The sequence below is a fragment of the Streptomyces sp. HUAS MS02 genome (genome assembly GCF_055702265.1).
The window spans coordinates 170,179-227,507 of sequence record NZ_CM146747.1; the positions used below are offsets into that span (position 1 = coordinate 170,179).

The window sequence follows — 57,329 nt, forward strand, 5'->3', positions numbered from 1 at the left end:
CTCGACATGAGTACGACAGGCCACCGCCGGGCTCGGCGGTGGCCTGTGCGGTGGTCCGGGGATCCCGGTCGCTAGAAGTTGCCGCGCTTCTCCTGCTCACGCTCGATCGCCTCGAACAGGGCCTGGAAGTTGCCCTTGCCGAAGCCCAGCGAGCCGTGGCGCTCGATGAACTCGAAGAACACGGTGGGCCGGTCGCCGATCGGCTTGGTGAAGATCTGCAGCAGGTAGCCGTCCTCGTCGCGGTCGACGAGGATGCCGCGCGAGGCGAGCTCCTCGATGGGCACGCGGACCTTGCCGATCCGGGCGCGCAGTTCCGGGTCGGTGTAGTAGCTCTCCGGCGTGGCGAGGAACTCGATGCCCTTGGCCCGCAGCACGTCGACGGTCCTGAGGATGTCGTTGGTGGCGAGGGCGAGGTGCTGGGCGCCCGGGCCCCGGTAGAAGTCGAGGTACTCGTCGATCTGCGAGCGCTTCTTCGCGATCGCCGGCTCGTTGAGCGGGAACTTCACCCGGTGGTTGCCGCTGGCGACGACCTTGCTCATCAGTGCCGAGTACTCGGTGGCGATGTCGTCGCCGATGAACTCGGCCATGTTGGTGAAGCCCATGACGCGGTTGTAGAAGTCGACCCACTCGTCCATGTGTCCGAGTTCGACGTTGCCCACGACGTGGTCGAGGGCCTGGAAGATGCGCTTGGGCTCGTTGTCGGGCTTCACGTAGCCCGAGGTCCGGGCCACGTATCCGGGCAGATACGGGCCGCTGTAGCGGGAGCGGTCCACCAGGGTGTGGCGGGTCTCGCCGTACGTGGCGATGGCCGCCGTACGGACGGTGCCGTGCTCGTCGGTGCTGTCGCGCGGCTCCTCCAGCACGGTCGCGCCCTGCGCGCGGGCGTGCTCGACGCACTGGTCGACGTCGGGCACTTCGAGGGCGATGTCGATCACGCCGTCACCGTGGCGGCGGTGGTGGTCCAGCAGTGGGCTGTCCGGGTCGACACCGCCCTTGAGCACGAACCGGATCGCTCCGGAGCGGAGCACGAACGCGTGGTGGTCGCGGTTGCCGGTCTCCGGGCCGGAGTAGGCGACCAGCTCCATCCCGAAGACCGTCTGGAAGTACGACGCCGCCTGCGTGGCGTTGCCCACCGCCCAGACCACCGCGTCCCACCCGGTCACCGGGAAGGGATCGCCCTGGGCGTCGTACTCCACGAGCCCGACCAGCTGCTTGAGCTGCTGGAGGTCGAGCTCCGCCAACCGCTCCTGGCTCGTGAGGGTCTGTTCGATGCTCATGCGTCATCCCTTTCGGTGTGCCTGCTTCCGGCGCGTGGCGGTAGAACACACCCAGCCCTCGGGCCTGCACAAGAGTCACCTTCCGGGCTGCTCAAGCTGCTCAGTTTGCCTCCCTCCTCCGGGCTTCATCTATACAATCTGCCCAGCCGGGAGAGGGTGCGGGATCAGGCGTTGCCGAGCGACGCCAGCCGGTCGGCCGCCTCCTTCACCCGTGCGGCGACCGGTTCGATGTCGAACGTGTGCATGGCCACCACCCCGACCGAGGCGCCCGCCGCACCCGCGACCTCGAAGCCCGCCGCGATCCCGGTGGCACCCTGCTGAAGCTGCCCCGAGGTGACGCTGTAGCCCTGTTCCCGAGCCAGCGCGACCTCGTCGGCCTCGCCCGGCACAGGCGGCTGGAGCGCGAGGATGGCGACACCGTTCGCCCCCCTGTCCAGCGGATGGCGCACGCCGATGCGGTAGCCCACCTGGACGGGACCGTGCTGGACGGTCGGCTGCGCACCCGCGACCGGAACGCATTCCCGCGCGCCGTGCGCCACCGTCAGGAAGGCGGAGGTCCCGGTGGCGTCGGCGAGTTCCTGCAGCACCGGCTGGGCCGCCAGGACCAGTTGATGCTGGAACCGTCCCGCCAGCGTCGCGGCACCGGCGCCGAGCCGCACCCGCTTGCCCTGCCGGGAGACCAGGCCGTGCTCCTCCAGCGTTCGCACGATCCGGTACGCGATGGCCCGGTCGATCTCCAGCCGCGCCGCCAGGTCCGCCACGGTCAGCCCCTCGGACGTCAGGGAGACCAGCTCCAGAGCCCGAAGCCCACGGTCCAGACCTTGCAGGGTGGCCATCAACACCTCCGAGAAAACCGACAGCGCTTCTTCGGGCGCCACGTTAGGGCACGTCAGACGGGCGAGTGGTGCCCAGGATCCCGAGCGGCACCTTGACTGGGCCGTCGCCCCAGACCTAACGTCAAGTCGTCGCTTCCAACGCACAAAAATGTGCGCTGAGCGCGCAAGGGAGAGAGACGTGCCGTACTACCACCGGGCGGGCGCGGTTCCGCCGAAGCGTCACACCCAGCACCGGGACCCGGACGGGAACCTCTACTACGAGGAGCTGATGGGCGAGGAGGGGTTCTCCTCGGACTCCTCGCTGCTCTACCACCGGCACATCCCCTCGGCGGTGCGGGCGTTCCGGGTGTGGGACCTCGGCGACCAGTCCCTGACCCCCAACCACCCCCTGGTGCCCCGTCATCTCTCCACACACAAGCTGTTCACCGACGGCGGGCCCGGCGTCGACGCGGTGACCGGCCGCAGACTGCTGCTGGGCAACGAGGACGTGCGGCTGGCGTACGTCGTGGCCGACACCATCAGCCCGTACTACCGCAACGCGATCGGCGACGAGTGCCTCTACGTCGAGGACGGGCGCGCACGCGTGGAGACGGTCTTCGGTGACCTGGAGGTCGGCGACGGGGACTATGTGATCGTCCCGCGGGCGACGACGTACCGGATCGTCCCGGACGGCGACGGGGCCGTACGGATCTACGCGATCGAGGCCAACTCCCATCTGGGGCCGGCCCGGCGCTATCTGTCCAAGCACGGTCAGCTCCTGGAACACGCGCCCTACTGCGAGCGCGACTTCCGCCTCCCGGACGGCCCGAAGTCCGTCGAGGGCGAGAACGTCGAGGTGTACATCAAGCACCGGGGGCCGGGCGGCGTCGTGGGGACCGTGCACACGCTGCCGAACCACCCTTTCGACGTCGTCGGCTGGGACGGCTGTCTCTACCCGTACGTGTTCAACATCCGTGACTTCGAGCCCCTCACCGGACGGGTTCACCAACCGCCGCCGGCCCACCAGGTCTTCGAGGGCCACAACTTCGTGATCTGCAACTTCGTACCGCGCAAGGTGGACTACCACCCGCTGTCCGTCCCGGTGCCGTACTACCACTCCAACGTCGACTCCGACGAGGTGATGTTCTACTGCGGCGGGGACTACGAGGCCCGCAAGGGCTCCGGGATCGGACAGGGCTCGATCTCCCTGCATCCGGGCGGCCACCCCCACGGTCCCCAGCCGGGCGCGACGGAGCGGTCGATCGGGGCGGAGTTCTTCGACGAACTCGCGGTCATGGTCGACACCTTCCGTCCCCTCCAGCTCGGTGAGGCCGCCCGCGCAACCGACGACGGGAGCTACGTCTACTCCTGGGAGCAGAACCGATGAGCGCCTCGCCGACACCGGGGATCCCCCCGGTGCTCGCCGGTCTGTTCGACGACGCGGCGGTCTTCCCACCCGGCAGCCTGCCCGTCGAGGAGGCCGTCCCGGCCCACGTGGCGCACACCCGGGGCGCCCACGCGGGACTGGTCGGGGCGTTCGTGCTGGCCGCCAAGGACATCGACCGGCTCGCCGAGCCGACCAGGGGCCTCGCCGCGGGGTCGTTCGACCTCTCGGTGACCGTGCCCCTGCCGGGTGTCCGCGAGGCGCTCGCCGCCGCGCACCGGATCCCGGCCGTGCGGCTGGTCGGGCTGGAGGTCGCCGTCCCGGACGGAGTCGCCGCCGACAGGGTCGTTCCCGCCCTGGCCGAGGCGATCGACGACGACACCACGCTCACCGTCTATGTCGAGGTGCCGCGCGACGCCCGGCGCGAGGCACTGCTCGCCGCCCTCGCCGGCACGCCCTACCTGGCCAAGTTCCGGACCGGAGGCGTACGCGCCGACCTCTACCCCGACGAGCGTGAACTCGCGGCGGCCGTCCTGGCCGCGGTGCGGGCCGGGGTGGCGTTCAAGGCGACCGCGGGGCTGCACCACGCACTGCGCAACACCGACCCCGAGACCGGATTCGAGCAGCACGGGTTCCTCAACCTGCTCCTGGCCACCGACGCCGCTCTGCGCGGCGCCGAGGAGGCGACGCTGGTCGAGCTGCTGTCCGACCGCGACGGCGACCGGGTCGCCGAACGGGTACGCGCCCTGTCGCCCCGGGTCCGTGATCTGTTCCGCTCGTTCGGCACCTGCTCCGTCGCCGAACCCGCCACCGAGGCAGCCGGGTTGGGACTGCTGCCCGCCACGACCGTCGCCGACCTGACCGAGGTGTCCCCATGACCGGCACGACCCTGCCGACCGTCCCGGCCGACTCGCTGTTCGGCCTGACCAACCTGCCGTACGGCGTCTACTCGGTGCCCGGCCGGGCACCGCGCGTCGCGACCCGCTACGGCGACCACGTCATCGATCTGGCCGTGCTGCTCGACGACGACGTCTTCGCCCGGCCGAGCCTCAACGCCTTCATGGCGCAGGGCCACGACCGCTGGGTCGAGGTCCGGGCCGGGATCGCCGAGCGGCTCAGTGGCGCCATCCCCGAGGAAGCGGTCCACGACCTGGGCGCGGTCACCCTGCACCTGCCGTTCGAGGTCGCCGACTACGTCGACTTCTACGCCTCCGAGCACCACGCCGCGAATCTGGGCCGGCTCTTCCGGCCCGACAACCCGGACCCGTTGCTGCCGAACTGGAAGCACCTGCCTGTCGGTTATCACGGCCGGGCGGCGTCGGTCGTGGTCTCGGGCACCGACATCGTCCGTCCCTCCGGGCAGCGCAAGGGCCCCCAGGACCCGGCGCCGGTCTTCGGGCCCTCGACGCGGCTCGACATCGAGGCCGAGCTCGGCTTCGTCGTCGGCACCGGCAGCGCCATGGGCGATTCCATCGCCGCCGAGGACGCGGAGCGGCACATCTTCGGGGTGGTGCTCTTCAACGACTGGTCCGCGCGCGACATCCAGGCCTGGGAGTACGTCCCGCTCGGCCCCAACCTGGGCAAGTCGTTCGCCTCGACGATCTCGCCCTGGGTGGTGCCGCTGCTCGCCCTGGACGCCGCCCGGGTCCCGGTCCCGCCGCAGGAGCCTGCCGTACTGCCGTATCTGCGGATGGCCCGGCCGTGGGGCCTGGACGTCGACCTGACGGTCGCCTGGAACGGTCAGGTGGTCTCCCGGCCGCCGTACTCCGCGATGTACTGGTCGCCCGCCCAGATGCTGGCGCACCAGACCGTCAACGGCGCTCCCTCGCGCACCGGTGACCTGTTCGCGTCCGGCACCGTCTCGGGCCCGGAGAAGGAGCAGCGGGGTGCCTTCATCGAACTGACCTGGGGCGGCAAGGAGCCCGTCACGGTCAACGGCCGGCCGCGCACGTTCCTGGAGGACGGCGACGAGGTCGTCCTCGCCGCCACGGCCCCGGGCGCCGACGGAACCCGGATCGGCTTCGGCGAGGCCCGCGGCCGGATCACCGGCGGCAAGCGACGGGAGGCGTGACGAGCAGGACGGTTGCCCCGGCCGCGGAGGCGGTCGCCGAGCCGGTCGCCGACATACTGCGGGCAGTTCGCCGGCCGTCGGCGGGTTCGGACTCTCCGGAACACGGGACCGGCTGGACCCGGCCGGAGATGGCGGCGCGCGCCGCAGGCGAGTGGGGTGCGTTGTCGAGCCGCGGGTCCGGTGGGGGCTGGTCGCGCAGTTCCCCGCGCCCCTGAAAAAGCGGGGCTGCGCCCCTGCTTTCTCGGCCCGAAGAGCAGGGGCGCAGCCCCTGCTCTTCGGGGGCGCGGGGAACTGCGCGAGAAGCCCCACCGGACCCGTACCCGACAACGCACCCCACTCGCGTGCGGCGCGAAATCCGGTCGAGAGTCGGCTCGGATCCCGGCACGACCGCCTCGCGAGCGTGCGCGGAAAGGGGGAATTCCTCGCACGCTTGTCAGGCGAGTGCGCCCTGCGTGTTTCGTGGCGGTGCCGTCTGCGGTGCGCGACCATACGGACGCCGACATCACATTCCTCGGCATGGCGCGCGGAAACACCGAGACAGAAAGAAGGACGACGTGTCCGGCAGCGAAAGCGAAAACCCGGCAATCGCCTCCCCCACCCCCACGCCGACTCGGCCCAGGACGAACCGGGACTGGTGGCCGAATCAGCTGGACCTCCAAGTCCTCCACCAGCACTCGCCCCGCTCGAATCCCCTGGGCGAAGAATTCGACTACGCGGCCGAGTTCGCGGCGCTCGACGTCGACGCGCTGAAGCGGGACGTCTTCGACGTGATGACGGCCTCGCAGGACTGGTGGCCCGCCGACTACGGCCACTACGGGCCGCTCTTCATCCGGATGAGCTGGCACGCGGCGGGCACGTACCGGATCGCCGACGGCCGGGGCGGCGGCGGCAGCGGTGCCCAGCGCTTCGCTCCCCTCAACAGCTGGCCGGACAACGCGAGTCTGGACAAGGCGCGCCGACTGCTGTGGCCGGTGAAGCAGAAGTACGCACAGAAAATCTCCTGGGCGGACCTTCTGGTTTTCGCGGGTAACTGTGCCATGGAATCGATGGGATTCAAGACGTTCGGATTCGGATTCGGGCGAGAGGACATCTGGGAACCCGAGGAGATTTTCTGGGGGCCCGAGGACATCTGGCTCGGGGACGAGCGTTACAGCGGCGACCGGGAACTCGCCGCTCCCTTCGGCGCCGTGCAGATGGGCTTGATCTACGTCAATCCCGAGGGTCCGAACGGCAATCCGGATCCGCTGGCCGCCGCCCGGGACATTCGCGAGACGTTCGCGCGCATGGCGATGAACGACGAGGAGACGGTCGCGCTCATCGTCGGCGGCCACACGTTCGGCAAGTGTCATGGCGCGGTCGATCCCGAGCACATCGGCCCCGAACCCGAGGCGGCACCCATCGAGCAACAGGGTCTCGGCTGGCGCAACCGGTACGGCAGCGGCAAGGGCGCCGACGCGCTCACCAGTGGACTCGAAGGCGCCTGGACCTCCGCGCCGACCCGGTGGGACAACGGGTACCTGGACAACCTGTTCGGCTACGAATGGGAGCTGACGACGAGCCCGGCCGGCGCCAAGCAGTGGACGCCCACGGATCCCGCGGCCCGGGGCACGGTTCCCGACGCCCATGATCCGTCGAGGAGTCACGCCCCCATGATGCTGACGACGGACCTCGCGCTGCGTCTGGATCCGGTCTACGGCCCGATCGCGAAGAGCTTCCACGAGAACCCGGACAGGCTCGCCGACGCCTTCGCCAGGGCGTGGTACAAGCTGCTGCACCGTGACATGGGACCCGTCACGCGCTACCTCGGCCCGTGGGTCCCCGAAGCGCAGCTGTGGCAGGACCCCGTCCCCGAGGTCGACCACGGACTCGTCGCGGACGCGGACATCGCCGCTCTGAAGAGCACGATCCTCGCCTCGGGCCTGTCCCTCTCCCAGCTCGTCACCACCGCCTGGGCGTCCGCGGCGAGCTTCCGCGGCACCGACAAGCGGGGCGGGGCCAACGGGGCGCGGATCCGGCTCGCGCCGCAACGGGACTGGGAGGTCAACCGACTGCCCGAGGTGACCGAGACGTTGCGGCGGCTGGAGGGGATCCGGGAGGACTTCGCCGGCTCACGGTCCGACGGCACCAGGATCTCGCTCGCGGACCTGATCGTCCTCGGCGGCTGCGCGGCCGTCGAGCAGGCCGCGAGGAACGCCGGTCACGACATCACGGTCCCGTTCGCACCGGGGCGTACGGACGCCTCGCAGGAACAGACCGACGTGGAGTCGTTCGCCGTGCTCGAACCCCGGGCCGACGGGTTCCGCAACTACCTCCGGGCGGGAGAGAAGCTGTCGCCGGAGACCCTGCTGCTGGACCGCGCCAACCTGCTCACGCTGACGGCTCCCGAGATGACGGTGCTCGTCGGCGGCATGCGGATGCTGAACACCGGCTTCGGGGGCTCCCGGCACGGTGCCTTCACGGACCGGCCGGAGGCACTGACCAACGACTTCTTCGTCAACCTGCTGGACATGGGCACGGAGTGGAAGGCGTCGACCTCGGACGAGAACGTGTTCGAGGGCCGGGACAGCGCCACGGGCGAACTCAAGTGGACCGCCACCGCGGTCGACCTGGTCTTCGGCTCGCACTCCCAGCTCCGAGCCGTCTCGGAGGTCTACGCGGCGCGGGACGCGGGGCAGAAGTTCGTGCGTGACTTCGTGGCCGCGTGGGACAAGGTGATGAACCTCGACCGGTTCGACCTGGTCTGAACGGTGGTGGGCACGTGCGCCGCGTCCACGGCACGCGTGCCCACCGGGAAGCACAGGCACGCCTCGACCGGAGCCGTCGTCAGTTCTCCTGGAGCAGTCACTTCTCCTGGAGCACGGAGAGGACGTTCCCGGCCGGGTCGGTGAACCAGGCGATCGCCGCGGGGCCGCCGTCGCCGGTCCGGACGATGCCCTTGTCGTCGTGGTCGAACTCGGGATAGCGCTCGAACGTCACGCCGCGCCGCCCCAGTTCGTCGACGGCGGCCTCGATGTCGTCCACGGGGAAGTTGAGCAGCGTGAACGTCGCGGGGGTGTGCGTCTCCTTCGGGTAGACGAAGACCCGCGCGCCGCTGCCGAGTGTGAGGGTCAGCATCCGCATGTCCCCCTGCCCGGACTCCTCCACCCGCAGCCCGAGGGTCTCGCCGTAGAACCGGCGGGCCTCGCCGAGGTCGTCCACCGCGAAGCCACTGAACGCCTGTGTCTGTCCGAACATGCCGTCTGTCTCCTTCACGCGTGAGTCGTCCCGAGACCGTCAGGGCACACCACGCGCGCCACGGCCGACGGCACGCCACGCGGTCGACGTCCGGATGGTCGCCTGCCTTCACCCGCACGAAGCGGCGGCCGACCGCACAAGGCCACAGCCTCCGCTTACGCAACACGAGTGAATCAGCCGACTTCACCGCTCGGTGCCGGAGTGCGTTCCGTACGGTCTGTGTCGGGATCCGGCGGCCTTGGGGAGGGTGGATGACGCTGTCCCTCGGACCGGCCGTCGGCTGCTTGGTGCTGACGCTCTCTCTCCTGCTCCGCGCCGGGGGCACACGGGGACGGGTGCGTACCCGGCTGCTCCTGGTGGCGGGTTCCGCCACCGCCGGCGCCGTCTACCGGGCCTCCCTCGTCGCGCTGTCGACCGACCCGCGGCCGGCACCGGGCGCGGCGGGGTGGGTCGGTCTGGCGGTGGTCGCCGGGGTGACGGTCACGGTGGGGTTGGGGCTGGCCGGTCTGGTGGTCGCGGCCGATGCCGGTACGGGGTGGCGGGCGTGGCTGCGGCGCCTGCTCGACGGGGCCGTCATGGCCGGGGCCGTCTTCATGGCGGGATGGGTGCTCCTGGGCAGGGCCGGTGACGGCTGGCGGCCGGAGACGGGGATGCTCGGCGTCCTGTGGACCTCGGAAGTGGTGTTCTTCGGTTTTCTGCTCGCTCTGCGACGCCTCGTACGGGGCGACCAGCAGGCCACCTTGTGGACGGCGATCGTCGGGGTGTTCCTCATGCTGGTCGGCGACACCCTGCGCCTGTCGCGGGTGGGCGCGGCGGGCCCCGAGGCGATGTCCTCGCACGTGGCCGACGTCTGCGGCACCGCGGGACTGCTGATCGTCGCCGTCAGCCCCTGGGTGCCCGGCGGGGCCAGTGTCCTGGGCGCCGGTCGGCCGATGCTCCGATCGGGGATGGAGGGAGCCGCGGCGTTCATCCCCCTGATCGTCTGCACGGTCTCGGCGCTGGGTTACGCGCTGGCGCCGACGGCCGTCGACCCCGTGCCGCTGTGGGTCGGCGGAATGGCGCTGCTCGGCCTCTGGGCCCGCCAGGTCTGCCTGCCGAGCAAGTCGACGGGCAGGGACGACTGAGCGGTGCGGTGGGGACCCGTGTCCCGGACGACGTACCGGCCGGGACACGTCTCGCACGGCGTGGGTTCAGCGGGACGTGCCGGCCATCTCCGGGACCGGCGCGTCGAGGGCGTCGAGGCCGCGCAGGATGTCCTCCACCCGCTGCTTGGCGTCCCCGAAGAGCATCTGTGTGTTCTCGCGGAAGAACAGCGGGTTCTGCACGCCCGCGTAGCCGACCGCCATGGACCGCTTGAAGACCACCACTTGGGCCGCCTCCCACACGTGCAGCACGGGCATGCCGGCGATGGGGCTGGCCGGGTTGTCGATGGCGGCCGGGTTGACGGTGTCGTTGGCGCCGATGACGAGGACGACCGAGGTGGCGGGGAAGTCGTCGTTGATCTCGTCCATCTCGAGGACGATGTCGTAGGGGACGTTGGCCTCGGCGAGCAGCACGTTCATGTGTCCGGGCAGCCGTCCGGCGACGGGGTGGATGCCGAAGCGCACCTCCACGCCCCGCTCGCGCAGTTTGCGCGCCAGCTCGGCCACCGGGTACTGGGCCTGTGCGACCGCCATGCCGTAGCCGGGCGCGATGATCACCGAGGAGGCGTCGCGCAGCAGCTGTGCGGTCTCCTCGGCGTCGATCTCCCGGTGCTCGCCCTGCTCGCCCTCGTCGTCCGCCGCCGGGGTGCCGAAGCCGCCCGCGATCACCGAGATGAAGGAGCGGTTCATCGCCTTGCACATGATGTACGAGAGGTAGGCGCCGGAGGAGCCGACGAGTGCGCCGGTGACGATGAGCAGGTTGTTGGCGAGGAGGAAGCCGGAGGCCGCCGCGGCCCAGCCGGAGTAACTGTTGAGCATGGAGACGACCACCGGCATGTCACCGCCGCCGATGGAGGCGACCAGATGCGCGCCGAGGGCGAGCGCGATCACGGTGACGGCGATGAGCAGGCCGATGTTCGGGCGGGCCACGAAGGCGACGGTGAGCACGACGAAGGCGACGAGGGCGCTGACGTTGAGAAGGTGCTTGCCGGGAAGGGTGAGGGGGCGGGAGTCGATGCGCGCCGAGAGCTTCAGGTACGCGACGACGGAGCCGGTGAAGGTGACGGCGCCGATGAACACGCCGATGAACACCTCGGCGTGGTGGATGCCGAGCAGCGAACCGGTGAGTTGGGCGTCGACGCCGAGGTAGCCGTTCCAGCCGACGAACGCGGCGGCGAGACCGACGAGGCTGTGCATGATGGCGATCAGTTCGGGCATGCCGGTCATCTCGACGACCCGGGCGCGCCACAGGCCGATGCCGGCGCCGAGGGCCGTGGCGACGGCGATCAGCACGAGTCCGGTGACCGTGATGCTGCGGGAGGCGAGCCCGACGGTGGCTGCCAGGGCGATGACCATGCCCGCGATGCCCCAGACGACTCCCGAGCGGGACGTCCGGTGCTGGGAGAGCCCCGCGAGGCTGAGGATGAACAGCAGCGCGGCGACGACGTAGGCGGCCTCTGCGGCCGTGACGGTGGTCATCCCTGATCAGCCCTTCGAGAACATGCCGAGCATGCGGCGGGTGACGGCGAATCCGCCGAAGATGTTGATGCTCGCCAGCAGGATCGCGGCGAACGACAGCACGGTGACGGCGGTGTTCCCCTGCCCGATCTGCAGCAGCGCGCCGACCACGACGATCCCGGAGATGGCGTTGGTGACCGACATCAGCGGGGTGTGCAGCGCGTGGTGCACCTGGCCGATGACGTAGAAGCCGATGACGATGGCCAGCACGAACACCGTGAAGTGGCCGATGAGTTCGCTCGGCGAGAAGGCGGTCACCAGGAACAGGGCGAGTGCTCCGGCGCCGACGAGGGCGTAGGCGGAGCGGGCCGGGCGTGCGGGCTTCGCCGCCGCTCCGGTGGGGGACGGCGTCGCGGGTTCCGGGGCCGCGTCGGGGGCCGGCGCGGCGGACACCCGCACCGGGGGCGGGGGCCAGGTCTTCTCGCCGTCGCGGACCACGGTCATGGAGCGCTGCACGACGTCGTCGAGGTCGAGGACGAGCCGGCCGTCCTTGCCGGGGGTGAGCAGCTTCATCAGGTTGACGAGGTTGGTGCCGTAAAGCTGTGAGGCCTGGGCGGGGAGCCTGCCGGGCAGGTCGGTGTAGCCGATGATCGTGACGTCGTTGTCGGTGACGACGGCCTTGCCGGCGACCGTGCCCTCGACGTTGCCGCCCTGTGCGGCGGCCATGTCGACGATGACGCTGCCGGGCTTCATGCGCGCGACGTCGGCGGCGGTGATGAGCCTCGGTGCCGGACGGCCGGGGATGAGCGCGGTGGTGATGATGATGTCGACGTCGGCCGCCTGCTCGGCGTACAGCCGCTCGGCGAGCCGGTTGTAGTCCTCCGAGGTCGCCTTGGCGTAGCCGTCGGTGCTGACGTCCTGCGCGGCGGCGACGGTGAGGAACTCGCCGCCCAGGGAGCGGACCTGCTCGGCGACCTCGGGCCGGGGGTCGGTGGCGCGGACGACGGCGCCGAGGCTGCGGGCCGCGCCGATCGCCGCGAGTCCGGCGACCCCGGCACCGGCCACCAGGACCTTCGCGGGTGGCACCTTGCCGGCGGCGGTCACCTGACCGGTGAAGAAGCGACCGAAGGCGTGCGCGGCCTCGACGACGGCCCGGTATCCGGCGATGTTCGCCATCGAGCTGAGGACGTCCAGTGACTGGGCCCGGGAGATGCGGGGCACGGCGTCCATCGCGAGGACGGTGACAGGTCGCCGGGCCAGTTCGTCGACCAGGTCCGGGTTGTGTGCCGGGCCGATGAGCGCGATCAGCGTCGCCCCGTCGCGCAGTCGGCCGATCTCCTCGGTGGAGGGGCCGTTGACCTTGAGCACGATCTCCGCCGCCCACGGGTCACCGAGCCGGGCGCCGGCCTCCTCGTAGGCCGCGTCGGAGAAGCGGGACGACTCACCCGCCCCCGGCTCGACCACCACGTCGTACCCGAGCGCGACGAGTCTGCCCACGGTGACCGGCGTGGCCGCCACCCTGGTCTCCCCCGCGGTGGACTCGGCCGGGACGCCGATGCTCTGGGGTTCGGGTTCCGCTCGGACCATCCTCTGTCTCTCTTCCCTGCGATGGCTGTTCCCTGGTTGACCCACTTGTTGACCCATGCCCCATGAGTACGAGGTGGATACGGGGGCGGTGCACCCAATCGCCGGTCGAGTGGCCGAGGTTGCCGCCGGTCGGGCCACGCCGTCGGCTCACCTGTCCCAGATCTTGCGGTAGGCCTGGCGGTAGCCCTCGGAGTCCCAGGACAGGGCGCCGCCGCTGTTGTCCGCGGTGGTGATGTGGACGGGGGCGACATAGCCGCTGGCCGGCTCGCCGGCGAAGGCGCGGTTGAACTCGTCGACGATCTGCCAGCCCTGTTCGGACAGGGGTTCGGGGACAGTGGCGGCCTGGTACCGCTTGCCGTTGATCCGCTCGAAGGCCGACGGGTCACCGTCACCGGCACCGATGTTGAACGGGGTGCCGTCCCCCTTGTGACCGGCGGCGCGCAGCGCGGGTGCCGCGTGGTCGAAGTAGAGGTCGTTGATGGCGGCGGAGTAGGTCCATCTGTCTCCGAAGCGGGATTGCAGGGAGGCGACCTTGTCGACGGTGCGGGTGTTGGCCTCCGGGATGGGGATCTTTTCGAGGCTCAGCAGCTCCACGTCGGAGCAGGCGGCGAGTCTCTTCCTGATCAGATCGGACTTTCGCTTCGCGAACGGTATGGACGCGTCGGTGAACAGCACCACGCCGGCGTGGCCTTCCGAGCGGGCGATGATCCAGTCGGCGCTGATCTCCGCGACCTCCTCGACCTTGGTGGTGACGTTGGTGAAGAGCTCCGGGTCCGTGCTGGGGCCGGGGGCCGGCGTGGCGTGCCAGCCGATGAGCGGGATGCCCGCCGCGCCCGCCCGTTCCGCCTGATCGGCCGCCGCGGCGGGGTCGAACCCTCCGATGACGATGCCGGAGGGCCTGAGAGCGAGCGCCTCGGCGAAGGCGCTCTTGATCCCGGCGGGTGTGCCCTGGCCGTCGAAGGTGCGGACGTCCCAGCCGATGACCTCGGCCGCTTCCTGGACGCCCTTGGCGACGCCGGAGACACCGGGGTTGGTCATGGTCTGGGCGACATAGGCGATGGTCTTGCCGGGGACGGCGTCGGGTCCTCTGGTGGGGCCACCCCAGGGGGCGTTGATGTCCTCGGCGGCTTTGACGGCCTGTTGTGCCTCGGCGAGGACGGCCGGGCAACCCGGCTCCCGCGCACCGACGGTGGACGCCTCGGTGGTCGAGCCGCTGGTACAGCCGGCGGCGGCCACGACCAGAAACGTCACGGCTGCCGCGGTCGCTTTGCGGGTGGGAAGCACAGGGTCTCCTCAACTGGACATGAGGGCAAGGGTGGCGTGGGGGGGGGAGAACGATCCGGCAGACGGCCGGCGCGGTGGGAATGTAGCAGGCTTCCTCACCAGGCCCTCCGCGACGGCGATACCGCTCAGTAGGCACGAGCGAACAATTCGTAATCAATTCTTGATTACACACAGGCTCACGACGATCACACAGGCGATAGTCTCCGACCGTCCCGATCCGGACACATGACGTGATCCCGTCGTTCATGCCACCTGCCCGATCGCGCGAGCCCGGCGACACCGTGCGAGCGTCGGGCTCCCGCCCGGTGTCGCCGGTCCTCCGGCAGCACACCGCGGACGTCACCCACCCGAACACCGAAGGAGGCCAGCGTGCCCGCGAACGCAGTGGAGCCGCCGCCCGGACGCCGGGACCCGACTCCTCCGTTGCGCAGGAAGGCGGGAGCGTTTCTCGTCCGGTGGCCGTTTCGGCGGAAACTCAACGTCCTCGTCGTCGCGCCCATCGCCGTGGTCGGCGCGCTGCTCGCCGTCGGCGTCGCCGACCAGGTGGAGCAGGCCCGTGACGCCGACCGGGTCGCCGAACTCGTCCGCGACAGCGAGCAGGTCGCCACGCTGATCAACGACGTACAGGCCGAACACCGGCTGGCACTGCTGCTGTCCGTGCAGTACGAGGCGACCGGCCCCGGGGCCGCCCGGCCGTCCACCACCGCCTACCGCGAGGCGCAGCAGGCCACGGACGCCCAAGTCGCCTCCGTACGGACCGCGTTCGGGTCGAGCCTGCCGGACGAGGAGAAGCAGGCCCTCGAATACATCACCGGTCTGGACGTCCTGCGCGAGAAGCTCGGCCGGGACTACGTGCCCGCGGCCAACATCGACCCCGCCTACGCGGCAGCCGTCGGCTACCTGATCGACGGCATCGGACTCGACCGCTTCTCCACGACCTCGACGTCCCCGGTCACCAATCTGCTGGACGCGATCCTGCGCGCCGACGCCGCCCACGCGGCGTTCGAGAGCGCCGTGTTCTCCGCCCAGACACCCGACGCGAACGCCCTCACCGAGTACACCCGCGCGGCCGGTGCCCACGAGCTGTACACCCACCAGGCGGACCGTTTCAGCCGGATCGCCGCGCCGTCGCAGGTCCTGAGCATGGCCGGCATCGAACGCAGCGCCGAACAGAACGACATCACCTCCCAGTTCGCGGAACTCCAGATCGAACCGAGCGCCCTGCAGACACAGACCACGCGGGAACTGCGCGAGAAGATCACCACCGGCGAACGGCAGGCCGAGACCCGCCTCGGCATCACCCGGACCCTGATCGAGCAGACCGCCGCACGGGCCGACTCCGCCGCCGCGAGCGCCCGCTACAGGGCGTGGCTCATGCTCGGTGCGGCACTGCTCGGCTTCGCCGCGTGGCTGGCGTTCTGCGTCCTGGTACGGCGTTCGGTCATCCGTCCCCTCACCGCCCTGACCGGGGCGGCCCAGGAGGTGGTGGAGGCAGCCGACGAGGAACTCGCCCGGGTCGCGGACGATGAACTGGCCGAGAGCACCCCGTTCAGCCCTCGGGCGATACAGGTCCCGGTGCGCGACGAGATAGGCCAGCTGGCGGAGGCGTTCAACCAGGTGCAGGTCACCGCCGCCGCGCTGCTGGAGCGGCAGGTGCTCAGCCGCCGCAACATCGCCGAGATGTTCGGCAACGTCGGGCGCAGGGTCAGCAATCTGACCACACGTCAACTGCTGCTGATCGATGCCGTCGAACGCGAGGAGACCGACCCCGACCTCCTCGACCGGCTCTACCGCATCGACCACATCGCCGTACGCCTCCAGCGCAACGCCGACAGCCTGATGCTGCTCGCCGGGATCCGGGAGGCGGACGTCGAGGCCCGGCCGACCACCCTGGCCGACGCCATACGCTCCGGCCTCGGCCGCATCGAGGGGTACCGGCGGGTGTCCCTGCGCTCGGAGACGGACGTCACCGTGGGGCCCGACATCATCGCCGACCTGACGCTGTTGCTCGCCGAACTGATGGAGAACGCGGTCTCCTTCTCCCCGTCCGACACCCCCGTCGAGGTGGTGGTCCGACCCGGCACCGACGTCACCCAGGACGGCGGGGCGCTGATCGAGGTCATCGACCACGGCCTCGGGATGAGCGCGGAACGCCTCGCCGAGGAGAACGCCCGCCTCGTCCGCCGTGAACGCCTCGATCTGGTTCCGACCAAGGTGCTCGGTCTCTTCGTGGTGGGCAGCCTCGCCCGCCGCCTGGGGCTCCGGGTGACCCTGGGCCGGACTCCGGGCGGCGGTGTCACGAGCACGGTCTGGATACCGCCCACCGTCCTGCTGGCGATGAGCCCACTGGACGTCGCACCGGCTCCCGCCGGCACGGCGGAGGCCATGGCGACGTCCACGGCGACGTCCAGGGCGGCGGCCGAACCCCGGACCGAGCGCAAAGCGGTCGCGGCCGTACCCGCCGCCAGCACCGCTCCCGAACGGCGCCCGATCGTCAGGTCCTCGCAGGGTGACCTGCCCCGACGCATTCCTGCCCGCTCACCCACGGGAGCGGCCGACACCTCCGGCGACGCTCACCCGGCCGCGACAACCCGCCCGCTGCGGCGCCGTGTTCGCGGTGCGACCCTCGCCGCGGCCACCCTCCCCACCGAGCGGAGCAGTGCGGCGGCCCGCAGGCCCGCCGACGCCGACGCCGTCCGCGCCGAGCTGGACGAGTTCGAGGACGCCGTACGCCGAGCCGAGCAGGACAGCGCCGCATCCCCGCACACACCCGGCACCACCGCGACACCGGAAAACACAGAAGGCCAGAAGGAGACGGGCAGTGACCACGTCGACAGATGACAGCACCTCAGAACCGCCGAAGGCCACGGACCTGCGCACCGCGGCGGCCGACTTCACCTGGCTGCTCGACCGCTTCGCCACGGAGACCGCCGGCGTGGTCGATGCCATCGCCGTGTCCTCCGACGGGCTGCTGATCGCTGTCTCCGAACTGCGCGACAGGGACGACTCCGAACGGCTCGCCGCGATCGTGTCCGGCATCACCAGCCTGGCCGCGGGAGTCTCCGGCAACTACGCGCTGGGCGGCCTCAACAAGGTCATCATCGACCTGGAAGGCGGCCACGTCCTCGTCTCCGCCATCGGCAACGGCGCCGTGCTCGGCGTCGTCGCCTCCAAGGAGGCGAAACTCGGCAACATCGCCTACGAGATGACCCTCTTCGCCAACCGCGCCGGTGCCGCGCTCACCCCCCAACTGGTGATGGAGCTGAAGAACAACGTCGGCTCCGCGGCAGCCGGCTGAAACGCTCCGCGAGCAGGAGGTCGCCATGGCCGTCGGTGGGCAAGAACCACACGACACAGGTGGGCGGGAACCACACGGGACAGCGGAGGACACGCGAAGCGGCCCGCCGGAACGCGTCGACGGGCGGGACCCCGTCGACGGACCGGAACCGGTCGACGGGCCGGAACCGGTCGGCCGCGCCCCCGCGGTCCGACCGTTCCTGCTGACCGCAGGCCGGGTCTCGGGAGCGGACACAGCGGCACCCCTCCCGATCGAGACCCAGATCGTGTCGACGTCCGCCGGACTCTCCGTGCTCGGCGCGCTCGCCTTCGAACGCCACGACATCGTCGCCGCGTGCCGACGGCCGCAGTCGGTCGCGGAACTGGCCGCCCGCCTGCGACTGCACCTCAACGTGGTCCGGGTGCTCGCCGAGGATCTCTGCGCCGCGGGCCACCTGGCGGTCCACGTGCCGCACGCCAGGATCGCCCAGGACATCTCCGTACTGCGAAGGGTCATCAATGGTCTCCGTGCCGTTCCCGACTCACGGGGCACACTCCGTGACAGCGGCTGAACAGCCGCAGCAGCCGCCGCCGCTGCCGGTCAAGCTGGTCATCGCCGGCGGCTTCGGGGTCGGCAAGACCACCACCGTGGGGTCGATCTCCGAGATACGGCCCCTCACCACGGAGGCCGCCATCACCGAGGTCGCCGCAGGGGTCGACGACCTCACCCACACGCCCGACAAGACGACCACCACCGTCGCCATGGACTTCGGCTGCATCACCATCGACCCGACCCTGAAGCTGTACCTGTTCGGCACACCGGGCCAGGACCGCTTCGGCTTCATGTGGGACGACATCGTCGAGGGCGCTCTCGGCGCCCTGGTCATCGTCGACACCCGCCGCCTCGACGACTGCTATGCCGCCGTCGACTACTTCGAGCACAGGGGCATCCCCTTCGCCGTCGCCGTCAACGCCTTCGACGGCGAGATCGAGCACGGCCTGGACGACGTGAGATGGGCCCTGGACATCGCCGAACACGTCCCCCTGACAGTCTTCGACGCGCGCAGGACCGGCTCCGTCCGAGACGCCCTCCTCGTCGTACTCGACGTCGCCCTCTCCCGCGCCGAAGCAGCCGCGGCGAGGTGACGGTTCGCCCCACGAGGAACCGGCTCCGCGCTCGGAAGACCCGAGATCTCGGAGTCGACGAACTCGCCGCCACCCAGGCTGCTCGCGGCCGGCGCGTTCGGTCCGGGCCGAGCCACCGCGTCTGGACCGGGTGCCGCGCGTACGCCTGCGCGCGCAGGCTCGCGAGACGGGTGCCGAGCCGCGGCGCCCCCTCGGGGACCGCGGCCCGTACCGCGTCGAGGAGGTCGGCGCGGTGCGCGACGTGAGCGGTGGGGCGGCACCACCGCGTGGGTCTGGGCGTGCGGCAGTCGCCTTCGCCGAGCAGTGGTGGAACCACCGCCGACGCTGAGCAGCCGGTCCGCTCGTGGAGGGCGGTCGCGGCGCGAGCCCGTTCGGCCACGTCGACGGCGACGGTGCATCGCCCGGCCCGCGCCGATCGGCACGGCGGTCGCGACTTTAGCAATTGCCAAATTTAGCAATTGATTAGATGCTGTGCCTGCCGACCGTGTCCGCAGAAGAGATGAGGGCCTGCAGTGTCCGTTCCGCTGTACCAGAGGGCCGGGGGCGGCACGTCGTGACGTCGCTCGGCCGGGTCGTGGCCCGAGGTGCCGCACTGTTGCCCCGCCGTGGGGATCTGGCGGAGATACGCCGGAATCCGCGAAGGGATCTGCTGGCCGGACTCACCGTGGCGGTCGTGGCGCTGCCGCTCGCGCTCGGATTCGGCGTCTCCTCCGGGCTCGGTGCCGAGGCGGGGCTGGCGACCGCGGTGGTGGCGGGGGCGCTCGCCGCGATCTTCGGCGGTTCGAATCTGCAGGTGTCCGGGCCGACCGGCGCGATGACCGTGGTGCTGGTGCCGATCGTCGCGGAGCACGGGCCCTCCGGGGTGCTCACGGTCGGTCTGATGGCGGGCGTGCTGCTCGTCGGCCTCGCGCTGCTCAGGACCGGCAAGTACATGCAGTACGTACCGGCGCCCGTGGTGGAGGGCTTCACTCTCGGCATCGCCGCCGTGATCGGACTGCAACAGGTCCCCGGTGCGCTCGGGGTGCCCAAGCCCGAGGGCGACCGCGTCCTGCTGGTGACCTGGCACGCTCTGGAGGAGTTCGCCAGGAACCCGAACTGGACCGCCGTCGCGTTCGCCCTGTCGGTCGCCGCCCTCGTGCTGGTCGGCGCACGCCTACGGCCCACCGTCCCTTTCCCCATCCTCGCGGTGATCGCGGCCACCGTCGTCGCACAGGCGGCCGGTCTGGACTCGGCGAAGCCGATCGGCGATCTACCGGCCGGGCTGCCCGCCCCCTCGCTGGCCTTCCTCGACCTGGGCTCGCTGACCTCGCTGCTCGCCCCGGCGGTGGCGGTGGCGGCGCTGGCGGCCCTGGAGTCCCTGTTGTCGGCGTCGGTCGCCGACGGCATGACGGTGGGCCAGAAGCACGATCCGGACCGCGAACTGTTCGGCCAGGGCGTGGCGAACATCGCCGCCCCCCTCTTCGGGGGTGTGCCCGCGACCGGCGCGATCGCGAGGACCGCGGTCAACGTACGGACCGGTGCGAGTTCCCGGCTCGCCTCCCTGGTCCACGCCGCCGTCCTGGCCGCCATCGTCTTCGCGGCCGCGCCTCTGGTCTCGAAGATCCCGCTCGCCGCCCTCGCCGGCGTGCTGCTGGCCACCGCGGTCCGCATGGTCGAGGTCGGCTCGCTGCGGGCGATGGCCAGGGCCACCCGCTCCGACGCCCTGATCCTCGTCCTGACCGCCGTCGCGACCCTCGCACTGGACCTCGTCCAGGCCGTCATCATCGGCCTGCTCGTCGCGGGCGCACTCGCCCTGCGTGCGGTGGCACGCCAGGCTCGCCTGGACCAGGTCCCGCTCGACCGCGGAGACCACAGCGCCCAGGAGCACGCCCTGCTGGCCGAGCACATCGTGGCCTACCGCATCGACGGGCCCCTGTTCTTCGCGGCAGCGCACCGCTTCCTCCTCGAACTGGCCGAGGTGGCCGACGTGCGCGTGGTCATCCTGCGCATGTCCCGTGTGACGACCGTCGACGCCACCGGCGCCCTCGTCCTCAAGGACGTGGTGGAAAAGCTCAACCGCCGGGGCATCGTGGTCATGGCCTCCGGGATCCGTCCCGGTCAGCGGCAGGTCCTGGACTCCGTCGGCGCGTTGGAACTGCTGTGCCGACAGGGCGGCGAGTACGTCACCACCCCCGAGGCGATCCAGGGCGCCCGAGCCCACCTGGAGTGCGCGGGTGTGCTGCCGCCGCGTGGTGCCCGGGAGGCCGCGGACGTGCTGCTGCCTGGTGCCCGGGGCGCCCGGCACGTCACCGAGGAGACAGGGGAAACCGTCGTATGAGCACTCCCCCCGCGGCTCTGCGCATGGTCGAGGTGTCCGGCGCCGAGGCCCTGTGGCTGCTCGAGGGCAGTTCGCTGGGGCGCCTGGTGTACCCGCACCGGGACCGGCTCGTCGTCCGGCCCGCGCGGCACACCTGGGAGCACGGTCGGCTGGTCGTGCGCACACCCGCGCCCGCCGCCGAGGTCACGGCGACCTACCACGTGGACGAGATCCGTGCCGTCGGAGGCACCGGCTGGCTCGTCACCGTCGCCGGACCGATCGAGGTGGTTTCCGACCCCGACGAGGCCGCTCATCATCGGCGCACGCTCTCCGGCTGGGCCCACGGCCCGCACGACACCCTGTTGCGCCTGGTCCCCAAGACCGTGACCGGCTTCCGCCTGATTCGCGCGGAGGCGTGATGAGTCCCCGGCCCGGCCTGCCGTCCCACCGGAGTGCGGTGACGCCACCGGCGTCGCGGGTCAGCCACGACATCCGGCACGCCGCGCCGTGTCCAGGACGATGACGTTCGCGTGGTCCACCACGGTCGAGCAAGAGCTCGGCGTCGCGTCCGCCGGACCACACCCGCGCGGGCCGGCGATGCGATCGCCGGCGGTTCCCTTCTGCCGCGCGATTCGGTGTCGGCGTCCCCACAGGCGAGGATGGACCACATGTGTGTGACAAGTGGGCGGAAGTACTGCGCCACGGGGCGGCCGACACGGTCGTACCGAGCCACCGGGGAGGGGACTTCACCGTGACGACCCCGCTCTACCAACTGAAGGCCGAGTTCTTCAAGACCCTCGGTCACCCCGCGCGCATCCGGGTACTGGAGCTGCTGAGCGACCGCGAGCACGCGGTGGCGGAGATGCTTCCGGAGGTGGGAATCGAGCCGGCGCACCTGTCGCAGCAACTCGCCGTGCTGCGTCGAGCGAACCTGGTGGTGACACGCAAGGAGGGCTCGACCGTGTACTACTCGCTGACCAGCCCACACATCGCCGAACTGCTTCGGGTCGCCCGCACGATCCTGTCCGGCGTGCTGGCCGGCCAGGCCGAGCTCCTCGCCGACCTGCGGGCCGCCTCGCCTCACACGCAGGCACCGTCCTGAGGGCGTCGGCCCACCCCGCGAGCGCCCCCGAGACAAGGCCCCGGGCGGGTCGCCGACGGGGCGGTCTTCACCCATGCTGGAAGAGAGTCACACAACTGTCGGAAGTCGCGTCCGCCGAGGTGGGCCGTAGCCCTCGGCGCCGTCCCCGAGTCGGGTACGGCCGGGCCGCACCACATCGAATGCCAGGGCCGGCAGCCGTCCGACGGGCGGCGTCGGCGTGTGCGAGAAGCAGGGAGGACGCCATGAAGGTCGGAGTGTTGACCGGCGGCGGCGACTGTCCCGGACTCAACGCCGTGATCCGCAGCGTCGTACGCAAAGGTGTTCAGGAGTACTCCTTCGACTTCGTCGGCCTGCGGGACGGCTGGCGCGGCGCCCTCCAGGGCGACGTCGTACCGCTGGAGGTCTCCGACGTACGGGGGATCCTCCCGCGCGGGGGCACCATCCTGGGTTCGTCGCGCACCAACCCGTTCAAGCACGAGGACGGGCCCCGGCGCATTCAGGAGACCCTCGCGAAGCACGGGATAGACGCGCTCGTCGTCATCGGTGGCGAGGACACCCTCGGCGCGGCCACGGAGCTGAGCCGTCATGGCGTCGACCTCGTCGGTGTGCCGAAGACCATCGACAACGACGTGTCCGGCACCGACTACACCTTCGGGTTCGACACGGCGGTCGGCATCGCGACGGAGGCCATCGACCGTCTGCACACCACCGCCGAATCGCACATGCGCACGCTTGTGGTGGAGGTGATGGGGAGGCACTCCGGCTGGATCGCCCTGCACGCCGGCGTGGCGGGCGGCGCCAACGCCATCCTCGTCCCGGAGCGGCCGTTCGACATCGACCAGGTGTGCGAGTGGGTGAAGAACCGCTTCAAGATCAACTACGCGCCGATCGTCGTCGCCGCCGAAGGAGCCATGCCCAAGGAAGGACAGATGGTCCTCAAGGACCGCTCGCTGGACGAGTACGGCCATGTACGGCTGTCCGGCATCGGCGAGTGGCTCGCCCAGGAGATCGAGGCACGCACGGCGACCGAGGCGCGTACCACCGTCCTCGGCCACATCCAGCGGGGAGGCACCCCGAGCGCCTTCGACCGCTGGCTCGCCACGCGTTTCGGGCTGCACGCGGTCGACGCGGTCAAGGACGGCGACTTCGGCACGATGACGGCCCTGCGCGGCACCGAGATCGTGCGTGTCCCCCTCGACGACACCAGGAAGGGGACGAAGCTGGTCGATCCGTCGTTGTACGAGGAGTTCGGGGTGTTCTTCGGGTGATCGGGCGCCCCGCCGACGGCAGGTGATCCACCGCCGCCCGCGCCCGATCCGCTCCGCCGTCACCCCTCGTGCGGTACGACCACGACCGGGCAGCGGGTGTGGTGCAGTACCGCGTGGGTCACCGGCCCCAGCCGACCCTCGACCGCCGCCGGGTCGGTACGACGACCCACGACCAGCAGGTCCGACCGGCGGGAGGCGTTCAGCAACGCCTGCGCCGGATGGAGCAGGACGACATCGGTGCGGACGGTCACGCCCGGGTACTTCTCCCGCCACGGCCGCAGGCCGTCGGCCGCCCGAAAGACCTCCTGGTCCTCCCAGGTGGCCCGGTCCTCCTCGGTCACGAACAGCCTCTGTGGAGAGACGGCCTCGGCCGGGAGAGCCCACGCCTTCACCACGTGCAGCGGAGCCTCCCGGCCCTCGGCAGACGTGAACGCGAAGTCCGCCACCTCGCCGACCGGACGGTGGGAGTCGAAACCCACCACGACCTCGGCGGCGCTCCCCGCGCCCTCCCCGGCCTCGAAGCCCCCGACCGGTCGGGGAGGCACCAGCACGACGGGACAGACGGCCGCCGCCGCCGCGCGAAGCGCCACCGATCCGACCGCGAGGCCGTCGAAGCCGCCCGCCCCCCTCGTTCCGACCACGAGGAGCGCCGCGTCGCGCGCCGCCGCGAGGAGCGCCGTAGCCGGTGCCTCGGCGGTCTGCTCAGCCCGCACCTGGAGGTCCGGACAGCGGGCACCGAGATCGGCGACCGCCCGCTGGAGCACCCGTTCACCCACGCGGTGCAGCATCTCCGCGGCCGCGTCCGGGACGACCTCGTCCGGAAGCGACGGTGATGCCTGTACGAGACGGAGGGGCAGGCCGCGCAGGACGGCTTCCCGCGCGGCCCAGTCGACCGCGGCCATAGCGCGCTCGGATCCATCGACACCCGCCAGGACAGGGCGACTCATCGCTTCCTCCTTCGCCCGCGGCGGCGGCGCGCGGGCCCGTCCCGCACCGTCTCCGCCCCTCTTCCACTGTTCCAGACAAGCACCCGCGGGTCCTGGTGGACGACGAGGAGACCGCCGGTCCGGCGAGTTCCGTGGGAGGGCCGTTCGGCCTCTGGCAAGGGACCCGTGGGGCCGTGTCGGGCGATCACGCGGCACGACATGGTGGAGGGCGGCCCGAGAAAACGAGGGGTCGACGGGCACCGCTCACGGTCACGCGGCGCAGCTCGGTTCTCCTCGTCGAACTCGCCGTCGAGGGCGGCCGCAACGCTGTCGCCGGCACCCTGGAGGGTGCTGGACGCGATGTCGCGCCGCTCCGCGCACAGGCTTCGGCTCGCAGGAGGCGGACCGGCAGCCGCAGGAGGTCCGCGAGGCCTTCGCGCGGCTCGGGAGCCGGGCATGTTCACCAATCCCGTGGTGCCACCTGCGCAACCCGGCGTTCAGGACGGACGGCGTGGACCACTCCCCGTCGGCCGACCTCACCGGGCAGGCCAACCACCTGGGGTCACCATCGAGGCCGACATCGTCCAGCAGGAGCGGCCGGAGAACAACGGCGGCCACCGTGCGCTCGGCTTCGGACGCACGGCCCCCTCCTGTGCGGGAGAGGCTCACTGCCGACCTCACCGCCGGCAGGTGGCCGACCGCACGCCGTGCGGACCGCGGCGATCAACATGACGCCGACGCGTACGGCGTCCGCCGAAGTGCGCGCACCTGGCGGCGCCGCGGCTGTTTCCCTCGTGCGGAGCCGTCAGTGCTCCGGGGCGTTCCGGTCGGGGATGTCGTCCGGCTTCCCGACGACGACGGCGAAGAGGTCGGCGACAGCGGCGAGGGCCGCCGCCTGGAGTGCCTCGGCCGTCACCGGGCCGCCGTCCGCTCCGGTCAGGTCACGGGTCGCGGTCGCGGAGGCCACGATCGTGGGCCGGTAACCGAGGTTGAAGGCGTCACGGGCGGTGGCGTCGACACACATGTGGGTCATGAACCCGGCCAGGACCAGGTCGCCCCGTCCCGTGCTCCGCAGACGCTCGTCCAGATCGGTCCGGAAGAACGAACTGGGGAAGTTCTTCACGACGACGGCCTCCCCGGACCGTGGCGCCACCTCGCCGCTGATCCTGCCGATGGGGGCGGTGACGTCGTACGCGGAGCCCACACCCGCGTCGTGCATGATGTGGACGACGGGAGCCCCCACGGCCCGCGCGCGTGCCAGCAGCCGGGCGGCCTCGGCGAGCGCGGCCTCGACACCTTCGAGGCGCATCACACCGTGGCGATAGGTGTTCTGGCAGTCGATCATCAGCAGGACCGAGTCCTTCAGCGCCGCCGGCCGGTCACTCAGACCGAGGAGGTCGCGCAGAGTCACGGATGTGGACATGGTCCTCAACTCCTTCCCTTTCCCTCGACGTTGGCACCGGCGACGCTGCAATCACGCTGCGTTCTCGTGCCCGTGCTTCGCCTCGCAGCCGAACGGGGCGGCGCGCACGGCCCGTTCGGCCCCGGATCGGGCCCGAAGGTCTCATGTGGGCCACGGACGTCCCGAGAGAAGGTGACCGGACAGCGATGCGACGCACGAGGAGGGCCGTCATGAGTGCCCCGGCATCCGCGAAGGACACCTCCCACCGGCCGGAACCCCGCCAGGTCCCCACGGTCCGCCGCGATCCCGAGATCTCCTGGCCGGTGCGCCTCTACCGCGTCGCGGTGCCCGCACACGTCAGACGCGCCGTCATCGCCCGTACGACCCCCCAGGCCCGCGCTCGCGTCAAGCAGCGTTTCGCACACCTTCCCTCGGTCCGCCATCTGCTCGGCCGGGCCCGTGGCGCCTACCTCGTCAGCAGACACCCCGCCCTGTACACGGGCCCGGACCGGGAGGTGCGGCTCGTGCGCGGTGTCCCGACGGTGGTGTTCACCCGCCCCGACCTGTCGCCCCTGACCGCACGTGATGCCAACGTGACGGCGGTTCGCGCGGCACTCGACGGCGCCGGGCTCGACCACTTCCAGGTGCGCGGCCACAGCCAGACGTCCGCGGTCGTCGCCCTCGCCGACGAGGACCGGCCCGCCGCCCATCGCGCCCTGGCCCGGGCGTGCCGCGTCCGGCCCGGCTACGTCAGTGCCCTCCCCTCGCGTCGGCGCGAGCGCCCCGCGACCCGCCCGGCGTTCCGCGCGCGTACCTGGCGGCGGCTCGCGCAGGCGGACGTACTGCGTCTCACCTGGTACCAGGGCGATCCGGACGGGGAGCTGACGCTCGGCCCCAAGTACGGCTGTGACATCGAGTTCTGGGCGTCGGACGGGGACTTCCTGGTGGCGCCGCGGCCGAACCGGACGGCCGAACGGGTATCGCGCACCGACCTCCCGGTGTACGTACCCGAGGCCCGGTTCACCTGGCTCCTCCCCCATGACCGCGCCCTGCCCCGGGTGCGTACCCGCGCGGAGTTCGCCCGGCCCGGTGTCGAGGACATCCGGTTCCCCGTCGACGTCGTGTACACCTGGGTCGACGGGCACGACCCCGAGTGGCTCCGACGCCGCGCCTCCTGCGCGGGAGGGACCTACCACGAGGAGGCCGCGAACGCGGCGCGGTACCTGAGCCGGGACGAACTGCGCTACTCACTGCGGTCGTTGCACCAGTACGCCCCCTGGGTGCGCACCGTCCACCTGGTCACCGACGACCAGATCCCGGTCTGGCTGCGCACCCGCACTCCCGGCCTGCACGTCGTCAGCCACAAGGAGATCTTCGACGACCCTCACCAACTGCCCACGTTCAACTCGCACGCCATAGAGAGCCAACTGCACCACATCGAAGGCCTGTCCGAGCATTTCCTGTACTTCAACGACGACGTGTTCCTCGGACGCCCGGTCGTTCCCCAGGACTTCTTCCTCGCGAACGGGCTGACGAAGTTCTTCCCGTCGAAGGCGCTCATCCCCCCGGGGGAACCGACCGCGGACGACGTACCGGTGACGGCGGCCGGCAAGAACAACCGTGCTCTGATCGAGGCGGCCTTCGGCACGGTCATCGGCCACAAGATGAAGCACACTCCGCACGCGCTCAGGCGCAGCGTCCTGTACGAGATCGAGGCGAGGTTCGCGGACCGGCATCACGCCACCGCGTCGCACCGCTTCCGCAGTCCGGACGACCTGTCCATCGTCTCCTCGCTCCACCACTACTACGCCTTCCACACCGCCCGGGCCGTCCCCGGCCACCTCCGCTACGCCTATCTCGACGTCACCCACCCGGCGCTGGGCACTCGCCTCGCCTCCCTGCTGGCGCACCGCGACAGGCAGGTCTTCTGCCTCAACGACACGGTCTCCGGCGAGGACGAAATCACCGCCCAACAGGCCCTGCTCACCGACTTCCTGCGGGCGTATCTCCCCGTTCCGGGGCCTTTCGAGAGCGACGGGGCCGCCCGACTCGCCTCCGACAGGGCGGCCGGTGGGGCATGAGGCCGGTGGTCGCAGGCAGACGGCACGGCCGCCGGACGAGACGTCCTCGCGTCGGGCGATCCCAGAACGCGACGGCCGTTCCCGGAGACCGGCACCGGCGGGTGGCGGACGCGCACGCGGCGGCGGCCTGGTACCGCTGGGAAGCGGATGCGGCGTTCTCCGCCGTACGCACCCGTCGGTCGGTCCTGCTCCGCCCGAGGTGACGGCCCGGGTGGTGCAACCGATCAGGCACGCGGAACGCGCAGGTGATCGTCCGCATCGACACGGCTCGGTGCCGCCGTCAGCGCTGACGGCAGGTCAGCCGCGCGCGACGGCGCCACGATTCGGGGGCGGGGTCGGGCGCGCGCCCCGCCTACCGTGGCCAGACGACGGCGAGACGATCGCCCTGTGTGGCGACCCGGGTGCCCAGCTCGGCACAGACACGTGTGAGCCGGTCGGCTGTCCAGAGGCGTTCGGCCTCGTCGGCGAGGCGGGTGTGACAACAGTCGAGGGCGATCGGAACGGCCTCGGTGCGCCGTACACCGCTCGCGTCGAGGGTGACGAGCCAGAGCAGGCCAAGGTCGTTACGGAGGTCCGCGTGAACGGCGTAGTCGTCGATGAAATCCCCGAGATCGAACAGGACCTCGCGGGTGAAGCCGTGGAAGACGTGCGCGGAGTGGCCGATGACGAGGTCGGCTCCGGCGGCGGTCAGAGCGGCGGCCGCGCGGCGTACGTGCGGAACGGGGCGGATGGTCATGTTCGGCCCCCAGTGCACGCTGACCAGGACCAGATCCGCGTCGTCGGAGAGGGTGCGGACGGCGTCGACGAGCCAGCCGGGCACCTCCTGGTTCCACAGGTCGGCGTAGGCCACACCGGCCCGGTCGGTCTCCGCCGCGTACTCGGCGGGGTGGTCGGTGACCGCTAGGAGGCCGAGGCGCAGCCCACCTGCCTCCATGATCAGCGGGGCGCGGGCCTCACGGTCCGTCGCTCCCGCCCCGACCACGCGAATGCCCGCCCGCCCCAGCAGAGCGCGGGTGTCGAGGAGGGCCTCGGGGCCGAAGTCGCGCGCGTGGTTGTTGGCCAGGGACACCGCGTCCACGCCGAGGCCGGCCAGGACGTCGGCCGCGCGGGGCGGAGCGCGGAAGAAGAAGGACTTGCCCGGCAGGTTCACGGGTGCGCCCCGGTCCGAAACACAGCACTCGAGGTTGAGCAGGAACAGGTCCGCGTCGGCGACCGCCCTGTGCACCGCCGGTGTGAAGAGCGGACGCGGATGGCGGTGGGCCAGTCTCTCGGCGACCCCGCGGCCCAGCATGGTGTCTCCGGCCAGCGCGATGGTGACGGCCATGGCACTCGTGCCTCCCGCGGCGTCCGAGCGGGTGGCGCGAGCCGAACCCGGCCCGCGCCGACGTTCTCTCCCGCATTCTCGCGTCTGCGACGGATCAGGGGGAGGGCCGAACGGCCTGGCTGAGCAACGGCCGCCCCGCGGTGCTGTCCACCGGGAGGCGGTGCGGCGGCACCGTCGGCTCTCCGGAGAGGCTCGGGCCCCGTCTCGTCGGCGGCGCCCCGTGTCCTGGGGAACAGCGTGTGTATCAGCCGCCGGACGGGGCGGCGAGAGAGGCGCTGCCCGGGAGCGGTGTGCGGGGTCGCGTCGTACGAAGGCCGTCCGCGGGGCGAGGACCGACACGGGGCGCACGTTCGTGGCGGTACAGGCGCGGCGGGCGGGCGTCGTAGGACCGGCGTGGCGGGGCGGTCGTGCCCGTCGAGGGAGCGGCGGGCCGTAGGGCCGCCCCGCCGGGCCATCGCCCCGACCGCGCCACGGCCGATCGTCCCCGGACAAGGGCCGGGTGGCCCAACCCCCGCCGCCCCCTCACGACCGACGATGGAGAGCGCGGCACACGGCGTGAGGAGGGCCTCGGGCCACGAGGTCGGCTCCGGGCCGGGCACGACCGTCGGACGAACGTCAGGGACGGAGCAGCAGGTGGACGGGCAGGCGAGGTCCTCGGCCACGTGGTCGGCGGAGAAGGGCCCGGCCGACGGGGCCGGGCGCCCGAGCAGGTGAGTTCGATGAGGGAGACACTGTCGCTGGGGCGGATCGCGGGTGTCCGCGTCGGCCTGAACTGGAGTGTGCTGGTCATCGTCGCCCTCGTGGCCGTCACCCTCGCCGAGGGTCGCTTCCCCGACGCCCACCCGGGCCGTTCGGCTCCTGCCTACTGGGCACTGGCACTCCTGACGGCCCTTGTGTTCCTGGCCTCGCTCCTGGCGCACGAGCTCGCCCATGCCGTGGTGGCCCGACGCAACGGGGTCGGGGTCCAGGGCATCACCCTGTGGATGCTCGGCGGTGTCGCGCGCCTGGACAGCGAGGCCCGTACGCCGGGCGCGGAACTGCGCATCGCCGCGGTCGGACCGCTGACGAGCGTGGTCGCTGGCGGATCGTTCCTGCTCCTGGCCCTGTGGCTGGACGTGCTGGGCGCCTCGGGGCTGGTCGTCGAGGCGGTCGCCTGGCTGGCCGGCATCAACGTGATGCTGGCCGTCTTCAACGCTCTGCCCGCCGCCCCGCTGGACGGCGGACGGCTGCTGCGAGCGTTCCTCTGGCACCGCACCGGGGACCGGCTCAGGGCCACGCGGGGCGCCGCGGCGGCGGGCCGGGCGCTGGGCTGGTTCATGATCGTGACGGGTTTCGCCTCGGTGCTCCTCACCGGGGGTCCCGCAGGGCTGTGGCCCGCCCTGATCGGCTGGTTCCTGATCGCCACCGCGACCGGTGAGGAGCGTCAGGCCGAGCTGCGTGGCGTGCTGGACGGCATTCCGGTCCGCCGTGTGATGACCAGTGACCCCGTCACCGTCCCGATGTCCACGACGCTCACGTCGTTCCTGACCGAGGATCCCTTCGGCCACTACCGGCACTCCTCGTTCCCGGTCCTCGCCCCGGACGGCACGGCGGCCGGTCTGGTCACCCTGCGCCTGATCTCCCGCGCGCCGTCGCCGACCCGTTCCGCCACCACGATCGGGGACGTGATGCGCCCCTTGTCCGACGTGATCACGGCAAGCCCGGAGGACCCGGTCGTGGACCTCCTGCCGCGTCTGGAGGCGAGCCGGGACCACAGGGCCCTGGTCCTCGACGGCGGTCGTCCCGTCGGCATCGTCACGCTCGCCGACATCACCCGCGCCCTGGCCTGGCTCACCGTCGAACGGTCCGGTCCCTGACCCACCCGTGCCCGCGTGCCACCACCCGGAGCGCGCCGAAGGAGGTTTCCATGGCCACCCCACCCACCCTCGCCCCCCGCATTCCGGTTCCCCGCCGACCGGACACCGCGCCCGTCGGAACGATCGAGGTCACCCACGTCGCGGACCGCGCGTTCGCCCTCTTCGTGCGCGACCACGAACTCGGCGTCGACCAGCCCGTCGAGACCGGCGGCGACAACGACGGCCCCACGCCGGTGGAGCTGTTCGTCGCCGCCCTCGCCTCCTGTGTCGCCTCCGACGCGGTCCGTTTCCTCCGACTCCTGGACCAGCCGTACGAACACCTGCGCGTCAAGGCGGACTTCACGTGGGCCGAGGTCCCCGCGCCGCGCATCACGGCCGTCCGTGTCCGCGTCCTCCTCCCCGAGTCCCTCTCCCCGGTACTGGAGCAGAGCCTGCGCGCGGTGGTAGGCCGCTGCGCCCTTCACAACACGCTGTGCGTTCCGCCCGAGGTCACCTTCGACCTCGGTTGACCGGACCCGGGTCCGTGGGGGCGCGGCGTGGCGGGACTCGGCGGAAGGGGCGAGGCTGGAAGGAGCCGGGCAGTCAGCGCCGCGGAGATCACGTGGAGGCGCGTCATGGACGGTGCGGGCGGGCGTCGGCCCGTAGTGGTGGGAGTGGATCCCGACCCCTCGAAACGACTCGCCCTGTTCTGGGCCGCCGACGAGGCGGCTCGCAGGGGCTCGCCGCTGCGGCTCGTCCACGTTCGCGGCGTGCTGTACGGCGGCTACCGGTCGGGCGAGGCGCGGCGGTCCTGGGAACAGGGGGACCAGGCGCTTCATTCCGTGGGTGAGCGGGTGCTCGGGGAAGCGGTGGCCCTCGTGGAGTCCCGGCGGCCGGCGGTCGAGGTGTCGGCGTCACTGGCGGACGGCGAACCGGCGTGGGTCCTGCGCGAGGAGGCCCGGATCGCTTCGATGGTCGTGGTGGGCTCCTGGCATCTGAACACCCGGCGCGAACTGTTCGGTTCCGCCTCGGTGGCCCTGCCGTTGATCGCCCATGCCCCGTGCCCGGTCGTCGTCGTCCCGGAACCGGCGCACACCGCACAGCAGCCCACGTACCTCGTGGTGGGTGTCGACGGCAGCCCGCACGCCGCCGCGGCGGTGGACCTCGCGTTCGAGGAGGCGGCCCTGCACGGGGCCGCCCTCCGCGCCCTGTACGTGTGGCATCCGCCCCTGCTCGGCACTCTCGACGAGGAGGCGGCGATGCGGGAATGCCGCCGGGTGCTGTCCGAGACGACGGCGGGCCGCGCGGCGACGTACCCGGAAGTGGACCTGCGTCACGAGGTCGTGCGTGGGCACCCGGTGCAGGTCCTGGCGGAAGCCTCGGCAAACGCCCTGGGCCTGGTGGTGGGGACCCATGGGCACGGAGGCTTCACGGGCATGCTGCTGGGGTCGGTGAGCCAGGGTGTGCTGCACCACGCCCGGTGCCCGGTGATCACCGTCCCTGTGTGAGGCCGCGTAGGCACGGCAGGGCCCACCGGGGTCCGATCTCTGCCCCGGACGGCCCTGGTGGTGCCGACCGGCCCGGCAGCAGGGTGAGAACGCGCCGCCGCCTCCGATCGGTGGACCGGCGGAACGTCCGGCCGACTCCCTGGAGCGCGTGATGCAAGAAGCCTCTCGCACGGCCCTCCTCGCGATGCGGACGGGTGCGCCCACGGCAGTCCCCCCGGCCTCGTCCGGAATCGTGTGATGCGCGCGGGTACGGCCTCGTCGGCCGGCGCCGCGGAGGCGGCGGCACCCGTGGGCACGAGCGATCCGTCGCGGGTGCGCGAGATCACCGCCGCCGGTGTCTTCACCGCGCTCGGCACGTCACGGCGTGGCCTCACCCCCGCGCAGGTCGGCGAGAGGCTGGAACGGTACGGGGCCAACGAACTGCCGCGTGCCCGGCGTCGCGGCGTCTGGCGGCAGTTGGGGGCGCAGTTCACGGACCTGTTCGCGGTGGTGCTGCTCGTCGCCTCGGCCATCACGTTCCTGGCGTACGGCCTGCAACAGCCGCGTGACCCCGGCACCCTGCAACTGGCGGTGGCGATCCTGGGCGTCGTGGTGCTGAACGCCGCCATCGGCTTCGCGCAGGAGTACTCGGCGGAACGTACGGCGCAGGCCCTGGAGGCGATGGTGCCGCACACCTGCCGGGTGCTGCGCGACGGTGTCCGACTGGAGGTGCCTGCCCGGGAGCTGGTGCCGGGCGACGTGGTGGTGCTGGAGGCCGGGGACGCCGTGTCGGCGGACTGCCGGGTGGTAGAGGCGCACGAACTGGCGGTGAACAACGCGTCCTTGACCGGTGAGAGCAACGCCGTGGCGCGATCCGCGGACGCGATGACGGCCGGGCCCGCGCTGGAGGCGCGCAACTGCGTGTTCATGGGGACCGACGTCGTCGCGGGGGCAGGGAGTGCGGTGGTCTTCGCCACGGCCGCGGAAACCGAGTTCGGACGCATCCACCGGCTGGCCGCGGCGGCGCCCCGGCAGCGAACGCCTCTGCAGCGCGAAGTGGCCGTCATGGCGCGGCGCGTGGCGGGGGCGGCGCTGGCGATCGGTGCGCTGATGTTCGTCGTGCGGTTGCCCACCGGTGAGTCCCTGGTGCCCTCGTTCGTGTTCGCGCTCGGGGTGATGGTGGCGCTGGTCCCGGAGGGACTGCCCGCCACCCTGTCGGTCTCCCTGGCGATCGGCGTTCGACGGATGGCGCGCCGCCGGGCGCTGATCAAACGGTTGCTGGCGGTGGAGGCCCTCGGATCGACCACGGTGATCTGCACCGACAAGACCGGGACGCTCACCCAGGCAGAGATGACCGTCACCCGGGTGTGGGCGGGCGATGCGGCGCACCCGGTGACCGGGGTGGGTTACGCGCCGCACGGCGAGGTCGCCGACGCGGCGGGGGTGCGCGAGCTGCTGCGGGTGGCGGGCCTGTGCTGCGATGCCAGGCTGGTGCCGCCCGGGAGCCCCGGGGAGCACTGGAGGGTGCTCGGTGACACGACCGAGGGCGCCCTGCTCGTCGTGGCCGCCAAGGCCGGGCTGGACCTCGGCGCGCAGGAGCGGGCGACCCCCCGGGTGACGGAGTTCCCCTTCGACTCGGACCGCAAGCTGATGAGCACGGTCCACCGGGCCGGCGCGTCGTATCAGGCCTGCGTCAAGGGGGCTCCCGCGGAGCTGCTGGCGCGCTGCGTCGACGTGGAGTGGGAGGGGCGGCGCGGGCCTTTGACGGAGCGGGACCGGGTGTCCGTCGTCACGACGGGGGACGAGTTGGCGTCACAGGGGCTGCGGGTCCTGGCCGTCGCACGGCGGGAGGTGGCCGCCCCCCTCCCCGCGCAGGAGGAGGCCGAGTCCGGGCTCACCCTCCTGGGTCTGGTCGGGATGCTGGACCCGCCGCGCCCGGAGGTGACCGAGGCGGTCGCGTCCTGCCGTCGGGCGGGCATCCGGATCGTCATGGTCACCGGCGACCATCCCCTGACCGGGGAGGCGGTGGCGCGCCGGGTGGGCATCGTGCGCCGGCCCGATCCGGTGGTGGTCACGGGGGCCCGCCTCGACTCCCTGGACGACGACGCGCTCGACACGCTCCTCGCCGAGCCCTCCGAGCTGCTGCTGTGCCGGGTCAGCCCCGAGCACAAGATGCGCGTGGTCACCGCGTTCCAGCGGCGGGGCGAGGTGGTCGCGGTGACCGGTGACGGCGCGAACGACGCTCCCGCGCTCAAGCACGCCGACATCGGGGTGGCGATGGGGGCGTCGGGCACCGATGTCGCCCGGGAGGCGGCCTCGATGGTGCTGCTGGACGACTCGTTCGCCTCCATCGCGGCGGCCGTGCGGCTGGGCCGGGCCGTCTACCAGAACATCCGCAAGTTCCTCGTGTACCTCTTCAGCCACAACATCGGGGAGCTGGTCCCCATTCTGGCGGCCACTTTCGTGGGATTCCCCCTGGTGCCCATCAGCGCCGTGCAGATCCTCGCCATCGATCTGGGCTCCGACGTGCTGCCCGCCCTGGCCCTCGGCGCGGAGCCCGCCGAACCCGATGTGATGGACCGGCCGCCGCGCTCTCGCGGGGAACGGCTCTTCTCGGGCTCGGTGGTGGGACGGGTGCTCTTCCTGGGCGGGATCCAGGCGGTCTGTGTCAGCGCCCTGTTCTTCTGGCACATCGGGGCTTCGGGGATCCCTTTCGACGACTTCACCGAGGACACGCCCGCGTACCAGGAGGCGATCACCCTGGTCCAAGCGGGGATCGTGGTCAGCCAGTTCTTCAACGCGCTCGCCGTGCGCACCGACCGGCAGAGCATCCTCACCGTGGGTCTGCTCTCCAATCCGGCCCTGCTCGCGGCGGGTGGCTTCGGTGTGGCCCTCATGGCCGCGATCAGCTATCTGCCCCCGCTGCAGTCCGTCTTCAACACCGCGCCGCTCGACGCCGGCGACTGGGTCGTGCTGGTGGCGCTCGGCACCCTGCCCCTGCTCGCGGACGAGGCGCGCAAGGCATGGCTGCGCGGACGCGCCGACCACCGGAAAGGAGCCCCACGGTGAAGGTGATCGTCATCGGCTGCGGACGGGTGGGCTCCATGCTCGCCGGCCTGCTCGCCAGGGAAGGGCACGACGTGCGCGTGGTCGACCGGCGCCCTCAGGCGGCCCGGCGGCTGCCCGACAGTCCCCGTATCCGCTTCCACGAGGGCAACGGATACAGCCGGTCCGTGCTGTCGGCCGCCGGGATCGAGCACGCGGACGCCTTCGTGGCCGTCACCTCGGGGGACAACAGCAACATCGTCAGCGCGCGTACGGCCAAGGACACCTACCGGGTCCCTGTCGTCCTCGCCCGCATCTACGATCCCCGGCGGGCCGACATCTACCGCGATCTCGGGATCCCGACCATCGCCAGCGTCCGCTGGACCGTGCATCAGATCCACCGGATGCTGCTGCACCGGCATCTGAGTCCGGAACTCAGCTTCGGCAACGGCGAGACGCTGCTGATCCGTTCCGAGGTGCCCGGCTACCTGGTCGGACGGCGGCTGACGGAGTTCGACGTCGACGGGGAGATCCGCGTGGTCGAGGTCACCCGGGCGGGCCGCTCCCTCATTCCCGCCCACAGCACTCCCGCGCTGGCCGGCGACCTGGTCACCTTCGCCGTCGCCGCCACCGCCCTCGGCAGACTGCGCGGATTTCTCGACAAGGAGCTGGGGACGTGAACGTGCTCATCGCCGGGGCGGGACGGCTCGGCACCCAGATCGCCCAGGTGCTCGCCGCGGCCCGCAACGAGGTCACACTGATCGACAACGACGACGCCCGGGTGACCGACCTGCGGGGCCGCGTCCCGGTGCGGCTGGTGGCGGGCGACGCCTGCGAACCGGCTCTGCTGGAGGACGCCGGCGTGCTGACCGCCGATCTGGTCATCGCCACCACCGGCGACGACGAGGACAACCTCGTGATCAGTCTGCTGGCCAAGCGTCAGTTCTCGGTGCCGCGCGTGGCCGCCCGCGTCAACGACGCCGACAACGCCTGGCTGTTCGACGGGCGCTGGGGGGTCGATGTGGCCGTCCCGGCCGCGACTCCTCTGATCTCCCTGATCGAGGAGGCCACCGGCGCCACCGACACCGTCGCCCTGCTCCGGCTCAGCAAGGCGGGCGTCGAGGTCATCGAGACGGCCATCACGGAGCGGTCCAGGACCGCGGGGCGGGCCCTCGGGGACGTGCGGCTGCCCGAGGGGACGGTCGTCGCCACCATCGTCCGCGACGGGCAGCCGACCGTGCCGGACCCGGCGGTCCGGCTCCTGCCCGGTGACGAACTCCTTCTGGTGTCGCACACCGCGACCGAGGAGGAGATCCATGCGGCATTCCAGTGACCGGCCCGCCTTCCGGCGGTCCGCCGGTTCGCGGAACCCGCGGTGGTCCCGACGCCCCCGAGCACCGTGTCCTCAGGTGCGCTCCCCCGCTCCCCGCACGACCGCGACCGGGCAGTGCGCGTGGTGCAGGAGGGCCTGGCTGACCGATCCCAGGATCAGCCCGGCGAAACCACCACGCCCGCGCGCACCGACCACCATGAGCCCAGCGGACCGGCTGGCCTCGATCAACGCCTCCCGTGTACTGCCGTGCACCACCCTGCGCTCCACCTCGACCCCCGGGTAGCGCTCCCGGTGCCCCGCCAGCGCCTCGGCCAGCAGACGCTCCTCCTCCGCCGCCAGGGCACCGGGCGGGTTGGCGTACGGCACCGACGCGTCCTGCGGTGCGGGCAGCGGGGCGTTCCAGGTGGTCCAGGCGTGCAGCGCCACCAGCGGCGCGTTGCGCAGGGTGGCCTCCGCGAAGGCGAAGTCCACGGCTCTCTCCCCGGCTGCCGAGGCGTCGACGCCCAGCAGGATCGGGCCGTCCTGGTGTCGCTGTTCACGCACCACCAGCACCGGACACCGGGCGTGCGCGGCCAGATGCACCGCAGTCGAACCCACGAGCAGCCCGACGAAGCCACCCATGCCCCGGGAGCCCACCACCACGAGTTCCGCGGCACGCGACTGGGCCTCCAGCACCGTCAGCGGCTCCCCGGCGACCACCACATGGCTGACGTCGACCTCGGGCTCCACGGTTCGCGCGAACCGCACCGCCTCGGCCACCAGGCGTTCGACCATGTTCCGCAGTCCGCCCTCCGGCGGGCCCAGCGGAGACGGCCCCAGAGGCACATGCATCGCGGGCCAGACGAAGGCGTGCACCACCCGCAGCCCCGCACCGCGCAGCCGCGCCTCTCGCGCGGCGACCTCCACCGCCGCGAGACCCGACGCCGAACCGTCCACGCCCACGACCACGAGTCCACTCACGACGCCTTCCTTCTGCGCAGACGATCGCGCTCTCGTACGACTGTGCTCCCACCTCAAGATTCACCCCGTCCGTGCTCCCGCGCGCTGGTGGGGGAACGGCCGGTGGCGGCCCACCGTCGCCGGACCCCGTCCTCGTGCTCCGCCTGTTCCAGGGCCAGATCGGCGCGGGCGAGCGTCTCCCTCAGCCGCGGAATCCAGTGCCGTCGCAGGGCACGGACCCGATGGCGCGTCCGCACCACCTCCTCGCCCACGAGTTCGGCCGCGGTACGGGCCGCGGCGTACTCGCCGGCGGCCCGTAGGGCACGGGCGTACGCCGCCTCCGCATGGACGAGCGCCGTGTTCGCGGGAGCCTCGGCGGTGGGCGGGCGGGCGGGTACGGACACGGAGGCGGCCGCCGGATGGCGCACCCCCATGGCGGTGGTCCAGCTCACCTCGGCCTCGGCGGCGTCGATGCCGACGGCGGCCCGGTCGAGGGCCTGCTCCCCGCCGAGCAGCAGTCCCCGAAGGACCCAGCGCTCCGCCTCGGCCAGCAGCTCGCCCCAGGTGTGTCCGGCGGTCTCCGCCGCGTTCAGCAGCCGGGCGTGCTCGGCACTCAGGACGCGGAGCTTCTGCTCCAGCAGATGAGCGCCGCGCTCGGCGACGTCGAGGCTGTGCCGCAGTCTCAGCCTCCCGGCACGACCGGGAGGCGTACGGCGGAGCCCGGTCATCAGGGCGCCTCCGGGTCCGGGGTGGTGCCGGTCGCGGATGTGGCGGTGCCTTCGGGGGCGCGGCCCGCGTCCGGCGCGTCGTCCCCGGCACCCGTCGCCCCATGGGCGTCCAGGAGGTGGGCGGGAAGCATCGAGAGCTGGCCGCGCGGCAGGGTGAGCAGGGCGCTCCAGCCACGTTCCAGGGCCGCTTCCAGTCCGCGCGCCTCGTCGCTGCCCTGGTCGGCGAAGTCCCGCAGGAACGCCTCCTCGAAGTCCAGGTAGCGGCGGTCGGTGGGGGTCAGCGCCGCCTGCCCGACCAGGTCGGCGAGGTCGCGGACCTGTCGGGCGCGGGCCAGGGCGGCCAGCAGTTGCGCCGCGACATCGAGATGGTCGTCGCGGGTGCGGCCGGGGCCGGCCCCTTTGCGCATCAGTCGGGACAGCGAGGACAGCGCGTCCAGCGGCGGATACACACCGCGGGCGTGCACCGCGGGCGAGAGCACGATCTGTCCCTCGGTGATGTAGCCGGTCAGGTCGGGCACGGGGTGGGTGATGTCGCCCGCGGGCATCGTGAGCACGGGCAGCACGGTGACCGATCCGGGACGGCCCCGGACGCGTCCGCAGCGCTCGTACAGGGAGGCGAGGTCGCTGTAGAGGTAGCCGGGGTAGGCGCGGCGGGCGGGGATCTCCCCGCGGACGGCGGAGACCTCGCGCAGCGCCTCGGCGTAGGTCGTCATGTCGGTCATCACGACCAGGACGTGCCGTCCCTCGGTGAAGGCGAGGTGTTCGGCCACCGTGAGGGCGATCCGGGGGGTGAGGATCCGTTCGATCACCGGGTCGTCGGCGGTGTTGAGCAGCAGGACCAGTTCTCCCGCCGCGGACCGCTCCTCCAGCGCGTCGCGCACGAACGAGGCGTCGGCGTGGGTGAGCCCCATGCCGGCGAAGACGACGCTGAACGCCTCACCGGAGACGGTCGCCTGCGCGGCGATCTGGGCGGCCAGCTCCAGATGAGGCAGCCCGGCGACCGAGAACACCGGGAGCTTCTGGCCGCGGACGAGGGTGGTCAGGGCGTCGACGGCCCCGACGCCGGTGAGCACGGGCTCCGACGGCGGCTCGCGCCGCACCGGGTTGATGGGGGCGCCACCGACCTCGGCGGTGCGGGAGCCGAGGACGGGCGGTCCGCCGTCGAGCGGCTCGCCCCGGCCGTTGCAGACCCGGCCGAGCCAGTCCGTGCCGACCGGGACGCGCAGCGGGCCGCCGGAGAACGCCGCGCGCACGCCCTGCGGGTCCATGCCCGAGGTGCCCTCCAGCACCTGGACGACCGCCAGGTCCCGGTCGGCGTCCAGGACCACGCCGTGCCGTCGTTCGCCCGAGGCGAGTGTGATGTGCGCGTACTCGTCCCAGCCGACACCCGAGACGCTTTCGACGATCACGAGCGGGCCCCGCAGCTCGCGTACGGCCGTGTACTCGATCCCGCCGGGCGCGCTCATGGCCGCACCCCGTCCAGCGCGGCGAGCATGGTGTCCCGTCGCGCCGTCACCCCGGTGGCGTCGTGCGGCCCGGTGTCCTCGCGGGCGCGCAGCAGGGGGCCGAAGTCGATCTCCTCGACGGAGGCGGCGGGGACGCCCGCGTCGACCAGGTCGCGGCAGCGGTCGGCGACCGCCAGCGCGGCGTCGGCCAGGGCGGCCGTCTTCTCCGGTCCGCAGTAGGCGTCCCGCTCCGACAGGGCGCTCTGCTGCAGCACGCCCTCCCTGAGGAGCCGGCCCGCCAGGACGCCGATCCGCTCCCGCCCGGGAAGGGCGGCGATGCCGATCAGGTCGACCAGGTCGGCCAGCCGGTCGGCCTCGGCCAGCACGGCCGCGACCCGGTCGCGGCGCCGCGCCCACTCCGTGTCGCCGGCCGCCCGGTGTCCGCCGGCCAGGACCGGGACGTCCCGGGAGAAGGAGCCCGCCCAGGACACGGCCGGGTAGTGCCGGGCGTAGGCGAGGTCGCGGTCGAGGGTCCACAGGCAGCGGACGAAGCGTTCGGTGTGTGCCGTGACCGGTTCGGTCAGATCCCCGCCGGGCGGGGACACCGCGCCGATCACCGTCACGGAGCCCCGGTCCCCGCCGAGGGTGGTCACGGTGGCGGCCCGCTCGTAGAAGGCGGCGATGGCCGAGGCCAGCCCCGCCGGGTAGCCCTCCTCCGCCGGCAGTGCGCCGGTGCGGGAGGCGAACTCGCGCAGCGCCTCCGCCCACCGGGACGTCGAGTCGGCGATGACGACCACGTCCAGGCCCATGTCGCGGAAGTACTCGGCGACGGTCACCCCGGTGTACACGCTCGCCTCCCGGGCCATCATCGGCATGTTGGAGGTGTTGGCGATCGTCACGGTGCGGTCCGTCAGACGCCCGCCCGTCCGCGGGTCCCGCAGCTCCGCCAGTTCGGTGATGACATCGGCCATCTCGTTGCCGCGCTCGCCACAGCCGACGTAGACGATGACGTCGGCGTCGCACCATTTCGCGATCTGCTGGAGCAGCATGGTTTTGCCCGTGCCGAACCCGCCCGGGACCGCCACCGTGCTGCCCCGGGCGACGGGGAAGAGCAGGTCGATCACCCGCTGACCGGTGTTCAGCGCCTCGCGGCTGTCGACGCGCTCTCTGACCGGGCGTGGCCGACGCACCGGCCAGGAGGCGCCGACCGTCACCCGCGTGCCGCCCACGACAGCGGTCACGGCGTCCCCCGGCAGCTCACCGGCTGCGGCGATCTCCGTCACCGTGCCCGCGCAGCCCGGCGGGGCGAGGACCTTCACGCGTACCGGTCCGGCGTCACGGATCTCTCCGACCGCCTGTCCCTCGGCCACCCGGTCCCCCCGCGCCACCAGGGGGGCGAAGGACCAGGCGCGCTCGGACGCGAAGGCCATGGGGGTGCCGGGCCCCAGCCAGTCCCCGGCACCGGCGAGGGGACGCAGCAGGCCGTCGAAGATGCCGCCGAGCAGTTCGGGTCCCAGGCGCACCGACAGCGGGTGGCCCCGCGGTACCGCCGTCTGTCCCGGAGCGAGCCCGCCCGTGTACTCGTAGGCCTGGACGGTGGCCACGTCACCGCTGATGGCCACGACCTCGCCGGGCAGTCCGGCGGGGCCGACGGAGACCAGGTCGTACATCGCGATGCCGCCCCGGTACTCCATCTCGACCAGCGGCCCGGTCACGCGCAGGATCCGGCAGGCCGCCGGCCCGCCTGTCCCCGGGGACCGCGTCACGGCTCCCACAGCACCCGCACCTCCCCTCCCAGTCGGTCGAGGGCACGGTCCGCCAGCGCGGTCAGCGACAGGTCGACCCGTCGTCCCGGTGCCCGCGCCACCACACCCCCCTCGGGATGCCCGGTCACCTCCGCGTCCGGGCCGAGCAGGGCACGGGCGAGCCGCTCCAGCCGCCCGCGCAGATCCGCGTAGTCGTCCGTCCGGCGCAGCTCGCCGACCCGGTCGGCGATGGCCCGGCGCAGATCGTCGTACGCCTCCCGGCGGGCGGAGAGGATGCGGGACCTGGCCTCCCGTCGAGCGCGCAGAAGAAGATCCCGGGCCGCCGTCGCTCCGTCGGCCTCGCCCTGCCGACGTGCTTCGTCGAGGATCGCCGCGGCTCCGGCGCCTGCCTCGTCGAGGACGGCCGCGGCCTCCTTCGCGGCACGGGCCGACAGTGCCTCCGCGTCGGCGCGGGCCGCGCGCAGCATTTCCGCCCGGACCGGGTCGAGCGGGTCCGCCGTGCTCCCGGGGGTCGTCGGCGTCATGGCGGCATCACGGCGATCAGCGGACGTCGGCCCGTGGGCTCCGCGGGTCGCAGACCGAGGCTCCCGGCGGCGGCAGGGGTGAGGATCACGAGATCGACGTCGGTCGGCAGTTCCCGCCAGCCCCGGTGTACGGCACCGGGGTCGTCGGCGACCAGGACGACGACTCCGGCCAGGGCCAGACCCGCGACCCTGGTCCGCTCTCCGAGTGCGACGACGCGTCCCACGGTCACGCCTTCCCGATCAGGATGACGGCCACGACCAGACCGTAGATGGCGATGCCCTCGGCCAGGCCGACGATCACCATGGCCCGTCCGAAGAGTTCGGGGCGTTCGCTGAGCGCGGCGAGTGCCGCCGCGCCGGTGTAGGCGACGGCGACACCGGCCCCGATCGTCGCTCCGGCCACCGCGATCGCCGCTCCGATCAAGGCCGCCGAACCGGATCCCGAGTCGGTGGCCGCCGTGGTGGCGGCCTGCGCGGACGTCCCGCCGAGTGCCACTGTCAGCACGACCGTGGAGACGACCAGGAGTACCGCGTCGGCGGCCACCATCCACCACAGGGCCGTTCGGCCCGAGCGCCTCGCCACGAGACGTACGGCGACGAATCCCGCCACGATCAGGGGCAGGGCCAGGAACCAGGTGATCACGACCGCTCCTCTCTCACAGAGCCGTGTTCGACGCCCGCCATGGTCGGGGGCGCATCCCGAGCACGCTGGACGGGCAGCTGCCAGGGCCGGAACGGATGTCCCTCCGCATCGAAGAGCCGGGAGAACAGCTCGTAGAACTCCAGGCGCAGGGCCTGCACCCCGGCCACGAGCGCTTCCAGCGAGAAGGTCACGGCGTTGCCCACCAGGAACACCGCGACCGCGAGGACGGCGCCGACCGCGCCCCGGCCCAGCAGTGCCGTCGTGGCGTCCCAGACGATCGCACCGAGCGCGGCGTGGGTCAGGCCGAAGGCCGCCAGACGTGCGAAGGACACCACGTTGGAACCGATGCGTACCAGCGTGTCGAAGAGCTGGATGCCGGTCTGCACGGCACCCCCCGGCCCGCCCGCCGTCGTGGCGTACAGGCCGGCCCCCGCCAGCGTCAGACCGGTGACGGCGATCAGGGCCCCGACCGCCCCGTACACCGTCTGACCGAGCCACACGGCCGCGGCGACGGCGACGAGGCCGAGGTACAGCGCCGCCCCGGCGACACCGGTCGTCGAGTACAGGGCCGCCGCCGGTCCGCCCTCCCGCCACCGGTTGACGATCCCGGCGCCGTAGGCCACCGCCAGCAGCACGGCCCCCAGTCCGACGGCGGCGCCCAGCAGCCGCATGGGCTGCTCCAGCGGTTCCAGCCAGAGCACCGGCAGCGCTCCGGTCGGACCGAAGAACTCGCCGTACGCCAGCCCGGCCAGGGTGGCTGCCGCACCCGCCGCCGCGACGAACGGCCACAGCGGGCGCAGCGCCGCCGCCCGGCGCGGTCGACCCGCGCGCAGCATCAGGGCGCCGAGAACCAGCAGCAACCCGTGTCCGGCGTCGCCGAACATCAGGCCGAACATCACCACGTACACGATTCCCGCGGGCAGGGTGGGGTCGAGGTCGGTGTACGGCACGGTCCCGTACGTGCTGACCAGGGGTGTGAAGGAGCGCCGCACGGGCCTCGCCGGGCCCGCCGAGGGCGCGGTGCCGGCCCCCGCCAGCAAGGTCGGTGGATCGACACCGCGCGGGGGCCGCAGCGGCACCAGGGCGCCCCCGGCGACCGCGACGCGCGCCGCTGTCGGGCCCACCTCCGCCTGGGGGCACCAACCGGCCAGGGCGGCGACCCCACCGTGCCGGACGGCACTGCCGAGACGTTCCTCCAGCTGCGCCTCGCCCGCCAGCAGGTCCGCCCTGCCCTCGCGCTCCAGCGCGTCCAGGTCGGGGGGAGCCTCGCTGAGAACGGGGGGTGCGGCCGACTCGACGCGCAACCGCTGCAGCCGCCTCGCCGCCGGCCCACGGGTGTCCGTTCCGCCGTCGTCGGCCAGATCGATCTGGACGCAGCCCGCTTCGGCGATCCGCACGAGGCTCTCCCGCAGCGTCTGTTCGGGGGCCACGAGGGCCACCCTGCGCATCCGGACCGGCATCGCCGTCTCAGCCCGGCCCATCGGGCACCTCCACGGTCCAGTGCTTCGACCCGCCTCCCCGCGCGGCCAGTTCCAGCGCGCCGCGCGTCCGCCAGGCGTCGGCCGACAGCAGGGCGACGGCGCCCACCACGGGCTGTGGTCCGAAACCGGACCGGCGCAGCAGCTCACGACCGTCCTGGTCGACCGCGTGCCACCACCGGCCCTCCGCCCGCCACAGATCCGCCGACTCGTCGATGTCGTCGAAGAGCCAGCTCGCGGTGGGCGGCAGCGCCTGCCGGAAATCCGCGTAGGCGCCCGAGGCGACCGCTCGCGGGCCGAGCAGCCGCGCCGCGCGGCGGAGGCTGACATCCGGCAGGCGACGGCGGAGGACCAACGTCTCGCGGCCGAACTGAAGAGCGACCCGAGCCGCCGCCCAACGCGCCGCGTCGGGAACGGCGTCGGCGAGCCGTACGGCGGCGGAGATCCGCATGCCGGAGGCGACGGCGGCCGGGGAGTCGCCTCCCGGATCACCCCAGGAGGAGGACGCGAGCGCGGTGCGCAGCTCCGCCGCGGAGCGGGTGCGGGAGAGGCGGGGCCAGGCGATCGCCAGCGCGCCCAGACGGTGGGGCGGAGGGCGGAAACGTTCCGTGCCCGGACCGGGCCCGTGGGCGTCGGGGGCCATGCCGCTGAGGTGATGCATGACGTTCGAGATCTCGAAACCCGCGGCGAGTGCCCGCACCGCTCGGGCCCCGGCGGAGGGCTGCCAGCCCGCGAGCACCCGCAGATGCCACAGGAGGGTCGAGGAGATCGCGCGCTGGGCCTCGGCCGTCGTGGCGCCCACGGTGACGTCACGACGGTAAGCCGTGGCCGCGAGGTGACGCAGGGCCTCGTCGAGCGTGCCGGACGAGGCCAACTCCCCGGCGCCCTCGCGCCCGAGGCACCTGGTGCGCAGCGCCCGTGCCCTGGTCGTCCCGGCCACCCAGCCTGCGCCCATCAGGACTCGGCCTCCTGTGCCGGCGACGGCAGCCGGTCCGCCGCGATGTCCTCCAGCACCAGCGCGACGGCCCGCTCCGCGAGATCGCTCGTCCTGGTCCGCGCCGCCTCTCGTACCGCGGCCGCCTTGCGGTCCGCGTCAGCGAGCATCTCCGCCGCTTCGCGTTCGGAGGCGCGCGATGTCTCCTCGGCTGCCCGCGCCCGGGTTTGGTGGGCCTGCCGACGCGCCTGGGCCAGGATCTCCGCGGCCCTGCTCTCGGCCTCACGCCGTCGCGCGGCGGCTGCCGCGGCCGCCTGTCGGCGCACGTCCCGCGCCGCTGTCTCCGCCTCCTCCAGCAGGGCCAGGGGCGGTGCGAGTTCCGCGCGCAGCGCGGCGCTCCGGTCCGCCGGGATTCCGGCCGGTGGCGACGCCCGGCCGGGCGTCGCCACCGGCCGGAATCGAGTGAGAAAGTCCCGGAAACCCGTCATGAACGCTCCTCCAGGCGGGCTCGAGAGCCCCGCTTCCCACTCTCCTTGATAGCCACCGCGATGTCGCGCCGCGCGGGGCCACCGGTCCCGGGATCGGGGCCGTTCGGCCCGGAGGCCGCACCGGTACCTCGGTGCGAGACTGAGCTCGTAGGGCGACGGCACACCCGGGAGGCAGCCGTGAGCGACTTCGAGCAACGCTCCACGGAACAGGAGGCCCGCGGGACCACCCCGGGCCGCCCCTGGACCCCCATGGAGGAACCGCGGCAGGCCGCGCTGCACCGCTATCTCGCCGCGGTCGCCACCGCCGCGTCGACGAGGGACACCGCGGAAGCCCGTCCCGCGGACGCCGAGCTGAAGGCCGAGGCTCCCGTGTCGGTCCCCCGGGCCCCCGCAGTGCCGCGCGTCCGGGATGTCATGCGCGTGCCGGCGGCTTCCGTGCCCGGCGATCTGCCGTTTCTGGACGTGGCCCACACACTCGCTCGCGCGGGGGTGAGCGCCGTACCGGTCGTCGACGCCGACGACCGCGTGATCGGGGTCGTCTCGGAGTCCGATCTGCTGGCCAAGGTGGCCGTGACGGCGGAGCCGCGGCGGCACGGCCTCGCGGGAAGGCTGTGGCGACACCGCCTGTACGAGAAGGGCCACGGCGACACGGCGGCGACGCTGATGACCTTCCCACCGGTGACCGTCCATCCGGAGCAGCGCGTGGCGGACGCGGCCTGGACGGCCGCCCACGCCCGGCTGAAGCGGCTTCCCGTGACCGACCACCGGGGCCGACTGGTCGGTGTGGTCGGCAGGGAGGACCTGCTGCGTGCCCTGATCCGTGACGACGACGAGATCCGCAGCGAGGTCGAAACCCTGGTCGGGCAGAGCCTGTTGGATCCGCGCACCGTCGAGGTGACGGTGGAGAACGGTGTGGTGACGCTGGGAGGGCGGCTGGACAGGGAAGTCGTCCCCGAACTGCTGGCGACGGTCGGTGACATCGACGACGTGGTCGAGGTCGTCGACGCCATCGACGCGAGGTGAGCGGCTCCCGTCCACGGGAGGGGGTCACCCGGCTCGGGCGAGAAGGAAGTCCGCCCCACCGTTCAGCGTGGTGAGCCGGGACGTGTCCTCGTCCTCGATACGGATGCCGGACCGCTCGCCGAGGATCTCCACGAAACTCAGGAAGTCCAACGAGTCCATCTCCAGCACGTCGCGGAACGGATCGTCGGGTCCCAGGCCGGCGACGTCGGCGCCGGGGACGGCCCGGGAGATCGAGTCCCTGACCAGGTCCAGTGCTTCGGCTCGGGTCATGTTCACAGCTGCTCCGGATTCTGCAGGAGTCGGGTGACGGTCGTGAGGTACCGCGCGCCGACCGCGCCGTCCGTCGCCCGGTGGTCGGCCGAGAGGGTCGCGGTGACCACCGGCCGCACCCCGAGCAGGCCGTCGACCGCGCGCGGCTGGTCGGCGATGCGCCCGAAGCCGACCAGGGCCACCTGCGGCGGGTGGATCACGCCGAAGACGCTCTCCACGCCCTGGTCGCCGAGGTTGGTGACCGTGAGGGTGGCGCCGGACACCTCGGAGCCCCGGAGCCTGCCCGTGCGGGCCCGCGTCACCAGGTCCTTCAGCGATGCCATCAGGTTCGGCAGCGCCAGGGTGTCGGCGTCGCTCAGGGTGGGGGCGAGAAGTCCTCCGCCGCGCAGGGACACGGCCACGGCCAGGTGCACGCCCTCGCCCGGCGTGAAGCGGTCGTCGACCCAGAAACCGTTGAGTTCCGGAACGTCGCGTGCGGCCAGAGCCGCCGCCTTGAGCAACAGGGCGGCCGGCAGCAGCCGTTCACCGACCGGGGTGCGACGGTTGTGTTCGTGCAGCCAGTCCATGGCGGCGGCCATGTCCACGGTGGTGGAGAGGTGGTAGTGGGGGATCTCCCGGTTGGCGCGGCTCATCAGGTCGGCGATCGCCCGGCGCATGGCCGCCCGGGGGACCGCGGACGGTGCCGGGGCGGCGGGCTGGGCCGGGGCGGCGGGACCCACCGCCGGCGGACGCACGTCTGCGGGCGTGGACCGGGCCGGTGCCGTCGGGCCGGGTGCCGCGCGGCGTACGTCCGCGGCGCGGACCGCCGAGTTCCTGCCCGTCGCCGTCACCGTGCCGAGGTCGACACCCAGTTCGGCGGCGAGCCGCCGGGCGAGTGGAGTGCTCCGCACCCGGGCCGGGGTGCCGCCGCGGGCAGCGGCCCTCTCCACGTCGGCACGGGTGACGCGCCCTCCGGGTCCGGAGCCCCGCAGCGTCCGGAGATCGACGCCGCTTCGCTGCGCCAGGTGGCGGGCCAGTGGACCGGCCTCCGCGTGGGCTTGCGACGACCGCTCCGGGAACGAGCCCTCCGGGAGGGGGGCGGAAGCGGTCACGACGACCGGGGCGGCTTCGGATTCGCCTTCGGATGCAGCATCGGCATCGGCATCGGCTACAGCTGCGGCCTCGGTTTCGCCTTCGGCTTCCGCTTCAGCTTCGGCACCGCCTTCGGCTTCAGCTGCGGCCTCGGTTTCGCCTTCGGCTTCCGCTGCGGCTTCGGCTGCGGCTGCGGCTGCGGCTGCGGCTGCGGCTGCGGCCCGGGCATCCGCGCCGCCCCCGGCCTCAGTGACCACCCCGGTGGTGGCCGCCAGGTCGTGCTCGTCTCCGGCTTCCCCTACGGGCTCGGCCGTGGCCGGCACCGGCCGTTCCGGACGGTCGCTCGGCGTCCGGGTGCTGCGGACCGGCCGCCTCGCCGGGCTCTCCGGGGCCGGGCGCCCCGCCGGCCCGATCACCGCCAGAGGCGTCCCCACCGGCACCGTCGCACCCGGCTCCACCAGCAGCTCCGTCATGGTGCCGCTTTCGAAGCACTCCACCTCGATCGTCGACTTCGCGGTCTCGACGACGGCGACCGGATCGCCCTTGCGGACCGGTTCCCCCGGCCTCACCAACCACTCCAGCAGTGTGCCCTCGTCCATGTCGGCGCCGAGGGAGGGCATGGTGAACTCGCCCATGGTCAGTCCACCGCCCGACGGGCAGCCGCAACGATGTCGGCGGTCTGGGGCAGGGCGGCCTCCTCCAGGCGCCGTGCGTACGGCATCGGGACCTCGGCACTGCACACCCGCTCCACGGGCGCGTCCAGGTCGTAGAACGAGTCCTCGGCGATACGGGCGGACACCTCGGCGGCCAGGCTGCCCGTCCGCCATGCCTCGTCCACGACCACTGCCCTGTGGGTACGGGCCACCGAGTCCGCGAGGGCACCGGTGTCGAGCGGACGCAGTGTGCGCAGGTCGATCACCTCGGCGCTGATGCCGTCCACGGCCAGTTCGTCCGCGGCCGCGAGGGTCTTGGGCAGCGAACCGCCGTAGGTGACGAGGGTGATGTCGGTGCCCGTACGACGGATCGCCGCACGGTCCAGGTCCGCCGGTGCCGCGCGGGGGTCGAGTTCGCCGGACACGTTGTAGAGGCTGCCGTGCTCGAAGATCAGCACCGGGTCCGGGTCGGCGAGAGCGGGCGCCAGCATGTGCCGGGCGTCCTCCAGGGTGGCGGGTGCGAGGACCCGGACACCGGGGATGTGCGCGTACCAGCCCTCCAGGCTGTGCGAGTGCTGCGCCGCCAGTTGCCGGCCGGCGCCCGTGGTCATGCGGATGACCAGCGGCACGGCCAGCTGGCCACCTGACATGTGGAGCAGGGTGGCGGCGTTGTTGAGGATCTGGTCCAGGGCGAGAAGGCTGAAGTTGACGGTCATGATCTCGACGATCGGCCGCATCCCGGCCAGGGCGGCGCCGATCCCGGAACCCACGAACGCGGACTCCGACAGCGGGGTGTCGCGGACGCGTTCGGGTCCGAACTCCTCCAGGAGTCCGAGGCTGACGCCGAAGCAGCCGCCGTACCGGCCCACGTCCTCGCCCATGAGGAAGACGCGGTCGTCGGAGCGCAGGGCGTCCCGCAGCGCCTCGCGCAGGGCCTCCCGGTAGCTGGTCCTCGCCGTCGTGGTGGCACCGGCCATGGTCAGGTCACCGCCTCGGAGGGTGCGCTGGTGACATGGCGCAGCAGTGTCTCGACGGGCTCCTCCGGCGCCTGTTCGGCCGCTTCGACCGCGTGGTCGATCTCGGTGGTGACCCGGCGCTCGATCCGGGCGACGTCCCTGTCGACCGGATCACCGTTCTCCCGCATGCGGTCCACCAGCAGGCCGATGGGGTCCCTCGACTTCCACGACTCGATCTCGGCCTTGTCCCGGTAGCGGTCCGGGTCGTACATCGAGTGGGCGCGGAAGCGGTAGGTCCGCAGTTCCAGGAAGTGGGGTCCGCTGCCGGCCCGGATGCCTTCGACCGCTCGCCGGGCGGCCTGTTCGACGGCCTCGACGTCCATGCCGTCCACGGGCCAGGCGACCATGCCGTAGGAAGCGGCGCGCAGGGCCAGGTCGGTCTGTGCCTGGTGGCGTTCCAGGGCGGTACCCATGGCGTAGCGGTTGTTCTCGCAGACGAGCAACAGGGGCAGGTTCCACAGCGCGGCGAGGTTCGCCGTCTCGTGGAACTCTCCTTCGGCGAAGGCACCGTCGCCGAAGAAACAGCAGGTCACATGGTTCTGTCCGCGCATGCGGTCGGCGAGCGCGAGCCCGGCGGCCAGCGGGAGGCCACCAGCGACGATCGCGTTGCCGCCGTAGAAGCGCCGGCTCGCGTCGAACAGGTGCATGGATCCGCCCCGGCCGCCGCTGCACCCCGTCGTCCTCCCGTACATCTCGGCCATCACCGCCTCGGCCGTGATGCCGCGGGCCAGGGCGTGACCGTGCTCACGGTAGGTGGAGACGACCGCGTCCTCGGCCGTCAGCGCCTCGTTGACGCCGACGGCGACGGCCTCCTCACCGATGTACAGGTGGACGAAGCCCCGGATCTTCGTGGCGCTGTACAGCTCGACGCACCGCTCCTCGAAGCGCCGGATGCGCAGCATCGCCTCCAGCAGGGCCCCGCGGTGCCCGGTGTCCGCCGTCGGTGCCGGGGTCCGGTTCTTCGCGCTCTTCTTGGTCCTGGTGCCCTTCTTGGCGGGTTTCGCGGGCTTGGCGGCCTTCGGGGCGTTCCGGGTTCGGGTGGGGCGGGCCACGGTCATGCGGATCCCTCCAGGGTCGACAGGTCACCGGTGGGAAGGCCGAGCTCCCGTGCGCGCAGCAACCGCCGCATCACCTTCCCGCTGCGGGTCTTGGGCAGGTTCTGGTCGAACGCGATCTCCCGGGGCGCCACGGCGGGACCCAGCTTGCGTCGGCCGAAAGCGAGCAGTTCGCGTTCCAGGGCGTCGGACGGCTCCGCTCCGGGGCGCAGGGAGACGAACGCCTTCACGACGTTCCCGGCGACCGGGTCCGGCCGTCCGATGACCCCGGCCTCGGCCACGGCCGGATGCTCCATCAGCGCGCTCTCCACCTCGAACGGACCGATGAGGTGGCCCGCCGACTTGATGACGTCGTCGGCCCGCCCCACGAACCAGTACCAGCCGTCCTTGTCCCGGCGCACCAGATCGCCGGTCAGGTACCAGCCGTCGGCGAACGCCGCGTCGTAACGCTCCTTGTCGTGCAGATAGCCGCGGAACATCGACGGCCAGCCCGGCCGCAGCGCCAACTCGCCCTCGGCGTCGGGGCGCCGCTCCTCGGTGACCCTGCCGTCGACGACCAGGGCCCGGCCGTCCTCGCCCTGTTCCAGCACGGTCGCCTCGACACCGGGCAGCGGCCGTCCCATCGAGCCGGGCCGGATGTCGCAGGCGGCGTAGTTGGCGATCATGATGCAACCGGTCTCCGTCTGCCACCAGTTGTCGTGCACGGGCAGACCCAGCACGTCACGGCCCCAGACGACGGCCTCCGGGTTGAGGGGCTCGCCGACCGAGGCGATGAAGCGCAGCGCGGACAGGTCGTGGGAGCGCGGCAGGTCGTAGGGGCCCTCGCGGGGTGTGGCGCGCATGAGCATGCGCAGCGCCGTGGGCGCGGTGTACCAGACGCTGACACGCTGTTCGCCGAGGATCCGGTACCAGCGGCGGGCGTCGTAGTCGCCCTCGTCGACGACCACCGTCACACCGTGCACGAGCGGGGCGATGATGCCGTACGACATGCCGGTGACCCAGCCGGGGTCGGCGGTGCACCAGTACACGTCGTCGTGGTGCAGATCGAGTGCGTACGCGGCTGTGGCGTAGTGGGCGACCACGGCGTCGTGGACGTGGACGGCGCCCTTGGGGGTGCCGGTGGTACCGCTGGTGAAGTGCAGGAGCGCCATGTCCTCGGGCGAGGTCGGCGGGATGGTGAACCGGTCCGAAGCCGCTGCCGTCAGCCCGCCGAAGGAGAGCGTGCCGGGAAGTTCCTCGGCACCGGGCCCGACGACGACGACGTGTTCGAGACCGGGCAGTGAGGCCCGCCGCTCGGCGACCTTGCGTCGGTAGAGGTCCGCGGTGGTGACCAGCACCCGGGCGTCACCCAGCTCCAGCCGTTGTGCCACCGGGTCCGGGCCGAAGGCGGAGAACAGCGGGCACAGCACGCTGGTGTTCTTCAGGGTGCCGAGCACGACCGTGTAGAGCTCGGGGCAGCGCCCGAGGAGGGTGAACACGCGCTCGCCGCGCCCGACGCCGAGGGAGCGCAGGACATTGGCGAAGCGGGCCGTACGGCAGGCCAGTTCCCGGTAGGTGACGGTGGAGACGGATCCGTCCCGGGCGACGCACCGCAGCGCCGCCTCGTCCGCGCGGTCCGAGGCCGCGTGCCGGTCCACAGCCTCGTGGGCGATGTTCAGGCCGCCACCGGGGAGGCCGGACAGCGCCGCGCGCGCATGTGACCAGGTGAAGGCGGAGCGGGCACGGTCGTAGTCGATGAGACGGGGAAGCACGACCGGGGGGTCCTTGTGGATGGTTTCCCAGTGCATCGGCGCTCCTCCCAGCACTGCCCCCGCCCTCCAGCGTCGCGGACCCGCGCCCCGCCCGCACGTCGGCCGCGGGCAGGTCGACGGGCCCGGTCTCGGCCGGGCCCGGGCGCGACGGGAGCCGGGGGCCGCCCACTTCTTGCGGGCCCGAATCGCACGGTGCGCGGCTCCTGCTCCGCTTCCCCGTGTCCCGTCGTGGCCCTCGGCTCACTTCCATGGCACCGCCGAGCCCACCGGGGTTGAAGGGCCGGAAGGCCCTTCACGCCGGGCCGACCGGCCTCCGCTCGGCGTGCCGGTCGGGTCCTGCCCGCGGAGCGTGGAGCCGGGCGGACCGTCGAGGGCGCCCTACCTTCGGACACGTCAGTCCTGGTCCGGCTCCCCGTAGGGACGGCGGAAGACCGGGGCCTGGTCCGCGCCCCAGGGGCGTACGGCGGCGAGCGCACGGGAGACGGCGGATTCCAGCGGGCCGCTGGTGTCGACCGTGACGGCGTCCGGCCAGGGCGGTTCCCGGGCCGCGAGCGCCGTGGCGACGCCGAGGTCGGCGTCGGACGGCCCGGGGGAACGCGTGTTCAGGCGAGCCGCGGAGACCTCTCCCGGTACCTGACAGTGCAGGGCCACGAGATCGGCGCGGGTGCCCTCGGCCACCCGCCGCGCCTGCGCGCGCAACTCCCTGGTGGACCAGGTGGCGTCCAGGACCACGGGTTCGCCGCGCGCCAACAGCGCCGCGGCGCGGTCGAGGAGGGCCGCGTAGGTCCTGGTCGTCCACTCCGGGGTGTACAGCCCTTCCCCGTACGCGGCCGGCGCGGGCGTGTCCGGGGAGATACCCGCCAGCTCCTTGCGGAGGCGGTCACTGCTGAGCAGGGTGACGCCCAGCCGGTCGGCCAACGCGCCGGAGAGGGTGGACTTCCCGCTGCCGGGCAGCCCTCCGACGAGGGTCAGGCCGACGGCGGAGGTACGCAGGTGGCGCAGCGTGGTCGAGAGCAGTCGTCGTGACGCCGACCAGGCCCCCGGGGCTCCCTGACCCGCCTGGATGAGGGACACCTTGGCCCTGACGAACGCGCGATAGGCGACGTAGTGGTGCCACAGGGACGGCGGCGCGGGGTCACCGGAGTACTCGCTGTAGCGGGCGAGGAAGCGGGCCGCCGCCTCCGGCGCGCCGAGCTGTTCCAGGTCCATGGCGAGGAAGGCGGCGTCGTCCAGTCCGTCGACGTAGCGCAGGTGGTCGTCGAACTCCAGGCAGTCCAGGACCCGGGGGCCGTCGTCGAGGCAGAAGATGTCCTCGGCCAGCAGGTCGCCGTGGCCGTCCACCACCCGCCGCTGCTCGATCCGGGAGTCGAACAACGCCTGGCGGCCTGCGAGATAGCGGCGCACCAGCCGTTCGGCCTCGAGCACTCCGTCGAGTTCGGGTCCGTTCCCGGTCGTCGCGCGGACCTGCTCGAAGCTCGCCTCCCAGCGTGACGCCAGCGCGTCCCTGGTGCCCTGTTCGTCCACGTCGCGGCCGTGGGGCGCCGCCGCGTGCCAGGCGGAGAGGCGCCGGGCCACGGCACGCAGGACCTCGTCGACGTCCGCACCGGCTCGCACCAGTGCGGACAGACGGCGGTCCGCCGGCATACGGCGCATCACGACGAGGGGTTCGGACGCCTCGGCGCCGGGGCTGACGACTTCGCCGACGCCCAGGTAGACATCCGGCGCGAAGCGGCGGTTGAGCGCCACTTCGCGTGTGCAGGCCGTCCGACGGGCGGACCGTTCCGTGTAGTCCAGAAAACCCAGGTCGACCGCCTTCTTGACCTTGTACGCGCGATCACCCGCGAAGAACACGATCGCGGTGTGGGTCTCGGCCACTCCCGCGCGTGGCGAGCGCTCCCCCGGAGTGCCGGTTTCATTCATGAGGGACGACGGCGACGGGGCAGCGTCCGTGATGGATGGCCGCGTGAGCCACGTGATCCAGATGGTGCGTGGCACCGTGGTGGTGCACCCGCCGTCCGACGACCAGCAGCGCGGCACCCTCCGAGGCGTGCACGACAGCCTTGGCGGGGCTCGTGAGACGGATGGTGTCCTCCACGTCCACCTGCGGGTATTTCTCGCGCCAGGGACGCAGAGCCTTGCTCAGCTCCTCCTGCGCCTCCCGGGTCAGCTCCTCGCTGACGCCGTGGTCCACTCCCCAGGGCATCCGCGCGTGGAACGGCACGCTGCGGCCGCGGACGGCGAGCAGGGGAACGCCCCGGGCCGCCGCGCTGTGGAACGCGAAGTCGAGCAGTTCGTCGCAGGATCCGCGCGTTTCCATCGCCACGACGACCTTGTCGGCCGAGGTGGTGCGTGGCCGCTCCTCGGTCGGCTCCGCGCGGACCAGGACCACCGGCCGAGCGGCCCGCGCCACGACCGGCATGCTGACATCGCCCATGAAGTAGCTCTCGGCGGATGCCAGTCCCCGGGATCCCAGCACCAGCATCTCGGACTCCGCGGCGGCGCGGATCAGAGCCTCCTGGGCGTCGTCGGCGACGAGACTGCCGACGACGGACAGCCCCGGATGGCGTCCGCTCAGCTCCGCCTGCGCGGTGTGGACCAGGCGCTTCGCCCAGTAGTTCTGGTCGACTTCGGAGGGGACGTGGGTCGGTTCCGGTGCCAGCAACGGCCACGCGTGCAGCAGCCGAAGGGTGAGCCTGCGTTTCTCGGCCTCGTCGGCGGCCCAACGGGCGGCGGCCAGGCTCGCGGGTGAACCGTCCAGGCCCACGGTGACGACTGGTTCCATGGCGGCGGCCTCCGTCTCTTGTGAAGCTGGATACGTACGGCGGCGGCCGACGGCGAAGGACTCCGCCGGCTCCTGCGGCCCGGATCTCGTCGACCGGCCGGGCGGTGCTGGGTTTCCCTCCTTCGAGAAGTACCCCAATCCCCCCGGCCTCGCATGTGGACCGAGGGCGGGAAGTGGGCAAGGGCCCGGATTTCCTGCGGTCGGGCCGCACGGTCGGGCTCCTCCGGGCCCAAATGCTCGACGGCAGGGACATTCGGCCCTATGGCCGGAGCCCGCCCACGTCCGAAGGTGGGACCAGCACCCGGGGGGAGCGACCAGCGAGCAGCTGGAGGCCGACCCATGAGCGCACCAGGAACGCCGCACACGCCGGACCCGTCCTCCCCGCGCGGCGAGCACCTGCCCGGGAGCGCGAACCCGCTGAGGCGGCCGTCCGACCGGTTCGAGTCCTGGCTCCGGCGCCTTCTGCTGGTCGTGCTCCTCCTCGGGCTGCCGGTGGCCGCCTACGGCGCGGGGACGACGGTGTACGAGTCGTCGATGGAGACCGTCCGCGCCCAGACCGCGGAACGGCACGAGATCACCGCGCGGCTGACGGAGGATCTGGACCGTGACAACGACGCGTCGAAGCAGCCGGCGCGGGTCCGCTGGACCGACGAGGAGGGCGACGTACGCACCGGGGACGCCCTGGTGAAGGCGGGGACCGACAAGGGCGCGTCCGTGCGCGTGTGGCTGGACCGCGACGGGAACCTCACCTCGCCGCCCATGAACACGCTCAACGCGAAGAGTTCCGGCTGGCTGGCGGGCGGCATGGCGGCGTTCGGAGTGGCCTTCGGCTGCTACGCGGTCCGGTCGGGCACGCGTCTGCTGCTGGACCGCGCGAGGTATGCACGGTGGGCCGCCGACTGGGACCGGGTGGAGCCACTGTGGTCGGCCCGCTTCCGCCGATGACGCACTCGGATCGGACGCGGGCCGCGCGAGCGGGAGGAGGCAGCCGGAATGTCGGACGCGACGACCACCGACCTGTACGAGGTGACGATGGCCATGTCCTACCTGCGGGAGGGGATGACCGCCCCGGCGACGTTCAGTCTCTTCGTCCGTGACCTGCCCCCGGAGCGCGGCTTCCTGGTCACGGCCGGACTGGAGTCGGCGCTGGACCACCTGAGCGGATTCCATGTCGGCCCCGAGGACGTCGACGCCTTCGCCGCCGCGCTGCACCGGCCACGCCGGGATCTGGAACCCCTGCTCGGCCTGGAGTTCACCGGGCGGGTACGGGCGGTGCCGGAGGGCCGGGTCGTGCTCGCCGGTGAGCCCCTGCTGGAGGTGACGGCTCCCCTGCCCGAGGCACAGCTGGTGGAGACGTACCTGCTGAATCAGCTCACCCATCAGACGGCCGTCGCCTCGAAGGCCGCACGGTGTGCGCTCGCGGCGGCCGGCCGGCCGCTGGTGGACTTCTCCCTGCGCCGCACGCACGGTCCGCAGGCGGGGTTCCAGGCCGCCCGGCTCGGAGCGCTGGCGGGATTCGCCGGGACCAGCAATGTGGCGGCGGCCACGGCGCTCGGCATTCCCGCCGTCGGGACGATGGCCCACTCCTATGTGGAGGCGTTCGCCTCGGAGGAGGACGCCTTCCGCGCGTTCGCCCGCGCCCACCCGGGGCCGGTGACCCTGCTGGTGGACACCTACGACACCGAGGAGGGCGTCCGTGCGGCGGCGCGTGTGCTGTGCGACCTGGACCTCGCGGCCCGCGGACCCGGCTCCGCCGTACGGCTGGACAGCGGCGACCTCGGGGGCCTCGCGGTGCGGGCCCGGTCCGTCCTCGACCACGCGGGCCTGCCGGGGGTGCGGATCGTCGTCAGTGGTGGTCTCGACGAGTACTCCGTCGACGACCTGGTGCGCTCCGGGGCACCGATCGACACCTACGCCGTCGGCACCCGCGTGGGGGTGGCGGCGGACGCGCCGTATCTGGACTCGGCGTACAAAATGGTGGAGTACGACG

Annotated in this window: 49 protein-coding genes (1 of these 49 running past the window's edge); 23 read left to right on the plus strand and 26 right to left on the minus strand. The window is 72.4% G+C overall.

Annotation, left to right across the window (positions count from 1 at the left end):
• Positions 1-71: 71 nt before the first annotated feature.
• Positions 72-1,277, minus strand: coding sequence for a 4-hydroxyphenylpyruvate dioxygenase (gene hppD, locus ACZ9QC_RS00805; protein ID WP_472918269.1), 1,206 nt, complete (start codon positions 1,275-1,277; stop codon positions 72-74).
• A 164-nt stretch (positions 1,278-1,441) separates the two neighbouring features.
• Positions 1,442-2,113 carry an IclR family transcriptional regulator gene (locus tag ACZ9QC_RS00810; protein ID WP_472918270.1) on the minus strand — a complete coding sequence of 224 codons (672 nt, stop codon included), beginning with the start codon at positions 2,111-2,113 and terminating at the stop codon, positions 1,442-1,444.
• Positions 2,114-2,291: 178 nt separating this feature from the next.
• On the opposite strand from ACZ9QC_RS00810, the gene ACZ9QC_RS00815 reads away from it, so the two are divergent.
• The 4 genes from ACZ9QC_RS00815 (at position 2,292) to katG (ending at position 8,291) form a co-directional block, all read left to right on the plus strand.
• Positions 2,292-3,479: a homogentisate 1,2-dioxygenase gene (locus ACZ9QC_RS00815; protein WP_472918271.1), complete on the plus strand. Its 1,188-nt coding sequence runs from the start codon at positions 2,292-2,294 to the stop codon at positions 3,477-3,479.
• Positions 3,476-4,354 carry a hypothetical protein gene (locus ACZ9QC_RS00820; protein ID WP_472918272.1) on the plus strand — a complete coding sequence of 293 codons (879 nt, stop codon included), beginning with the start codon at positions 3,476-3,478 and terminating at the stop codon, positions 4,352-4,354. Before ACZ9QC_RS00815 ends, ACZ9QC_RS00820 begins: the two co-directional genes overlap by 4 nt.
• Complete coding sequence (fahA, locus tag ACZ9QC_RS00825; RefSeq protein ID WP_472918273.1) at positions 4,351-5,547, plus strand: fumarylacetoacetase; 1,197 nt, start codon at positions 4,351-4,353, stop codon at positions 5,545-5,547. The genes ACZ9QC_RS00820 and fahA overlap by 4 nt, the downstream gene beginning before the upstream one ends.
• A gap of 554 nt (positions 5,548-6,101) precedes the next feature.
• Positions 6,102-8,291, plus strand: a complete 2,190-nt coding sequence (gene katG, locus ACZ9QC_RS00830) for a catalase/peroxidase HPI (protein WP_472918274.1) — start codon at positions 6,102-6,104, stop codon at positions 8,289-8,291.
• A gap of 97 nt (positions 8,292-8,388) precedes the next feature.
• Here the strand turns inward: katG and ACZ9QC_RS00835 are convergent, their stop codons facing one another.
• Positions 8,389-8,781 carry a VOC family protein gene (locus ACZ9QC_RS00835; RefSeq protein WP_472918275.1) on the minus strand — a complete coding sequence of 131 codons (393 nt, stop codon included), beginning with the start codon at positions 8,779-8,781 and terminating at the stop codon, positions 8,389-8,391.
• 251 nt (positions 8,782-9,032) lie between these two features.
• Between ACZ9QC_RS00835 and ACZ9QC_RS00840 the strand changes: the two genes are divergently transcribed.
• Positions 9,033-9,905 (plus strand): hypothetical protein, encoded by an 873-nt coding sequence (locus ACZ9QC_RS00840; RefSeq protein ID WP_472918276.1) that lies wholly within the window; start codon positions 9,033-9,035, stop codon positions 9,903-9,905.
• 66 nt (positions 9,906-9,971) lie between these two features.
• On the opposite strand, the gene pntB is transcribed toward ACZ9QC_RS00840, so the two are convergent.
• The 3 genes from pntB to ACZ9QC_RS00855 form a co-directional block, all read right to left on the minus strand.
• Positions 9,972-11,402, minus strand: a complete 1,431-nt coding sequence (pntB, locus tag ACZ9QC_RS00845; protein ID WP_472918277.1) for a Re/Si-specific NAD(P)(+) transhydrogenase subunit beta — start codon at positions 11,400-11,402, stop codon at positions 9,972-9,974.
• A gap of 6 nt (positions 11,403-11,408) precedes the next feature.
• Entirely contained in the window at positions 11,409-12,968 is a 1,560-nt protein-coding gene (locus ACZ9QC_RS00850) for a Re/Si-specific NAD(P)(+) transhydrogenase subunit alpha (protein ID WP_472918278.1), read from the minus strand.
• Positions 12,969-13,115: 147 nt separating this feature from the next.
• Positions 13,116-14,252: a substrate-binding domain-containing protein gene (locus ACZ9QC_RS00855; protein ID WP_472918279.1), complete on the minus strand. Its 1,137-nt coding sequence runs from the start codon at positions 14,250-14,252 to the stop codon at positions 13,116-13,118.
• 369 nt (positions 14,253-14,621) lie between these two features.
• On the opposite strand from ACZ9QC_RS00855, the gene ACZ9QC_RS00860 reads away from it, so the two are divergent.
• The 8 genes from ACZ9QC_RS00860 to ACZ9QC_RS00895 all read left to right on the plus strand — a co-directional run bounded on the left by ACZ9QC_RS00860 (position 14,622) and on the right by ACZ9QC_RS00895 (position 23,340).
• A complete protein-coding gene (locus ACZ9QC_RS00860; protein WP_472918280.1) occupies positions 14,622-17,093 on the plus strand; it encodes a sensor histidine kinase in 2,472 nt (823 codons plus the stop codon).
• The gene (locus tag ACZ9QC_RS00865) at positions 17,074-17,550 is read left to right on the plus strand and encodes a roadblock/LC7 domain-containing protein (protein ID WP_472918281.1); all 477 of its coding nucleotides are present in this window, start codon (positions 17,074-17,076) and stop codon (positions 17,548-17,550) included. Before ACZ9QC_RS00860 ends, ACZ9QC_RS00865 begins: the two co-directional genes overlap by 20 nt.
• A gap of 199 nt (positions 17,551-17,749) precedes the next feature.
• The gene (locus ACZ9QC_RS00870; RefSeq protein ID WP_472921976.1) at positions 17,750-18,100 is read left to right on the plus strand and encodes a DUF742 domain-containing protein; all 351 of its coding nucleotides are present in this window, start codon (positions 17,750-17,752) and stop codon (positions 18,098-18,100) included.
• Positions 18,048-18,674, plus strand: coding sequence for a GTP-binding protein (locus ACZ9QC_RS00875; protein WP_472918282.1), 627 nt, complete (start codon positions 18,048-18,050; stop codon positions 18,672-18,674). The genes ACZ9QC_RS00870 and ACZ9QC_RS00875 overlap by 53 nt, the downstream gene beginning before the upstream one ends.
• A gap of 499 nt (positions 18,675-19,173) precedes the next feature.
• Positions 19,174-20,991, plus strand: coding sequence for a SulP family inorganic anion transporter (locus ACZ9QC_RS00880; protein WP_472918283.1), 1,818 nt, complete (start codon positions 19,174-19,176; stop codon positions 20,989-20,991).
• A complete protein-coding gene (locus ACZ9QC_RS00885) occupies positions 20,988-21,389 on the plus strand; it encodes a pyridoxamine 5'-phosphate oxidase family protein (protein WP_472918284.1) in 402 nt (133 codons plus the stop codon). The genes ACZ9QC_RS00880 and ACZ9QC_RS00885 overlap by 4 nt, the downstream gene beginning before the upstream one ends.
• Positions 21,390-21,721: 332 nt before the next feature.
• The gene (locus ACZ9QC_RS00890) at positions 21,722-22,072 is read left to right on the plus strand and encodes a metalloregulator ArsR/SmtB family transcription factor (RefSeq protein WP_184904123.1); all 351 of its coding nucleotides are present in this window, start codon (positions 21,722-21,724) and stop codon (positions 22,070-22,072) included.
• A 242-nt stretch (positions 22,073-22,314) separates the two neighbouring features.
• Positions 22,315-23,340, plus strand: a complete 1,026-nt coding sequence (locus tag ACZ9QC_RS00895; RefSeq protein WP_472918285.1) for a 6-phosphofructokinase — start codon at positions 22,315-22,317, stop codon at positions 23,338-23,340.
• Between the two features lie 59 nt (positions 23,341-23,399).
• Here the strand turns inward: ACZ9QC_RS00895 and ACZ9QC_RS00900 are convergent, their stop codons facing one another.
• Positions 23,400-24,287, minus strand: a complete 888-nt coding sequence (locus ACZ9QC_RS00900; protein ID WP_472918286.1) for a universal stress protein — start codon at positions 24,285-24,287, stop codon at positions 23,400-23,402.
• A 784-nt stretch (positions 24,288-25,071) separates the two neighbouring features.
• The gene (locus ACZ9QC_RS00905; protein ID WP_472918287.1) at positions 25,072-25,689 is read right to left on the minus strand and encodes an isochorismatase family protein; all 618 of its coding nucleotides are present in this window, start codon (positions 25,687-25,689) and stop codon (positions 25,072-25,074) included.
• Positions 25,690-25,898: 209 nt separating this feature from the next.
• Between ACZ9QC_RS00905 and ACZ9QC_RS00910 the strand changes: the two genes are divergently transcribed.
• On the plus strand, positions 25,899-27,749 hold the full coding sequence (locus ACZ9QC_RS00910) for a stealth conserved region 3 domain-containing protein (protein WP_472918288.1): 1,851 nt from the start codon (positions 25,899-25,901) through the stop codon (positions 27,747-27,749).
• Between the two features lie 352 nt (positions 27,750-28,101).
• Here ACZ9QC_RS00910 and ACZ9QC_RS00915 read toward each other — a convergent pair whose 3' ends face one another.
• Positions 28,102-29,073, minus strand: coding sequence for a CapA family protein (locus ACZ9QC_RS00915; protein ID WP_472918289.1), 972 nt, complete (start codon positions 29,071-29,073; stop codon positions 28,102-28,104).
• A 719-nt stretch (positions 29,074-29,792) separates the two neighbouring features.
• Here ACZ9QC_RS00915 and ACZ9QC_RS00920 point away from each other — a divergent pair.
• The 6 genes from ACZ9QC_RS00920 (at position 29,793) to ACZ9QC_RS00945 (ending at position 36,773) form a co-directional block, all read left to right on the plus strand.
• Positions 29,793-30,929: a site-2 protease family protein gene (locus ACZ9QC_RS00920; RefSeq protein WP_472918290.1), complete on the plus strand. Its 1,137-nt coding sequence runs from the start codon at positions 29,793-29,795 to the stop codon at positions 30,927-30,929.
• A gap of 50 nt (positions 30,930-30,979) precedes the next feature.
• Complete coding sequence (locus tag ACZ9QC_RS00925; RefSeq protein WP_472918291.1) at positions 30,980-31,438, plus strand: OsmC family protein; 459 nt, start codon at positions 30,980-30,982, stop codon at positions 31,436-31,438.
• 105 nt (positions 31,439-31,543) lie between these two features.
• Positions 31,544-32,416, plus strand: coding sequence for a universal stress protein (locus ACZ9QC_RS00930; protein WP_472918292.1), 873 nt, complete (start codon positions 31,544-31,546; stop codon positions 32,414-32,416).
• Positions 32,417-32,653: 237 nt separating this feature from the next.
• Positions 32,654-35,464, plus strand: a complete 2,811-nt coding sequence (locus ACZ9QC_RS00935; protein WP_472918293.1) for a cation-translocating P-type ATPase — start codon at positions 32,654-32,656, stop codon at positions 35,462-35,464.
• A complete protein-coding gene (locus tag ACZ9QC_RS00940) occupies positions 35,461-36,120 on the plus strand; it encodes a potassium channel family protein (protein WP_472918294.1) in 660 nt (219 codons plus the stop codon). Before ACZ9QC_RS00935 ends, ACZ9QC_RS00940 begins: the two co-directional genes overlap by 4 nt.
• A complete protein-coding gene (locus ACZ9QC_RS00945) occupies positions 36,117-36,773 on the plus strand; it encodes a potassium channel family protein (RefSeq protein ID WP_472918295.1) in 657 nt (218 codons plus the stop codon). Before ACZ9QC_RS00940 ends, ACZ9QC_RS00945 begins: the two co-directional genes overlap by 4 nt.
• 72 nt (positions 36,774-36,845) lie before the next feature.
• Here ACZ9QC_RS00945 and ACZ9QC_RS00950 read toward each other — a convergent pair whose 3' ends face one another.
• The 10 genes from ACZ9QC_RS00950 to ACZ9QC_RS00995 are packed head-to-tail and all read right to left on the minus strand — an operon-like array spanning position 36,846 to position 45,718.
• Positions 36,846-37,733, minus strand: coding sequence for a universal stress protein (locus ACZ9QC_RS00950; protein WP_472918296.1), 888 nt, complete (start codon positions 37,731-37,733; stop codon positions 36,846-36,848).
• Between the two features lie 53 nt (positions 37,734-37,786).
• Complete coding sequence (locus ACZ9QC_RS00955; RefSeq protein ID WP_472918297.1) at positions 37,787-38,440, minus strand: V-type ATP synthase subunit D; 654 nt, start codon at positions 38,438-38,440, stop codon at positions 37,787-37,789.
• Positions 38,440-39,906 (minus strand): V-type ATP synthase subunit B, encoded by a 1,467-nt coding sequence (locus ACZ9QC_RS00960; protein ID WP_472918298.1) that lies wholly within the window; start codon positions 39,904-39,906, stop codon positions 38,440-38,442. The genes ACZ9QC_RS00955 and ACZ9QC_RS00960 overlap by 1 nt, the downstream gene beginning before the upstream one ends.
• Positions 39,903-41,600 (minus strand): V-type ATP synthase subunit A, encoded by a 1,698-nt coding sequence (locus tag ACZ9QC_RS00965; RefSeq protein ID WP_472918299.1) that lies wholly within the window; start codon positions 41,598-41,600, stop codon positions 39,903-39,905. The genes ACZ9QC_RS00960 and ACZ9QC_RS00965 overlap by 4 nt, the downstream gene beginning before the upstream one ends.
• Before the next feature lie 47 nt (positions 41,601-41,647).
• On the minus strand, positions 41,648-42,175 hold the full coding sequence (locus ACZ9QC_RS00970) for a hypothetical protein (RefSeq protein ID WP_472918300.1): 528 nt from the start codon (positions 42,173-42,175) through the stop codon (positions 41,648-41,650).
• The gene (locus ACZ9QC_RS00975) at positions 42,172-42,399 is read right to left on the minus strand and encodes a hypothetical protein (protein ID WP_472918301.1); all 228 of its coding nucleotides are present in this window, start codon (positions 42,397-42,399) and stop codon (positions 42,172-42,174) included. Before ACZ9QC_RS00975 ends, ACZ9QC_RS00970 begins: the two co-directional genes overlap by 4 nt.
• A gap of 2 nt (positions 42,400-42,401) precedes the next feature.
• Positions 42,402-42,818 (minus strand): ATP synthase subunit C, encoded by a 417-nt coding sequence (locus ACZ9QC_RS00980; RefSeq protein ID WP_472918302.1) that lies wholly within the window; start codon positions 42,816-42,818, stop codon positions 42,402-42,404.
• A complete protein-coding gene (locus tag ACZ9QC_RS00985; RefSeq protein ID WP_472918303.1) occupies positions 42,815-44,299 on the minus strand; it encodes a V-type ATPase 116kDa subunit family protein in 1,485 nt (494 codons plus the stop codon). Before ACZ9QC_RS00985 ends, ACZ9QC_RS00980 begins: the two co-directional genes overlap by 4 nt.
• Positions 44,286-45,251: a V-type ATPase subunit gene (locus tag ACZ9QC_RS00990; protein ID WP_472918304.1), complete on the minus strand. Its 966-nt coding sequence runs from the start codon at positions 45,249-45,251 to the stop codon at positions 44,286-44,288. Before ACZ9QC_RS00990 ends, ACZ9QC_RS00985 begins: the two co-directional genes overlap by 14 nt.
• Positions 45,251-45,718 (minus strand): hypothetical protein, encoded by a 468-nt coding sequence (locus ACZ9QC_RS00995; protein ID WP_472918305.1) that lies wholly within the window; start codon positions 45,716-45,718, stop codon positions 45,251-45,253. The genes ACZ9QC_RS00990 and ACZ9QC_RS00995 overlap by 1 nt, the downstream gene beginning before the upstream one ends.
• A gap of 177 nt (positions 45,719-45,895) precedes the next feature.
• Here ACZ9QC_RS00995 and ACZ9QC_RS01000 point away from each other — a divergent pair, with 177 nt between their 5' ends.
• Positions 45,896-46,741, plus strand: a complete 846-nt coding sequence (locus tag ACZ9QC_RS01000) for a CBS domain-containing protein (protein ID WP_472918306.1) — start codon at positions 45,896-45,898, stop codon at positions 46,739-46,741.
• Between the two features lie 24 nt (positions 46,742-46,765).
• Here the strand turns inward: ACZ9QC_RS01000 and ACZ9QC_RS01005 are convergent, their stop codons facing one another.
• The 7 genes from ACZ9QC_RS01005 to ACZ9QC_RS01035 form a co-directional block, all read right to left on the minus strand.
• Positions 46,766-47,011 carry an acyl carrier protein gene (locus ACZ9QC_RS01005; protein WP_472918307.1) on the minus strand — a complete coding sequence of 82 codons (246 nt, stop codon included), beginning with the start codon at positions 47,009-47,011 and terminating at the stop codon, positions 46,766-46,768.
• A 2-nt stretch (positions 47,012-47,013) separates the two neighbouring features.
• Complete coding sequence (locus ACZ9QC_RS01010; protein ID WP_472918308.1) at positions 47,014-48,717, minus strand: dihydrolipoamide acetyltransferase family protein; 1,704 nt, start codon at positions 48,715-48,717, stop codon at positions 47,014-47,016.
• Positions 48,718-48,719: 2 nt separating this feature from the next.
• The gene (locus tag ACZ9QC_RS01015) at positions 48,720-49,712 is read right to left on the minus strand and encodes an alpha-ketoacid dehydrogenase subunit beta (RefSeq protein ID WP_472918309.1); all 993 of its coding nucleotides are present in this window, start codon (positions 49,710-49,712) and stop codon (positions 48,720-48,722) included.
• 2 nt (positions 49,713-49,714) lie between these two features.
• Positions 49,715-50,809 (minus strand): pyruvate dehydrogenase (acetyl-transferring) E1 component subunit alpha, encoded by a 1,095-nt coding sequence (gene pdhA, locus ACZ9QC_RS01020; RefSeq protein ID WP_472918310.1) that lies wholly within the window; start codon positions 50,807-50,809, stop codon positions 49,715-49,717.
• Entirely contained in the window at positions 50,806-52,593 is a 1,788-nt protein-coding gene (acsA, locus tag ACZ9QC_RS01025) for an acetate--CoA ligase (protein WP_472918311.1), read from the minus strand. Before acsA ends, pdhA begins: the two co-directional genes overlap by 4 nt.
• A 357-nt stretch (positions 52,594-52,950) precedes the next feature.
• Positions 52,951-54,477, minus strand: a complete 1,527-nt coding sequence (locus ACZ9QC_RS01030) for a bifunctional aminoglycoside phosphotransferase/ATP-binding protein (protein WP_472918312.1) — start codon at positions 54,475-54,477, stop codon at positions 52,951-52,953.
• Complete coding sequence (locus ACZ9QC_RS01035) at positions 54,470-55,339, minus strand: universal stress protein (protein ID WP_472918313.1); 870 nt, start codon at positions 55,337-55,339, stop codon at positions 54,470-54,472. Before ACZ9QC_RS01035 ends, ACZ9QC_RS01030 begins: the two co-directional genes overlap by 8 nt.
• A 339-nt stretch (positions 55,340-55,678) precedes the next feature.
• Between ACZ9QC_RS01035 and ACZ9QC_RS01040 the strand changes: the two genes are divergently transcribed.
• The gene (locus tag ACZ9QC_RS01040; protein ID WP_472918314.1) at positions 55,679-56,284 is read left to right on the plus strand and encodes an Rv1733c family protein; all 606 of its coding nucleotides are present in this window, start codon (positions 55,679-55,681) and stop codon (positions 56,282-56,284) included.
• A 48-nt stretch (positions 56,285-56,332) separates the two neighbouring features.
• Positions 56,333-57,329, plus strand: the 5' portion of a protein-coding gene (locus ACZ9QC_RS01045; protein WP_472918315.1) for a nicotinate phosphoribosyltransferase. The gene runs 359 nt beyond the window's last position; only the first 997 of its 1,356 coding nucleotides appear in the window; its start codon is at positions 56,333-56,335; its stop codon lies off the right edge, out of view.

Coding starts and splice junctions, on each gene's coding strand:
- hppD (WP_472918269.1), bottom strand. CDS start 1,277: ATGAGCATCGAACAGACCCTCACGAGCCAGGAGCGGTTGGCGGAGCTC.
- ACZ9QC_RS00810 (WP_472918270.1), bottom strand. CDS start 2,113: ATGGCCACCCTGCAAGGTCTGGACCGTGGGCTTCGGGCTCTGGAGCTG.
- ACZ9QC_RS00820 (WP_472918272.1), top strand. CDS start 3,476: ATGAGCGCCTCGCCGACACCGGGGATCCCCCCGGTGCTCGCCGGTCTG.
- fahA (WP_472918273.1), top strand. CDS start 4,351: ATGACCGGCACGACCCTGCCGACCGTCCCGGCCGACTCGCTGTTCGGC.
- ACZ9QC_RS00835 (WP_472918275.1), bottom strand. CDS start 8,781: ATGTTCGGACAGACACAGGCGTTCAGTGGCTTCGCGGTGGACGACCTC.
- ACZ9QC_RS00840 (WP_472918276.1), top strand. CDS start 9,033: ATGACGCTGTCCCTCGGACCGGCCGTCGGCTGCTTGGTGCTGACGCTC.
- pntB (WP_472918277.1), bottom strand. CDS start 11,402: ATGACCACCGTCACGGCCGCAGAGGCCGCCTACGTCGTCGCCGCGCTG.
- ACZ9QC_RS00850 (WP_472918278.1), bottom strand. CDS start 12,968: ATGGTCCGAGCGGAACCCGAACCCCAGAGCATCGGCGTCCCGGCCGAG.
- ACZ9QC_RS00875 (WP_472918282.1), top strand. CDS start 18,048: ATGGTCTCCGTGCCGTTCCCGACTCACGGGGCACACTCCGTGACAGCG.
- ACZ9QC_RS00880 (WP_472918283.1), top strand. CDS start 19,174: ATGAGGGCCTGCAGTGTCCGTTCCGCTGTACCAGAGGGCCGGGGGCGG.
- ACZ9QC_RS00885 (WP_472918284.1), top strand. CDS start 20,988: ATGAGCACTCCCCCCGCGGCTCTGCGCATGGTCGAGGTGTCCGGCGCC.
- ACZ9QC_RS00895 (WP_472918285.1), top strand. CDS start 22,315: ATGAAGGTCGGAGTGTTGACCGGCGGCGGCGACTGTCCCGGACTCAAC.
- ACZ9QC_RS00900 (WP_472918286.1), bottom strand. CDS start 24,287: ATGAGTCGCCCTGTCCTGGCGGGTGTCGATGGATCCGAGCGCGCTATG.
- ACZ9QC_RS00905 (WP_472918287.1), bottom strand. CDS start 25,689: ATGTCCACATCCGTGACTCTGCGCGACCTCCTCGGTCTGAGTGACCGG.
- ACZ9QC_RS00910 (WP_472918288.1), top strand. CDS start 25,899: ATGAGTGCCCCGGCATCCGCGAAGGACACCTCCCACCGGCCGGAACCC.
- ACZ9QC_RS00915 (WP_472918289.1), bottom strand. CDS start 29,073: ATGGCCGTCACCATCGCGCTGGCCGGAGACACCATGCTGGGCCGCGGG.
- ACZ9QC_RS00920 (WP_472918290.1), top strand. CDS start 29,793: ATGAGGGAGACACTGTCGCTGGGGCGGATCGCGGGTGTCCGCGTCGGC.
- ACZ9QC_RS00925 (WP_472918291.1), top strand. CDS start 30,980: ATGGCCACCCCACCCACCCTCGCCCCCCGCATTCCGGTTCCCCGCCGA.
- ACZ9QC_RS00930 (WP_472918292.1), top strand. CDS start 31,544: ATGGACGGTGCGGGCGGGCGTCGGCCCGTAGTGGTGGGAGTGGATCCC.
- ACZ9QC_RS00935 (WP_472918293.1), top strand. CDS start 32,654: ATGCGCGCGGGTACGGCCTCGTCGGCCGGCGCCGCGGAGGCGGCGGCA.
- ACZ9QC_RS00955 (WP_472918297.1), bottom strand. CDS start 38,440: ATGACCGGGCTCCGCCGTACGCCTCCCGGTCGTGCCGGGAGGCTGAGA.
- ACZ9QC_RS00960 (WP_472918298.1), bottom strand. CDS start 39,906: ATGAGCGCGCCCGGCGGGATCGAGTACACGGCCGTACGCGAGCTGCGG.
- ACZ9QC_RS00970 (WP_472918300.1), bottom strand. CDS start 42,175: ATGACGCCGACGACCCCCGGGAGCACGGCGGACCCGCTCGACCCGGTC.
- ACZ9QC_RS00985 (WP_472918303.1), bottom strand. CDS start 44,299: ATGGGCCGGGCTGAGACGGCGATGCCGGTCCGGATGCGCAGGGTGGCC.
- ACZ9QC_RS00990 (WP_472918304.1), bottom strand. CDS start 45,251: ATGGGCGCAGGCTGGGTGGCCGGGACGACCAGGGCACGGGCGCTGCGC.
- ACZ9QC_RS00995 (WP_472918305.1), bottom strand. CDS start 45,718: ATGACGGGTTTCCGGGACTTTCTCACTCGATTCCGGCCGGTGGCGACG.
- ACZ9QC_RS01005 (WP_472918307.1), bottom strand. CDS start 47,011: ATGACCCGAGCCGAAGCACTGGACCTGGTCAGGGACTCGATCTCCCGG.
- ACZ9QC_RS01010 (WP_472918308.1), bottom strand. CDS start 48,717: ATGGGCGAGTTCACCATGCCCTCCCTCGGCGCCGACATGGACGAGGGC.
- ACZ9QC_RS01015 (WP_472918309.1), bottom strand. CDS start 49,712: ATGGCCGGTGCCACCACGACGGCGAGGACCAGCTACCGGGAGGCCCTG.
- pdhA (WP_472918310.1), bottom strand. CDS start 50,809: ATGACCGTGGCCCGCCCCACCCGAACCCGGAACGCCCCGAAGGCCGCC.
- acsA (WP_472918311.1), bottom strand. CDS start 52,593: ATGCACTGGGAAACCATCCACAAGGACCCCCCGGTCGTGCTTCCCCGT.
- ACZ9QC_RS01030 (WP_472918312.1), bottom strand. CDS start 54,477: ATGAATGAAACCGGCACTCCGGGGGAGCGCTCGCCACGCGCGGGAGTG.
- ACZ9QC_RS01035 (WP_472918313.1), bottom strand. CDS start 55,339: ATGGAACCAGTCGTCACCGTGGGCCTGGACGGTTCACCCGCGAGCCTG.
- ACZ9QC_RS01040 (WP_472918314.1), top strand. CDS start 55,679: ATGAGCGCACCAGGAACGCCGCACACGCCGGACCCGTCCTCCCCGCGC.